Here is a 57,671-nt window from a genome sequence, read left to right on the forward strand (position 1 = left end):
ACCCGGGCGCTGCACCCGCACATGGCGTTTGATTGGCAGTTCCACGGTCACCGGCTCGTCCTCAGCAGAGGCCGCCAGCTTGAACCTGACCCACTCCTTGCCGTCGCGCTCAAAGGGCTTGAGGTCGTTTACGCTCAGCGATGAAGTTGCGGCACCGGTATCGATAAGGGACTTGAGGGTCAGGCCGCCGGGCTCCAGAGCCACTATTTCCACCTCACCCAACACCAGCTTGTCCTTGGCAACGGGCACTTCGACTACCTTTTCGTAGGTTCGTTCGATCACCCGCTCAACGACTTTCACCTCCGGCTCGGCGCACACCACCTGCTGGGGCTCGGGACACTGGGCCGGCGCGGGAACATCTTCCGGCAGCGGCTGCGAAACAGTAGTTCCGGGTTCGTCAGACCAGGGGCCGCGCAGAGTAAAGGACTCGCAGCCCGCCAGTAATTGTGAGGCCAGCAACAGACATAAAATGGGAAAAAACCGCATTTTTGCTTACTACCTTAGGGCCGTTCGGCCAACCTGTGCGACGTTCGCAATTTTCTATCCCTGTTTCTTATTCGGCCGGAGAATCCCTGCCCGGCTTGGTATAAACCGAACATACTACCGCATCCGGCCCCATGCTGAACAGTTGTCCACCGCTCTCCCCCTCCCGGCGCCCCTCATTCCGCGACGGCAGCCAGCCGGCGGTCGGGTAGCGCGATTACCCCTTCTGCAGCCGGGAATCGATGTCCCGCAACAGTGCAATCAGCTGGCGGCCGTCATCGCGCTCGCGGAAAAACTCTTCCGCAATCGGGGCAATCCCGCATTCGCGGGGCAGCGGGCCGCCCGCCTCCACCAGCTGGGCCATGCGCGGGATAAAGATGAACTGGAGCCACTGCGGCAGCGTCAGCGTGTCGACGCAAAACGGCTCGCGACTGGCAAGGGCTTCCGGCGCAGGGGATTCCGCCTGCCAGAGCGACATACGCCGCAATTCCGCCTCCAGCTGAAGGAGCTGCTCGGCGATTTCGATGTGGATTCTGCTCATAGGTGATCCGCTTACTTCAGTCTATGGGTCTGCGCGGCCGTTACCGCGCCTACTCGATGCGGCGCCGGAAGGGTGGCAGGGAGTCCAGCATGGCACGGCCGTAACGGCGCGTAACCACCCGCCGGTCCAGCAGGGTGACAGTACCCTCGTCGCGCTCGGTGCGCAGCAGGCGACCGCAAGCCTGCACCAGCCTGACTGCCGCATCCGGGACAGTGATCTGCATGAAAGGGTTCCCTCCGCGGGCCTCCACCCACTCGGCCAGGGCCGCCTCGATGGGATCGTCCGGGACGGCAAAAGGCAGCTTCGCGATTACCACATGGCGACAGTAGTCGCCCGGCAGGTCGAGCCCTTCGGCAAAGCTGGCGAGCCCGAACAGCACGCTGCTGCCACCGCCATCCACGGTCTCGCGGTGAATTTCCAGCAACTGCTGGCGCGAGCGCTGGCCCTGCATCACCACCCGGTTGCGCCAGGTGCCCGGCAGCGCCTCGTACACGGTCTCCATCTGCCGGCGCGACGAGAACAGCACCAGTGCCCCACCGGGGCCCTGTAGCAGCTCCGGCAGGCTGTCGATCACCGCATCCGTATGGCGATCCGCATCCCCTGCGTCGACAGCCGCGGCAGGTACCTGAAGGGTAGCCCGGGAGAAATCAAATGGGCTGGGCACCACTTCGTAGGCGGCCCGGTCCGGCGTGCCGGCGCGCATCTTGAAGCGGTCGAAGCGACCCAGCGCGGTCAGGGTGGCAGAGGTCAGCACCGCGCCGTAGCAGCGCCGCCAGAGACTGTACTCCAGCGTTTTGCCGGCGAGGATGGGTGAGCTGCACACCTCAAAATCGAATGACCCGCCCCAGTCCACCAGGGTGACCCAGCGCGCCTGGGGCAGTGCCCCTGCGGCGTCCGGGCGGGCATAGTTGGCCCACAGCTGCAGGTTGGCCTCCGCGCGGCTGTACCAGCTGCCGAGCACCGGGTACCACCGCTCCAGGTCCACTGCCGGCACCGGGCTGTGGGGATCCTCCAGCAGTTTCTGGGCTGCCTGGAGCATTTTGCCAAACAGGGTCTCCAGCTCGTCGAAATCGTCGCGCAGGGTCTCCGCCATGCGCATCAGGCCTTCGGGCACCACGCCCCCCTCGAAGCGGTGTTTCACCGTGTTGCCGCGCTCATCCTCGAACTCACAGGTCTCCTCGAGCATTGGCCACAGCTGCTCCAGGGACTGCTTTGCGGAAGCCAGCAGGGCCGGCAGTTCCTCGCCGCAGCGGTCGATCTGGGCACCATCGCCGATCTCGCCGAGCATCTGCCCCAGGTTCTTGTTGGCCTGGTCCAGCCAGCCAGTGGAAGCACCCACACGGCTGTGGTGGGAAAAGTGATTGAGCGCCTTGTCCGGCAGGTGATGCGCCTCATCCAGCACATAGATGGTCTCTTCCGGGGCCGGCAGGATGGCCCCCCCGCCCAGCGCCAGGTCGGCCAGCAACAGGTCGTGATTGGCCACTATCACGTCGGTCTTGCCCAGGCTTTCGCGCGCACGAAAGAAGCTGCAGTTGCCCACGTGGGGGCAGCGGCGCCCGCTGCACTGGCGGTGATCAGTGGTGACGCGGCTCCAGTCCGCCACCTCGATGGTGTCCGGCCAGTTGTCGCGATCGCCGTCCCAGCGGCCGCCGGCCAGGCTCTCGGCCATCTCCCGGTACAGCTTCACCCCCGTCTCCCCTACCTGGGGCAATTCGTCCTCATACAGCCCCATGCTGGTACCTGCACCACTGCTTCCCAGTTCGGCCAGCAGCTGGTCCAGCTTGCTCAGGCAGAGGTAACGGCCGCGCCCCTTGGCGAGACTGAAATCGAACTCCAGGCCGCTGTGGCGCGCCACTTCCGGCAAGTCCTTGTGGATGATCTGCTCCTGGAGGGCGACGGTAGCGGTGGAGATGACCAGTTTCTTGTCGTGGGACTTCGCCAGGGGGATGGCCGCCAGCAGGTAGGCCACGGTCTTGCCGGTGCCCGTACCCGCTTCCACCACGCAGATGTGCTCGCCGTCGGTCGCCGCGCTGTCCCGCTCGCCGTTGGCATCACGCTCGATGGCACCGAGCGTGCGGGCGATAGCCGCGACCATCAATTTCTGCCCGTAACGGGCTTTGAGTTCACGGCCGGCCAGGAACTCACTGTAGGCGGCCTGGATGGCCTGTTTGTCTTCTGTGCTTAACACGGTATCGGGCAGCCGGCAGGTGATGGATGGTCAGAGGGCGGCATTATCACCCATGCGACTGCCGCTCTCCACCATATAAGGAGCCGGTCACAGGTAGGCGAGCTTGGATATGACCGGATTGGCATAGGCGCGTATCGCCTTGTCGCGCCAGCGCTCGTCGATACGCTGCATGCGCTCTTCGAACTTGCGCCGGGTCTCCTCGTGCTCATCCGGATCCCAGCTTCGGGCCGGCCAGCACACGGGCAGGTCGGGCACCTCGCCGTAGATCATCTCGTAGGCGATCAGGTTGGTGGGGTGCAGGACGTAATTGTCGATGATCTGCCGGTCGATTTCCTCTGCCAGGGCGCTGACGTCATGGTAGTCGCCCACGATCGGGGTACCGAACGCCGCGTGCACATGGCCCTTCTTGCCCACCACGCCCTTGGCGATTGAATTCAGGTCCTCGTGCTTGCCCTTGCGATAGCCCTCGGGATGCTCGGCAAAGTAGAGCTCACGCGCTTTCTGGCGGTCGCACGGATCCCACTCATAAGAAATCGCCAGGGGGACAATGTGCAGCTTGCGCCAGAACTCGGCAAACGGAGTGTCCTTGTCCTTGGTCATGGCAAACATGGCGGCCAGTGCCGGGTTGGTCCGATCCAGGCCGTCCTTGGCACGGCCGGAGCGCTGGGCGATCCACACGTGCTCGTTCTCATTCACCACCGAGTGGTAGATGTAATTGGACAGCTTGGTGGCCGACTCGAGTTTTTCCCGGCGATTGCTCGACTTGCGCTTGACGGTGAAGCACTTGTTGAGCTTCATGATGTCGGTGGCGAACTGTTTGGTCAGCAGGTTGTCACCGATAGCGATACGGGCAGTCTCATGCCCCTCCTTGTACATGGCCAGGATGGCGAGCGCCGGATCCATGGCGATATCGCGGTGATTGCTGACGAACAGGCAGGCGCGGTCCTTGGGCAGTGTGTCGAGGCCGGAGATGGTGAGCCCGTCGCTGGTACGGTTAACCGCCATTTCGAGGTACTTGGCCACCACTTCCTGTACGCCGCGTACATCGCGGGCATTGCGGAACTCGAAGCGCAGGAACTGGCGCACCAGCCACGCGATGGGCCCCTCGAGCCTGGCCAGTTTCGGCACCAGGAAATGGGCTGCTGCGTGGGACATTTCCGGGTCGCTGATCAGGCGCTTGAGGGCTTCGCGCACCTCGTCGTCGCGATATGGACGAATATCCTCGAACTGCGAGGGATCCAACTCACTTGCTCTCATGGACTCACTACCTGCCACCTGGCGCCGCCCGAGCGGGAGCGCCGTATTATTCGGGCTCATTCTTATTTGGCGCCGGACCGTTTCAGGGGCCGGTCCGGGTACAGTATCTACTACGCCGGGAAACCCCGGCCGGCGGAGAACATACCGGAAGCGCCGCCGAACTGCCAGCGCCGCACGCGACCAGTCGGTGTGGACAGCAGCCACCCCACCCGTGAGAATAGGACGCCAGCGCCAGCGGCGCCCACACAATGATAACGAGAATGGCCCCACGTAAGGCCAGCGAAGCAGATTTAGGAGTCACCCCTTGACCGAGCCCAGAACCCCCCCGCCCGAGCAACAACCGAGCCTGCTGGACGCCCTCACGCCTCTGCTGATTCTGATCGCCCTGCTGTCGCTGTCGGTCTTCTTTTACGGCGCCGACTCGTCCTATGGCCCAAACCAGATTGCCCTGCTGCTGTGTGCCGGCGTGGCGGCGCTGATGGGAATGAAGAACGGCCACTCCTGGCACGACATGGAGGCCGGCATGCTACACGGCATTGGCCTGGTGTTCGGCGCCATCCTGATCCTGCTCGCGGTCGGCGCCCTGATCGGCAGCTGGATCCTCGCCGGCACTGTTCCTTCCATGATCTACTACGGGGTGCAGATCCTGTCCCCGCAGTGGTTCTATGCCGCCTCCTGTATCATCTGTGCGATAGTCGGCCTCAGCATCGGTTCCAGCTGGACCACCGCCGGCACCCTGGGTGTGGCCCTGATGGGCATCGCCGGCGCCCTCGGCCTGTCCCCGGCCATCACCGCCGGCGCGGTCATCTCGGGGGCCTACTTCGGCGACAAGATGTCGCCGCTCTCCGACACCACCAATGTCGCCGCGGCGGTGACCTCCAACGACCTGTTCCTGCATATCCGCAACATGCTCTGGACCACCATGCCGGCCTTCGCCATTGCGCTGGTGGCATTCGCGCTGTTCGGGCTGACCGCAGACACCGGCAACGCCACGCCGGCAGACATAGAGCAGCTCCTCGGCGCCCTGCAGCAGGAATTCAATATATCCATTGTCAGCATGCTGCCCCTGGCCCTGCTGCTGTTCATGGCCTGGCGCAAAGTGCCCGCCTACCCGACCCTGCTGATCGGAGCCCTGGTGGGCTGCGCCATCGGCCTGATTTTCGAGCCGGAGACGGCGCGGCGCCTGGGAGGAGAAGGCCCGCTGGCCGGTCTCAAGGGGGCCTGGTACAGCCTCTTTGATGGCTACAAGTCCAGCTCGAGCAATGAAGACGTGGCCGCCCTGCTCTCCAAGGGCGGCATGAGCAGCATGCTCAACACCATCTGGCTCATCATCTCTGCCATGGCTTTCGGCGGCGCCATGGAACGGGCCGGTTTCCTGGAGCGTATCGTCAACTGGACCCTGTCCAGGGTGAGGACCGTGGGCGGGCTGATCACCTCCACAGTGCTGACCTGCTTTGGCATGAATGCCGCAGCCGGCGACCAGTACATGGCAATCATCATTCCCGGCCGGATGTTCCGCGGCGCCTTCGCCGAGAAGGGCCTGCACGGGCTCAGCCTGTCCCGCACCCTGGAGGACTCCGGTACCATCACCTCCGTGCTGATCCCCTGGAACACCTGTGGTGCATATATGAGCGCCACCCTGGGCGTGGCCACCTTCACCTATGCGCCATTCGCCCTGTTCAATATCCTCTGCCCGTTGCTGGCCATCGCCTATGGCTGGATGCACTTCAAGCAGATGCCACTGGACGCGACCGCTAACGCCCAACCGGCAAGGTAAGAAGGACTGGTTAAAGCCCCATGACTGACAGCAGCACTCCCGGGACCCTCACCGGGCTGATTACCGAGGCCCGGTTCAAATCGCGCTGGTTCGATCTCGGCCGCCGTGTGCGGCCCGTTTCAGCCAGTGACGTAGAAGCATTCGAATCAGGTTCCGCCGCCTGGCCATATCCATACCTGCGGGAGGCATGGACCGGCCTGCTGCTGTGGCCTGAGGAAGGTGGCGAGCCGGCGGTCTGGTTCCTCCGCCAGCCCCTGGACGAGCAGGGCAAATTGCGCCTGGCAGCACGCGACCAGTTTCTCGCCCTGCTCAACCAGAAGCTCAGCGGGGGCGACGGCAGGGATGCGGGCGAGCAGCTAGGACGGGCACTCGAGGAGAGCGACCTGGTCTATTCGCCGGCCCCGGAGCGCCAGGCTACATTTCACGCCAAGGCTGCCCGATTGCTCCATCGTCCCGCCAGCAATCACCTGGCAGCGGTCCTCGAGTACTTTCGCGCTCCCCACTCCGCTTCCTGGCAGGAGCTTGGCCTTCAGGGTATTGCAGACCTGGCCGCTCGCTGGGAGGAGTACGACGCACTACTGCGCGGCGCCATCGACAAGCTCGCGACACCGGTGCTGGTCAGCCTGTGCCAGAGCCTGGAGAGTGAATCCATCGATCACCGGCTCGCGCAAGCAGTAATCCACCGGGCCGAGCGGGAGCTCGCCAACCCAGCCCCGGAAACCGCGATCATCGCCGCCGCGGTGCGGGCCATTTCCTTTTCACCGGCCAGGGGCATGCGACAGGATTTCCTGCAGCAGGTGCTGGGGAACGATCGCTCCTGCGCCGGGGAAGTGCTTGCCGCTATTGGCAGTCGCTGCCCCGAAGATCTCCAGGAGCATGGGCTCGCCGCGAACTGGCTTGCCCGGCTCGCCGCCTGTGGGCAACAGCAGACATTCAATTTATTGCTGGCGGACCTGATGTTCCTTCCCGATGTCCGTGCCGCACTGCTGGACGCCCTCCGCTCACCCGACCGCCCGGAGTCCCTGGCACAGGCGTTCGGCACCTTTTTACACGGACCCGGGCCGACCCACTGACAACCCGCGCCTTCCTCCAGCCTAATTTGCCGCGTCCGCTACCCTGACAATACCGGTGCGACATCGGAAAACCTCGCCAGCCGGCAGCGGCAAACATGAATTCTCCATCGGCCGTGCAGCAACGAGGGAGCGAGCCGGAATATTTTCCAGCTCGATAAAAAAATCTGTGCGCCCTGCAATGGGCCAGCACATCGAATGGCGGGAAACACTGTAAATATAGGTGTTTTCCCACGCCAAACTGGCGCGCGTTTTATCCTGAGTTCACCGCTGGCAGCTATTTTCTCCGCCTGCCTATTACACTCCAAAGGGCGGCTCTTTGTAGAACATCATTTTACAAAGCAGACCAAACAGGTGACGTTTTATTGGCTATGCTAATGGCTGACATCAACGGAAAGGAGTAAGGGGATGAATTTCACTCCAGCCAAGTACCTAATGGGAATTATCAGTGCTCTGGTTCTGGCGGGCTGCTGTGCGGCACCTGCGCCACCGGCTTCCTGCCCTCCAGGCTCTGAGCAGATCCCGCTCTCTATGGCGTGCCCGGCGGACGCCGATTGTTGGATGGCTTCCGACAATGTGCGGTGCATGAAAGTGGTCAAGTAAGACCCTTTCCGGCAAAACCAGCAATGCCGCTTTTCGGAGCGGCATTTGCTTTTCTGGCCCTCCTTCGCCTCCCCCGCCCCCTACTGCCAGCAGGACTGCCCCCTGCAGCACTGGCCGATCCTCCCGTTTAGCGCTAGCATTGTCGCGCAAAGTGTTGCCAGGGCGGCGACTCACCATATTCGCTGCTGTAACGGTTCCCGACTTTGCACCCAAGAAATACCGATAATCCTCCAGCCAATTTTCCCGGGAATAAGATGACAGCCGATACCATGCCGGCAAGCCATACTGCCGCTATCGCCCAGTTGCAGGCGCACCAGCGCGAGCAGAAATGGTCCCTGCGCGATTTATTTGAGACCTCCCCCGACCGAGCCGACCGCTTCTGCAGCAACGCCGCCGGCATCTACCTGGACTACAGCAAGAACCACCTTCGGGAGGACACCCTGTCACTCCTGCTTGACTACGCAGAGTCCTGCGGTTTGCAGCAACAAATCGAAGCGCTGCTCTCCGGTGCAAACGTCAACAACACAGAACACCGCCCCGCCCTGCACACCGCCCTCCGTTTCCAGGGCACCCCGTCCACCGAGCACGAGCGGGCGGTGGCCGAGTGCCGGGAACAGATGCGCCGCTTCACCCGCGAGGTCCATAGTGGCAACTGGCGCGGATACACCGGCGAGCCGATACACCATGTGGTCAATATCGGCATCGGCGGCTCTGACCTGGGTCCCCGCATGGTGGTCGAGGCACTGCGTCCCTGGCAGAAAGAAGGCATCACCGTACATTTTGTTGCCAATATCGACGGCGCTGACCTCAGTGACACCCTTGCCGGGCTGCCGCCACAGAACACGCTGTTTATCGTCGCCTCCAAGTCATTCTCGACCCTGGAGACCCGCGAGAACGCGATGTCGGCGCGACAGTGGATGCTGGATGCCGGCTGCGCGGAATCCCAGCTGGCACAGCACTTCGTGGCCGTGAGCAGCAATATCGTCGCAGCCGAGGATTTCGGTATCGCCGCGGAAAATATTTTTCCCATGTGGAGCTGGGTCGGCGGCCGCTACTCGCTCTGGTCGGCGATCGGCCTGCCCATCGCGCTGGCGTGCGGGTTTGAGGCTTACGAGCAGCTGCTGGCGGGGGGACACGCCATGGACCAGCATTTTGCCACCGCACCGATGGAGCAAAACCTGCCGGTGCTGATGGCCCTGATCCATTTCTGGTACCGCCAGTGCTGGGATACCACCAGCCAGGTGGTATTGCCCTACGCGCAGCGGCTGGCGAAGTTTCCGGCCTGGCTGCAGCAACTGGATATGGAGAGCCTGGGCAAGAGCGTCGACCGGGAGGGCCAGCCCCTGCACTACCCGAGCGGGAGCGTCATCTGGGGCACCGAGGGCAGCAACGGCCAGCACTCGTTTCACCAGCTGCTGCACCAGGGCACCGACATGATTCCCGCGGACTTTATCGCCATCCGGGAACCCACGTCCGAACTGGCCGGGCAGCACCGGTGGCTCCTGTCCTGCTGTATCAGCCAGAGCCAGGCCCTGCTGCGCGGCAAGAGCCTGCACGAGGCGCGCCGCGAGCTGGAGGAACAGGGCTACACCCACCGCGAGGCCCACGCCCTGGCGCCGCACAAGGCGGTTCCCGGCAATCGTCCCAGCAACACCCTGGTGGTAGAGCGCCTCGATCCCCGCCATCTCGGTGCACTGCTGGCGCTGTACGAACACAAGGTGTTTACAGGCGGTTGCCTGCTGGGTATCAACCCGTTCGACCAGTGGGGCGTGGAACTGGGCAAACTGCTGGGTGCCGAGGTACACGCTGCAATCGGCGGTAAAGCTCCCGGGGACTGGGACGGATCCAGCAAGAAGCTGCTGGAACTGCTTTTCTGATAACCGCCAGCCGGCTGGAGCCACCTATCCCGGTAGCTCCAGCCAGCGCTCTATTCCCTTCAGGATCATATCCACGGCGAATGACCCTGTGAACATTGCCGTGACCCGCCCCGCCACTTCTACGTAGCGACGGACGTACCGCTCCTGGCGGTTCTGCACCCAGTCGTAAACGACTTTAAGCAGGATCAGCGAGCCCAGTGCAGTCGCCATAGCCAGTATGATCGCCAGCGAACCATTTAACGTGCCGAGCCTGCTCCCGGCCACCACACTGGCGCTGATAGTGCCGGGCCCGATGATAAAGGGCATCGCAATGCTTCCGGCCGCCTCTTCCGGGTGCAAGTTCTTGCTTTCGATCGCGGAGCCCAGGTTCAGCGTGAGTCGTATGCCGATGATCAGGAAAGTGATCCCACCGAAGATCAGGAAGGCCAGGAAACGCACCTGCAGGACGTCGTCGAAAATCTGTTCCCCGAACCAGGCGAAGAGCAGGAACAGGCACAGGCTGATCATGTAGGCCCGAAAGAGGACCCCTGTGAGGGCCCGCAGCCCCAGCCCCCGAAACAGGTCCAGCACGTACACACTGAAAATGAAGGGATTCAGTAGCACCAGCAGCAACAGAAACGATTCCATGAACTGTGCGGTGGTCATTGCCTGCGCTGCTCCCGGTGAAGGTTGTCCGCCCTACGCCTTTTCGGCTTTTTCCCCTGGCATCTGGCTCAACATCGGTTTGATCAAGTCCAGCGGCAGCGGGAACACGATGGTGGAATTATGCTCCCCGGCGATGTCTATCAATGTCTGCATGTAGCGCAGGGTGATAGCGTTGGAGTTCTTTGACAGCTGGTCCGCCGCCTCGGTAAGTTTCAGCGCCGCCTGGGCCTCACCCTCGGCGTGAATGACCTTGGCCCGGCGGGAGCGCTCCGCCTCTGCCTGGCGGGCAATGGCGCGAATCATGCTCTCGTCAAGGTCGATATGCTTGATCTCCACGTTCGTGACCTTGACCCCCCATGCGTCCGTCTGCTCGTCGAGGATCTTCTGGATATCAACATTGAGCTTGTCCCGCTCGGAAAGCATTTCATCCAGCTCGTGCTTGCCCAGCACGGAACGCAACGTCGTCTGCGAGAGCTGGCTCACCGCCTCGTGGTAATTTTCAACGTTGATGATGGCAGACTGGGGGTCGATGACCCGGTAATAGACCACCGCGTTGACCTTCACCGACACGTTGTCGCGGCTGATGACATCCTGCGTGGGCACATCCATCACCACAACACGCAGGTCGACCCGCTCCATGGTCTGGATGACCGGGATAATGATGACCAGCCCGGGCCCCTTCACCGACTGGAACCGGCCGAGGAAGAACACCACGGCTCGCTCGTACTCGCGCAGGATGCGGATGGCGTACATCAGGATCAGCACCACCGCGGCGATCAACAACCCCATGAAATAACTGACCATGTCTGGACTCCTGTCTCTTAGTGGTTATCAGTTGGGTCTCTTATTTATTCGCCTGTTCACCACCCCCATTGGGGCAGCTCCTGGAGCATGGCCGGTTACTCGGGTCGCACCCGCAGCTTCAGCCGGTGCTGCTCGGTGATGATCACGCGCTGGCCAGGTTTCACCTGCTCATCTGCGTGGGCGGTCCAGATCTCGCCGCCGACCCGAACCAGCACCTCGTCCGCCGTCACCTCGGTAACGGTGGCCGGGCGTCCAACGAGCGCCTGGTCGGCGGCGACACGGGGTTTGCGCAGGCTACGCCCCACTGCCGTCAGCAGCCCGAGCAGCATCAGCCCGCTGACTCCGGCGATAGCGCCGATCAGCTTGCGCGAAACCTGCATCCCCGGCACATCACTGTCGATCAACATCACTGAGCCGATAACCAGCGCGATAACGCCGCCGATACCCAGGGCGCCGAAACTGGGCATGAATACTTCCGCCACGATCAGCAGTGCCCCCAGGATAATCAGTGCCAGGCCGGCGTAATTGATGGGCAGGACCTGGAGCGCGTAAAACGCCAGCAGCAGGCAGATGGCCCCGACGATGCCCGGCACCAGGGCGCCCGGGTTGTAGCCCTCGAAGATCAGCCCATAGATGCCTACCAGGAGCAGGATATAGGCCACCTGGGGATTGGTGATCAGGGCCAGCAATTCGTTGCGCCAGTCCGGCTCGTAAGCCTGCACGGGCATCTCTGCAATTTTCTCATCGATGGTGACCTCGCCCGTTTCCAGCTTCACCTTGCGGCCGCCCAGCTGCTGCAACAGGTCATCCTGGTCAGTTGCCACGATATCGATCACATTCTGCTCCAGGGCCTCGCCGGCGGTCAGGGTGGCGGCCTCACGCACGGCCTTTTCTGCCCAGTCCGCATTGCGCCCGTGCCGGTTCGCCAGGCCGCGGATATAGGCCACCGAATCATTGACCACCTTGCGCTCCATGGCGCTACCCGGTTGCGGCGCCCCATCCTGTTTTTCCGTGCCCTTTGAATCCTCTTCCCCGGAACCGGAGGAGTCGCCTTCACCCTTGTCCGGCTGCTGCCCGGGCTGCGGCTGGCCCGGCGCGCCGCCCACCTGCACGGGCGTGGCCGCCCCGAGAGTGGTGGCCGGGGTCATGGCGGCAATATGGCTGGCATAAAGGATATAGGTACCGGCGCTGGCAGCGCGTGAGCCGGACGGATGCACGTAGGTGACGACTGGAATCGGAGAGGCGAGGATATGCTTGATGATGTCCCGGGTGGCGGCGTCCAGCCCGCCCGGGGTGTCCATCCTGATCAGGAACAGCTGCGCGCCTTTTTCACCGGCCTCTTCCATGGCGCGGACCAGGTAATCCGTGGTCGCGGGACCGATGGCCCCCTCGATCGTAAACCGGGCCACATGGGGCCCCTCAACCACCACATCGCCGGCTTCTTCCGCCACATCCTGTCCGGTCGCAACAGAGGCACACAGTGAAAACAGGACCAGCAAAAGCCCCTGCAGGGGCGCACAGCCAAAACCTCCCGAAGACCTCTTCAGCATGGCATCAATCCCGGATGCGAGAGTTGGTTTACCTGCAGGTTAACAGAAATATCCCCGCTGCGTCGTCCCGGGCACCGGCCACCTGCCAGCCACGCCCCTGGCAGGGGCGGTAATCAAACTAGATCGGGGTGCGGCGACTGTGCCAGCGCACCGGTCTGGCGTATTTGTCCACATCCCCCTCGACACCGAGCAGCATGGCGAACAGGGCCATCCGCACCAGCAGGCCGTTATCGGTCTGGCGGAAAATTGCCAGGCTCGGGTGCTCGTTGAGGTCGGTGTCCAGTTCATTGGCCTCGGCGCGGGAATCCCGCGGCAGGGGGTGCATGATGACTGTGTTGGGCTCGCAGTGGCGGGTGAAGATCTCCCGGTTCAGGCGGAAGCGTCCGCGGTAGAGGTTGGCCTCCTCCTGGGAGGCGAAACGCTCCTCCTGGATGCGGGTGGAATAGACGATGTCCACATGGGCAATCGAGGCCTCCAGCTGGTCGGTGACGGTTACCTGGTGTCCGGCAGCGCGCAACTGCTCGACCACTGCGTCCGGCATGGCCAGCTCCGGCGGAGAGATAAATGTCAGCTGCACCTTCTCGAACAGGCACAACAGTTTGCACAGCGAATGCACCGTGCGGCCGTGCTTGAGGTCGCCGATCATGGCGATGCGGAAATCGTCCAGCGCGCGCCCCTTGCCCGCCAGCTCCTTGCGGATGGTGTAAAGGTCCAGCAGCGCCTGGGTCGGGTGCTCGTTGGCGCCGTCGCCGCCGTTGATCACCGGCACCCGGCTGGCGGCGGCGAACTCCGCGACCGACCCCGCCTGCGGATGGCGCATACAGATAATATCGCTGTAACCGGACAGCACCCGCGCGGTGTCGTAGAGGGACTCACCCTTGGCCATGGCACTGGCGGTAATGCCGACCGTTTCCCGCACCATGCCGCCCAGCAGGTTGAAGGCGGCACCGAAACTGAGGCGCGTGCGGGTACTGGGCTCGAGGAACATGTTGCCCAGGATGGCCCCTTCCAGTACGCGGGTGACCTTTTCCCTGCGCGCATAGGGACCCATGGTGTCCGCCACGCCGAAGACGCGGTCGATATCCGCGCGCTCGAACTGGCTGACGGAAAGGATATTGGCTCCGATAAAGTCCATCGTCTCTCCACTGTTTCACTGCTGGATAGCAGTGCCTTCGCCGGGCACGCTATCGTCACGCCACAGGCACCGTCCCCGGTCCGGGGGCTTGCCGGCGCCTGGATGCTCTCTTCGGCTTTTGGCCGGCGCGTATTCTACGCGCGCTGCAAGTTGCAGAATAGTCGCGCGTGACCTGCCGCTGCGGGTGCGGCCTACACCAGCAGGCTGTCTCCCCAGGCCTCGAGCTGGTCCAGCAGCGATGCCTTTTCGGGGTAGTGCTCCCGCAGGCCGGCAATCTCGCCGAAATAAGCCTCGAGGGTAATGCTCGCCCCGGCGGCGGGATCGGTCAGGCGACGGTAGCGCCACTCCTCCCAGCGCTGCTGCTCTTCTGCCGACAGCGTCTGCGGGAAGTTGCGTGCGCGGAGGCGAAACAGCAGCTCCGGCAGGCGGCGATCCGTAAACGGAACCTCCCCCGCCAGCGCCTCGGGTCCACGCTCGGCCAGAGCGCGGTGCAGCTCCCGGCACAGGTCGCGGTCGCCGTCGCCCAGGAAGCCGTCGTAGAGGCTGGCCTCGACATCGCGCTCGGGAAAGTCGCTGTCCAGGTACACGCGGTGGAGCTTGTCAGTGAGGTCCGCATCGCGCAGCCGGTGCCAGTGCGCCTCGCAGGCGGCCTTGTCCAGCCCCAGCTCAGCTGCGCGGCGGTCTTCGAGCATATTCGGGGGCGCCAGTACCGGGCAGCGGTTCAGGTGCACGAGCTTGAGCCCGGCGGGTAGTTCACCCTCCGCCAGGCTGTCGCGGCCGGTATAGAGGCGCTCGCGCAGGGCATCCGCATCCAGGTCCAGCAGAGGCTGCGGGTCCATGGCCAGGTTCGCCACGATTATGGCGTTGCGGTTGACCGGATGGCTCGCGAGCGGGAGGACATAGGTGATGTGACCCTGGCTGGCAGGCACCTTGCCCGACACGTGTAACAGCGGCTTGCGCTCGCGCAGGTCGATCAGCTTCGCCGCCTCCTGCTTGCGGCGCAGCCGGAAAACATAGTCGTACAGCCTCGGCTGCCGGTCCCGCACGAGGCGCGCCATATCGATGGTCGCGCGCACGTCCGCAAGGGCATCGTGGGCCCCTTCATGGGCGATGCCGTTGGCCGCGGTCAGCTCCTCCAGCCGGAATGATGGCGCACCGTCTTCGCGCCGGGGCCACTCGATACCATCCGGCCGCAAGGCGTAGGCCAGGCGCACCATGTCGATAATGTCCCAGCGGCTGTTGCCGCTGCGCCACTCACGCTCATAGGGATCCAGCAGGTTTCGGTACAGGGTGTGGCGGGTCACCTCATCGTCAAAGCGCAGGCTGTTATACCCAACCCCGCAGGTACCCGGCGCGCCCAGCTCACCGAGGATCCGGCGGATGAATTCGATCTCCGGCACCCCCTCTGCCAGCGCCTGCTGCGGACTGATGCCGGTCACAAGGCTTGCCATGGGCTGGGGCAGGCAGTCGCTCGCGGGGCGGCAGTAGAGCATCAGTGGCTCACCGATGATATTCAGCTCCTCATCGGTACGGATCCCGGCAAACTGGGATGGTTTGTCCGCCCCCGGGTCAGTGCCCCAAGTTTCGTAGTCGTGCCAATAGAGTGTGTTCTTGTTCACCAGTCGCTCCCCCCAAGTCTCGCCGCATCATAACATCGGCCGCCCCACGGCAAGGAATCGCTCCCCTGGCCTACCCTTAACGCACCTGAACGGGGCCGCGTCGGTTGCAAAGCCGGTCCCGCCCATTAAAATCGCGCGTTTCCACAATATACAGCAGCGGTCCTATCCCCTTATGAATATTCGCCAGCTTCTCTCCGACAAAGTCCAGGCCGCCATGCTGGCCGCCGGTATCCCCGCCGACTGCGGCCCGGTGGTGGCCCAGGCCAGGAAGGCCGGTTTTGGCGACTACCAGGCCAACGGCGCCATGGCGGCCGCCAAGCGTATGGGTACCAACCCGCGGGAGCTGGCCAGCCAGATAGTCGCGAAACTGGATGGCGGCGAGATGATCGAGAAGGCGGAGATCGCCGGGCCCGGGTTCATCAACATTCACCTGAGCGAGAAGTGGCTGGCGGACAATCTCGCCGAAGCCGGCAATGACCCGCGCCTGAATATCGCGCCGGTGGAATCCCCGCAGACGGTGGTGATCGACTACTCCGCCCCCAACCTGGCCAAGGAGATGCACGTGGGCCATCTGCGCTCCACCATTATCGGCGATGCCTTGGCGCGCCTGCTGGAGTTCCAGGGCCACAAGGTAATCCGCCAGAACCACATGGGCGACTGGGGCACCCAGTTCGGCATGCTGCTGGCGCACCTGTCCGACAAGCTGGAGAACAACGATGCCGAGGTGGCCCTGGCCGACCTCGAGACCTTTTACCGCGAGGCAAAGATCCGCTTCGACGAGGAGGAAGGCTTTGCCGACCGCGCGCGGGAGTATGTGGTCAAGCTGCAGGGCGGCGACCCGAAGTGCCTGGAACTGTGGCAGCAGTTCATCGATATCTCTATCAGCCACAGCGAGGAGATCTACGACAAGCTCAACGTCACCCTGACGCGCAGCGACGTCTACGGCGAGAGCCAGTACAACGACGACCTGCCGGTACTGGTACAGGAGCTGCTGGAGAAGGGTATTGCGGTGAAGAACCAGGGGGCCGTGGTGGTGTTCCTCGAGGAGATGGCAGACAAGGAAGGCAACCCCAGTCCGATGATCATTCAGAAGCGCGGCGGCGGCTACCTGTACGCCACCACCGACCTGGCCGCCATCCGCTACCGCGTTAACAAATTGCACGCCGACCGCATCTTGATTGTGGTGGATGCGCGCCAGTCCCTGCACCTGCAGCAGGCCTTCACTGCTGCGCGCAAAGCGGGCTTTGTGGACGATTCGGTTACCCTCGAGCACTGCGCCTTCGGTACCATGATGGGCGACGACGGCAAGCCCTTCAAAACCCGCACCGGCGGCACCGTTAAACTTGCCGCCCTGCTGGACGAGGCGATTGAGCGCGCGCAGAAACTGGTGGCCGACAAGAACCCGGAACTCGGCGAGGAGGAGTGCGCGGAAATCGGCCGTGCGGTGGGCATCGGTGCAGTGAAGTACGCAGACCTCAGCAAGACCCGCACCAATGACTACGTCTTCAACTGGGACGCCATGCTGAGCTTTGAGGGCAATACTGCCCCCTATCTCCAGTATGCCTACACCCGGGTACGCAGCATATTCCGCCGCGCCGGTACGAACCCCGGCGAGCTGTCCGGCGATATGATCCTGGAGACCCCGGAAGAGCGCGCCCTGGCCATCAAGCTGAGCCAGTTCGGCGAGGTCCTGGACCAGGTAGCCCGGGACACATACCCGCATGTGCTCTGCAGTTATCTCTACGACCTGGCCAGCGCCTATATGGCCTTTTACGAGGCCTGCCCGGTGCTGAAGGAAGGAGTACCCGAGGCGCAGCGGAACAGCCGCCTGCAACTGTGCAACCTGGTGGCACGCACTATTGCCTGCGGCCTGGACCTGCTCGGCATCGAGGTGCTGGAGAAGATGTAATACCGCGGGGGATGGTGCCGCACCCGCCCTCCGGCCCCCTCATCACCGATCTCTTTTCAGCGGGAAGCGGCCACATTCTTGCCTACCGGGCCTCCCGGCCCGACAAATCGCTCTCGAGGGGGCTCGCGGTCCGTTGAGGGATTAAGCTGTTGGCCCCGGCGCCGTATCAGGCCCTGGCGCCGGCCAGGGCTTCGAGGTCCGGCAGCACCTGGGGATTATACGGTGGCTCGCTGCGCTCACCCTCGAGCGCTCGCTGCAGCAACGCCTGGGCGTTGGCCAGCTGGCCGTCCCGCATGATCCAGAGTTCCGAGTACCAGGCGACCGGGGCGGACTCGTCCTGGGGTACGTCCACCGCCGCCTGCTGCGTGAGCGCACTGATGCCGGCTTTTTCCAGCAGGGTATAGAGGTGGCTAACCAGCAACTGGTCACTGGCAAAGTAGATCCTGCGCGCCATTGTCGATGTTCCGTATCCCTTCCCGGTATGCGACCGGGACACAATGTTTATGTTTCTGGGGTAGTCCTTTCCGGGGGAAAAAGTCTGCCAGCTACCATAAAACATAGACCAGGAGGCGGTATGGGGCGACGAGGATCAGTGGCAACTGGTGACAACTGGCATGAATGTGTACATTCGATGCCCCAGCGCTGACTGGCAGGTGTGCGATCGACGGGCGAGGAGCAGTATCAGTTTTTGTCGTTATTGCCCACTATCGCTATCGGTATTGCGTTTTTTCGCCTACCGGTCGACAGGTGTTCAATACATTCGAGCTGTTCCGAATACAGTTGGTAATTGTTTTTGCCGCGGTACTTGGCGTGATACATGGCCACATCCGCCCGCTGGAGGATGGTTTCCAGTGTATCGCCGTGGCGGGGAATCGCGACGATACCGATACTCAGGGTCACACGCAGCTCCTTGTCGCCGATCTTCACCGGCTGGGCCACTACCCCGAGCAACTTTTCGGCCAGCACCCTGCAGGCACCCTCGCCGTCCGCGCTGGGAACGAACACGCAGAACTCATCGCCCCCGAGGCGCGCAACAGTGTCCCCCCGCCTTACCACGCTCACCAGCCGGCGCGCGATCACCTGTAGCAGTTCATCGCCCCGCTGGTGGCCGAGGGAGTCGTTGACCCGCTTGAAATCATCCAGGTCGATAAAAAACACATAGCCGGTGTTTTTCAGGTGCTCTTCGCCGTGCAGGTACTGCTCGATGCGGTCCACCAGCGCATGGCGATTATCCAGGCCGGTCAGGGTATCGTGCAGGGCAATGTGCTCAAGCTCGGCAGTATTCTGCGCCACAATCTCCTTCATTACCTCGAGCTGGTCGCATACCGCCAGGCCCGTGTAGTCGAGCACATCAATTTCATCGAAATGGGAGCGGGGCTTGTTCACCGGATTGATCAACCGCCTGGCCTCATCAAAGTTCCCATCGCTAAGCAGTGGCAATGCCTCGGCGAGGCGCCGCAGGCGGAATATGGGCCGCCATAACAGGCCTATCAGGGCGACAATAAAGGTGACGGCACCGATCGCGGAGAACCAGAGCAATAACTTGATTGAATCCTCAATATGACGCACCTGCCCGGAGACATCGTCAATGATGACGAACTGGGCACCATCCGGGTCTTCCTCCACCAGCGGGATCGTCTTTACGTCAAAACTCCCGTAGCTGAAGTCGTAACTGCCGGAGAAACCCGCTCCGGGCATCCGCTGTCCCTGAGTGGCCACCTCCCGTAGCAGGGGCATCAGTCGTTCACGCGACGTCAGGGCCAGCACCGAGCGCCGCCATTGGGGCAGATGGGTGCCAGGTGCCGCCTGCTCTCGGTCGATCGGCGAGAGAATACCGATATCAGATCCGGTGATCTGGTGAAATGACAGTAACTCATCGGCGAGAGATCGATCCACCTGCAGCACATACCTCTCGGACAGGTCACCGGCAGTAATACCCATCACCAGGCTCTGGACACAGGTCTGTACACAGTAGAACCTCTCCCGCGTCTCTCCGCTTGCAATCAGCTCCCCCACCTGCTCCGGGGTCAGGTGCCGCGTCGGGGCGCCCCATTGACGCGGAGGCTGCTGCCCGGGGCTGTAGAGCTTCAGGGATTCCAGCCCCCAGCTGTCGCGCAGGTATTCCCACTGCTGGTCGAACAACTTGTGCAGGATATCGGAGTTTGGTGCCAGGCCGCCTCGCCAAAGCACGAAGAGATCAGTCAGCTGGTTGAGGTCCTCGCGCGACTGCGTGAGCAGGCCCGAGATCTGGTATTGGTAGGTGAGCAGGCGACTGTCACGGTTTTTTTCCAGCAGCAACTGCAGGCTGCGGTGATCGAGCAGGATAAAAAACACGCACATGGCAACCACCAGTGCCAGCGAGAACACACTGACTTTTACCCGCAGACTGTGCAATTGCATTTCCCTCGCAACTCCCTGCCCTGCCCGGCAAGTCCCCCACCGGTGCGTCTCGTTGTTTTTGTCTCTTGTTGTCGTCGGGCGCCCGGCTACCTTCCAGCCCCGCCTTCTTCGCCCGGCATTCCCCATGGGCCTACCACACAGTATGAGCAACGCCGCCTGCCCGTTCCGTGAGGACCACCCTCAATCTAGAGCAAAATAGCGCCAGAACCAATATTACTAGATAAAAATCACAAAATAATGCATGAAATAGCACGGATAGCGCCAATTTTTCGTCGATTGCCCGCCAGCCTTGCGATTGCTAAGATGCGCGCGGCTCGCGAGGCCGCGCCAGCGCCCGGAGCCGGGGCCACTCCCCGTGGCAGCTCGACGCCCACGCAGCGAACAGGCCTCCGGCCGATGCCGAACCTCCGGCGGCGGGGCCACCCTGCTATTTTTAACCGGTGCCATACCCCGCCGGCGGGCGCCTTTCCAGTGACCTTATCCCTGCGATTACAGGAAACGACGTTTATGACCCAGCCATCTCTGCTGAAGTTGGAACAACACGACGCATTCATCCACCGTCATATCGGGCCCGATGAGGCGCAGATAAAGGAGATGCTGGAGGCGCTCGGCGTGGCCAGCCTGGACGAGCTGATCGGTAAAACCGTGCCCTCCGCCATCCGCAAACAGGATGACCTGGAACTGGACGACGCTGTTAACGAGGAAGAGGCGCTCGCCGAACTGCGCAGCCTGGCCAAGCGCAACAAAATCTACCGTACTTTCATCGGCATGGGCTACCACGACACGATTACACCCAATGTCATCCTGCGTAACGTGCTGGAAAACCCGGGCTGGTACACGGCCTATACCCCGTACCAGCCGGAGATCGCCCAGGGGCGCCTCGAAGGCCTCCTCAACTTCCAGCAGATGATCATGGACCTCACGGGCATGGAGCTGGCCAATGCCTCCATGCTGGACGAGGGCACCGCGGCGGCCGAAGCCATGGCCATGTGCAAGCGCCAGGCCAAGCGCAACAAATCCAATGTGTTCTTCGTGGACGCCGACTGCCACCCCCAGACCATCGCCGTGGTGAAGACCCGTGCTGAGCACTTCGGCTTCGAGGTTGTCGTGGGTAACCCGGAGCAGGACCTGCCGGAGGAGCTTTTCGGGGCCCTGCTACAGTACCCGGGCTCTACCGGGGTGGTGCGCGACCTTACCGACATCATCAGCAAGGTGCATGACAGCAACGGCCTGGTTACCGTGGCTGCTGACCTGATGAGCCTGGTGGCACTGAAAGCACCGGGGGAAATGGGCGCGGACGTGGTGGTCGGTTGCAACCAGCGCTTCGGCATCCCCATGGGCTACGGGGGGCCGCACGCCGGCTTCTTCGCCTTCCGCGAAGCCTACAAGCGCTCCGCCCCGGGGCGAATCATCGGTGTCTCCGTCGACAGCAAGGGCAAGCGCGCCCTGCGCATGGCCATGCAGACCCGCGAGCAGCACATCCGCCGGGAGAAGGCCAATTCAAACATCTGCACCTCGCAGGTGCTGCTGGCGGTAATGAGCGCCTTCTATGCCATCTACCACGGCCCGGAGGGGCTCAAGACCATCGCCGCACGTATCCAGCGCCTGGCGGACATCCTGGCGTCCGCGCTCAGGAAGCAGGGCTTCGAGCTGACCCATGAAAGCTGGTTCGACACCCTGACCGTCATCGCCGGCGACCAGCGCGATACGATCTACCAGCGCGCCCTCGAGGCCGGGATCAACCTGCGCAAAGTGGACAGCGACGCGCTGGGCATCAGCCTTCACGAGACCGCCAGTCTCGACGACGTATCGGATATCCTCAGCGCCTTTACCGGCGGCGACCACGGGCTGGACCTGCGTGCCATGGACAGCGAGATTGCCGCCAAGGGATCGCTCGGCCTGCCCGCCTCCCTGGCGCGCGACACCGAGTTCCTGACGCACCCGGTCTTCAACAGCTACCACTCCGAGACCGAGATGCTGCGCTACCTGAAGACCCTGGAGTCGAAGGATATCGCCCTGAACCACTCCATGATCCCGCTGGGTTCCTGCACCATGAAGCTGAATGCCACCGCGGAGATGATCCCGGTGACATGGCCCGAGTTCGGCAAACTCCACCCCTTCGCACCGGTGGAACAGGCCGAGGGCTACGCCGAGATGTTCAGCCAGCTGCAGCAGATGCTGGCCGCCTGTACCGGCTACGACGCGGTCAGCCTGCAACCCAACGCCGGTTCACAGGGCGAATACGCCGGCCTGGTGGCGATCAAGAAGTATTTCGAGGCGAAAGGCGAGACCCAGCGCGATATCTGCCTGATTCCCGCGTCCGCCCACGGCACCAACCCGGCTTCCGCCATGATGGTGAGCATGAAAGTGGTGGTGGTGGCCTGCGACAGCAGGGGCAACGTGGACATGGATGACCTCAAGGCCAAGGTGGAAGAGCACGGCGACCGCATTGCCGCACTGATGGTCACCTACCCGTCCACGCACGGCGTGTTCGAGGAGGGCATCCGCGAGGTCTGCGAGCTGATCCACAACGCCGGTGGCCAGGTCTATATCGACGGTGCCAACATGAACGCCCTGATCGGTGTCGCCGCGCCGGGCAAGTTCGGCGGCGATGTCTCGCACCTGAACCTGCACAAGACCTTCTGTATCCCCCATGGCGGCGGCGGCCCGGGCATGGGCCCGATTGCCGTGGGTGAGCACCTGAAGCCCTACCTGGCGGGACACCCGGTTACCGGGGTGCCGGAAACCGACACGGCCAACGGGACCATTTCCGCGGCGCCCTGGGGCTCTGCCAGCATCCTGCCGATCAGCTGGATGTATATCCGCATGATGGGCAAGTCGGGAATGAAGCGCGCTACCGAGGTGGCCATCCTCAATGCCAATTACGTGGCCAAGCGTCTCAGCGAGCACTTTTCGCTGCTGTATACCGGTAGCAACGGATTTATCGCCCACGAGTGCCTGGTCGACCTGCGCCCCCTGAAGGAATCCGCGGGGATCACCGAGGAGGACATTGCGAAGCGCCTGATGGACTTCGGCTTCCACGCGCCCACCATGTCCTTCCCGGTAGCGGGCACCCTGATGATCGAGCCCACCGAGAGTGAGTCCAAGGAAGAGCTGGACCGCTTCATCACCGCCATGGCCACCATCCGCCGCGAGGTGGAGGATGTGGCCAATGGCAAGTTCAGTGCCGAGGACAACCCGCTGCACAACGCGCCGCACACCCTCGAGGACGTGATGGCCGACGAGTGGGTCCACAGCTACTCACGCGACGTGGCGGGACGGCCCGCGCCCTGGCTCAAGGAGCACAAGGTATGGCCCGCGTCCAACCGGATCGACAATGTCTATGGTGACCGCAACCTGATCTGCTCCTGCCCGCCGGTAGAGAGCTACATGGACTGATTCCCGCGGGGAAACAAAAATGGCGAGCCTGGGGCTCGCCATTTTTTTTACCTGCCGGGAACCGGCAAGCGCCACATTTCCGCTACCGCGAAAACCAACTTCAAGCATGGTGCAAGTGCGGAAGATCACATGCCATTACACCAGGCGAAGGCCCCGGGCGCCCGGGCCTACCACAGGTAATGCTCTACCTCGCGGGAGAGCATCCACAACTGGTCGAGCAGGGCACTCCCCGAGGGCGAGAGCAGCCAGCCCAGTGCGAGCAGGTTCGCGGCGACGGTCAGCCAGAAAATGACCCGGAAGGAAACCTTGGAAGTCTTGTGCCGGAAGAGCTGTCGGGCCACCAGCGCGCCGGTCCAGCCGCCGGCCAGGGAAAGGAGGTGCAGGGTATTCTCCGGTGTTCGCCATCGTGCACTGCGCGCGGCCGCCTTGTCCTTCGCGTAGAGGGCGAAGGTGACCAGGCCGAATAGTGCGTACCAGGCCGGGACCAGCAGCGGCAGCTCCCCCATCAGCACCAGGCTGCCAATCCCGGCATAAAAGCCAAGGCAGAGAGCGCCTGCCATGCGCACCTGCCGGCCCGCCCGGCTTGTGCGGCGGTATCCCTCCCGCGGCTGGACGCGGACCGCGCGCGGGCGGCCCCGGCTGTCGGCGGACAATTCGAATCGCACCGCCAGCCCTGCCCGCGGCCGCCGGTGGCGCCGGCTGAAGTCCCGGATATGCAGGAAAACCTTGCCTCCGCCTTCCGGCTCGATAAATCCATAGCCCCGGTCGTCGTTCCAGGTGGCGATTACACCCGCATGAATGGTCATTGCTATCAGCTCCGTCTGGTGACATCCCGGGTCCGGCTCGCCGGGCTACATCCGCTTCCTGGTCTTGCTGGTGGCCTGGGCCGTCCGCGGGTCATCCGGCCAGTAGTGTTTCTGGTAGCGGATCCGCAGCTCCTTTTTCACCTCTGCATAGGTATTGGCCCAGAAGCTGGCCAGGTCGCGGGTAACCTGCACCGGCCTGCGCGCCGGCGACAAGAGGTGCAGCATCAGTGGGTGCTGCCCCTTCAGGATCGCCGGGGTGCTACTGAGGCCAAACATCTCCTGTAAGCGCACAGCCAGCACCGGGACATCTTCGGAATAATCGATGGGGACACGGGAGCCGCTGGGCACGGTGATATGGGTGGGTGCCAGCTCTTCAATCCGCTGCAGTGTCGGCCATTCGAGCTGCCCCTGCAGGATGGCATACAGGTCCAACCGGCCCAGCTGGTCCAGACTGGCGCAGCCCTGCAGGTGCGGCAGCAACCACTCCGGCAGGGATTCGAGCAGCGAGGTATCACTCCAGTCTGGCAGCTGCAACTCCTGCAGCAGCGCCGGAAAATCGCCGGCGCGCTCACGCAGGAATTGCAGCCGCGCCCTGAGCCCCTGTGCCTCCCGCGTCCAGGGCAGGGCCGCCAGCCCCTTCTGGCGGACCGCATCCAGTAGCGCCAGGCTTAGGCTCTCCGGCGAAATATTTGTCGCGGGCCTCTCCTCCAGCACGATCGCGCCGAGGGTGGTCCGCAGGCTGGCCACCGCCCGTCCCGCTTGCCCGTCCCAGCGCACCTGTTGCTCTTGCCCGACCAGCTCTGGAAAGTACCCCTGCAACGCGTCACCGGGAATCCGTGCGGCCAGCAGGATGCGGGCGTCGCGGCCCTGCCCGTCCAGCTCTGCCACTACGAGGAAATCCGCTACGGCCAGTTCGTCATCGTGGGAGAAGTGGGCCCCGCGGCCGCTGGCCAGCAGGAAGCGCCGCTCGCGGTCATGGCGATTGCGGGCGATGCGGTCCGGATACGCGAGTGCCAGCAGCAGGCCGGTGCGATCTACCGGGTGGACCTGGACCTCTTCCGTACCGGCGCCCTCCCGCTCGCTGCCGGCGAGCTGGCCCTGCCAGGCCTTCGCCTGCTGGCGTATCCTCTGCAACGCACCATGATCCACACTGCCACCTGCCTTCTCCTCCCCCAGCAGCACCGCCATCCGCAGGTGCAGGTCCCGCTCCCGCCGGCGCTCACCGCGGAAAATATCCCGCTCCGACAACAGCGCCGCCAGCAGGCAGGCCTCGCGCTCCAGCCCCCAGATGCGGCTGTGCAGCATCATGTGGGCAAGGCGCGGGTGGGCGCCCAGCGCCAGCATCGCGGAACCGTGCGCGCTGATGCGACCGGCGGAGTCGAGGGCACCCAGCCTTTGCAGCAGGTCGCGAGCCTGGGCCAGCGGTCCGGGGGGAGGCAGGTCGAGCCACCGCAATTCGCCTACCTCGCGCACTCCCCATTGCGCCAGTTCCAGCACCAGTGGTGCCAGGTCGCTGTTGAGAATCTCGGGAGTATTCTTTGCCGGCAGCCCCTGCTGGCGCGACTCGGTCCACAGCCGCAGGCAGATGCCGGGGCCCAGCCGCCCGGCACGGCCGCTGCGCTGGGTGGCCGAGGCCCGGGAGATAAACGTCGTCACCAGGCGGTTCATGCCGGTATTGGGATCGAAGCGCGACTCGCGCATCAGGCCGGTATCCACCACCAGGGAAATACCCTCGATGGTCAGGCTCGTCTCCGCCACATTGGTGGCCAGCACCACCTTGCGCCTGTCGGCGCCGGCAGGCGCGATTGCGCGATCCTGCTGCTCGCGGCTGAGGTCGCCGTACAGGGGGGCGATCTCGATATCTTCAAAATCGGGAGACACCAGCCGTTCACGCAGCAGTTCCTCCACCCGGCGAATCTCTGCCACCCCGGGAAGGAATGCCAGCAGGCTGCCCGCTTCCGCCCGGAGCAGGTCAGCTATATTGCGAGCCACCAGGGCCGGCAGCTGGCGATGGTCATCAGAGGATTCCCGCGAGGACAGGTAGCGGATATCCACCGGGAAGCTGCGCCCCTCGCTCGTCACCACCGGCGCCTCGCCGAGGATCCCGGCCACCGACCGGGTATCGAGGGTGGCCGACATCACCAGCAGTTTCAGGTCCTCGCGCAGGACCTCCTGTGACTGCAGGCACAGCGCCAGCGACAGGTCAGCCTGCAGGCTGCGCTCATGAAATTCGTCAAAGATCACCAGCGCGGTCTGGGCCAGTTCCGGATCCCGCTGCAGCATGCGGGTAAGGATCCCCTCGGTGACGACAAGGATACGGGTGGAAGCTCCCGCCCGGCGCTCGCCGCGGACCTGGTAGCCCACGGTCTCCCCTACCGTCGCCCCGAGCATGCCGGCCATGCGCCGTGCCGCTGTGCGCGCAGCCAGCCGGCGCGGCTCCAGCATGATGATGTTGCGGCCTGCGAGCCATTCGCTGTCGAGAAGCGCCAGTGGCACGGCAGTGGTCTTGCCGGCGCCGGGCGGCGCCTGCAGCACAACATTGTTGTGGCCTGACAGGGCGGCCCTGATTTCCGGCAGGACGCCGGTGATGGGTAATTGCGACATGGCGCGATTATATCGGCTTTGCCGGGTGACGTCCGTCGGTCAGCCGCGGCCTGGCCCCTCTCCCAGGGCCAGGTTCAGTAGCTCCGGTACCAGCCGCCGTGCACCATAGGTGCTCAGGTGATCGTCGTCGCGGTAAAGCGGCACACCGTCTTCCTGCACCTTGCAATCCGGGTCGCAGAGTTCAGGAACCAGGCTGGCGTGACGGGCATCCAGCTCGGTGGCGACGGTCTCGATAATCAGGTCGGCGCGCCGATTCCGTTTTTCAACCTCCGTGCGCGTGGGCGCCGCTTCCAGCCGGGTCCCGACAAATTGGGCATTTACCACCGCCACCGGCACAGAGAAGCCGACCTCCGGCACTCCCTTGACGATCAGCACCTCGCGACCGGTGGCCCGCACTCGCGCCACAGTATCGGCCAGGGCCTGCTCCACCAGTTCCGCATTGCCATAGCCTGCCGGCAGCGGCCGGCTGCTCCCGGCAGGAACCAGGACCGCGTCCGCGCCGCCCTCGCCGGGAGCCGGGGTCCCCTCCACGGCCTGCGCCCAGCGGGCCACCAGGATGACAGTGCCCAGGTCCTGTCGCCTCTCCAGGAATTCCATTACCCGGCGGTTGAATTCATCGCAGCGGTGGGACTCGCCCTTGTCGGCCCGCACCACCCCCAGCAACGGCGGGCAGGCGGACTTTACTGCGGACAGCCCCGTCAACCCGCGGGCACTGGTCCAGAGCTCGAAGCCGGGCAGGAAGGCCCCCGCGTGGGAATCCCCCCAGATCAGGACATCGGCGGGGCCCGCCGCCGGGCCATCCCCAAAACGGCAAAGTCCCTGCTCCGGCAGGCGGCCCATGCATCGTTCCTGCACCGGTGTGCGCTCCACGGCCTCGGTGTAGACCTTCAACACATCCGCTGGCAGCCTCTCGGGAAAGCCCTTGCCCGCGTTGATGACCACCGCCACCACCACCAGCAGCAACGCGAAGGCGCTGCCGCCCCTGACGAGCGCCGTGCGTGAATCCCAGAACCCGCCCCTATGCCGGAAGGGCTGTTCCACCCAGCGCCAGCTGAACCACGCCAGCAGGAGTGCGATGCCGATGGCGGCCAGGGCGGGCACCAGCGCCAGTTCTGCGCTGCCTTGCAGCAGGCGCGTATATACCAGGACGGGCCAGTGCCACAGATAGAGGGAATAGGAAACCAGGCCGATGCCGACAAAAACCGGCGAGGACAACAGTCGCGTCGCCGCCGGGCGCCCCTGGGCACCGGCCCAGATCAGGGCCACTGCGCCACCGCAGGGCAGGAGGGCGGCCACGCCGGGGAAAGGCGTGGCCGCATCGTAGGCCACCACACTGTAAAGGATGGCGACCAGCCCGGCCGCCGCCACCAGCTCCACGAGAGCCCGCTGCCGGCTGCCCGGCAATGCACCGGCTGCCAGCAGGGCACCGAGACCGAGCTCCCAGATGCGCGTGAACGTTAGGAAATAGGCCGCCTGGGGCTGGGCACTGGTGAACCAGGCCGAGGCTGCCAGCGAGCAGAGTGACAATACCGCCACCGCCGCAATCACCGTGCCCATCCGCTTGCCCGCCAGCAGGCACAGTAACAGCGGGAAGAATACGTAGAACTGCTCCTCCACCGCCAGGGACCAGGTGTGCAATAACGGCTCCCACTCCGCTGCCTGGCCGAAGTAATCGCCACTGCTGCGCCAGAACCAGAAATTGGAAACAAACAGGACGGTGGCGAGCACGGATCTCGCGTACCCCTCGAGCAAATCCGGGGGCAGGATGAACCAGCTGAGCGCGGTGCAGGCCGCCAGCACGGCGAACAGGGCGGGCAGGATACGGCGTGCGCGCCGCTCGTAAAAATCTGCGAGGGAGAAACGACCCTGGCGGATTTCGCGCAGGAGGATGCCGGTTATCAGGTAACCTGAAATTATGAAGAATACGTCGACGCCGACATAGCCGCCGGAGAAGCCGGGCAGTCCGGCGTGGGCAAATACCACGGGAAGCACCGCCAGGGCACGCAGGCCATCGATATCGCGGCGGTAACCACTGTTCGCTGTCATCGCTAATCTACTGCTGAGTATCAGTTCTGGACCCACGTGTGGATCCCCGATGCAGTCCCTTGCGATAAGCGCGCCCTAGCGGCCGCTGCGTTTCCTTCCCCGTATTCGTTGCCACCAGGTATTCCTGGCCGGCGTAATTCCGGCAGTCTGGGCCAGGCACCGCTCGAGTGCGCGGAGCTCCCCCGCCAGGTCCTCCGCCGTGGTCGCCGCATCTGCCAGTGCCCGCGCCCGGTCCGCGAGAAGCGCGTCGCGCAAGCCCCCGGGATTTTGCAGGCCGGCGGCAAACAGGTCTGCGGACCACTGCGCAAGATCGCCAAAAGACAGGTGGTCGTTGCCCGCGACCGGATAAGCGGAAAAATCTTCGCTGAAAGCCAGTCCCGACTCATGGCGGAGGAATTCCTCGTTGAGCCGGCGATTGGAGTCTGCAAAGTGCCGGAAAAAAGCCTCGGCATCCTCCCGTGCGGGCTGCAACCGGGCCTCGTCGCGCTGCATCATGGGCTTGAGCCTGCGGATCTCCGCAGGCGCCAGGCGCAGCTGGATCAGTTTGTGGGTGAGCAGGAATTCCTTGCGACTCACGCCCTCGTTCACCCGGCACGGAGGAATACGGACGTCCCCTCCCAGGAGACCCGCGAAATCGGTGACGAGATCCCCACCGTTCAGTTGTGCGGGCTCGAACTCCCGTACCACCAGCGCATCCCGACCAAAGATCTCCCGCCACTGGTGCAGCTTGGCAGCATAATCGTAATAAGTATTCACTGGCGGCGTGAACTCTGGAAAGGCGCCATCGCCGTGGCCGAGCAGCTTACTCGACGAGCTGCGGCCGGCTTCGCAGCCGCGGGCGCCCTGCTGCTTGAAGGACCGGGCATGCAGGTCCTGGCGGCGCAGATAAGCGATCACCACAGTGCGCTCGAAGAATTCACCACAAACCCCGGCAACCTGGCGGATATCGGCGGCCTGGTGCAGGAAGGAGAAGTGCTCGGCCGAGACAATCACCCGCTCACCGGCGGTGGTGGAAAGCAACTGCCGGAAGCGGCCGTTGAGACGGAAGCTGAGGTCGGGCCCTTCCGCTTCTACCTCAATGGCGCCTGAGGAATTGCCCTTTTTCCCCAGCGAGACAAACTCAAAGCCCTGCTCCAGCAGGCGGGCGCCATTCTGCTTCAGGGCCAGCTGCAGGGAGCTGCTGCCGGTCTTGTGGAATCCGATGTGGAGGTAGAGGGTTCGCATCGTTTATTGTCGTTACAGGCAATCCGGGCGGGCCGGGGCCCACCCACGGTTCGTATTGGCGACTGAATTCCCTGTCGGCACCGCCCAATAAAAAAGGCCGGCGCAAACCGGCCTCTCTTCATGCGCTGACTGTCCCCGTCGCGGGGGAGGCTCAGCGGCGCGGCCGGCGATTCCCGCCGCGCCTGTCACCGCCACCACCACCGCGCCGGTCACCGCGGTTGTCACCGCCACCGGAGCGCTTGACCTTCACCTTGGGGGGTTCTTCCAGCAGCTCTTCCGGCGGCACTTCACAACTGAGCTTCTGGCCCAGCAGTTCCTCGATAGGTTCGAGGCGCATGGCGTCGTCTTCACAGGCAAAACTGATCGAGGTACCGGTCTTGCCGGCACGCCCGGTACGGCCGATGCGGTGCACGTAATCCTCCGGCTCTTCCGGCAGGGTGTAATTCACCACGTGGCTGATGCCATCGATGTGAATACCCCGGCCTGCCACATCGGTGGCCACCAGCACCTTGGTCTTGCCGCTCTTGAAGTCCTCGAGGGTGCGCACGCGCTTGTTCTGCGCCACCTCGCCAGACAGCAGGCCCGCCTTGATGCCGTGCGCCTCCAGGTTCTCGTGCAGGCGGCGGCACTGGTCGCGGCGGTTGGCGAATACGATCAGGCTCTCGACCTCCTCGCTTCGCACGACGTTGTAAAGCAACGCGTACTTCTCGTCACTCGGGACCAGGTAGATGTGCTGCTCCACCGTGTCGGTGGCCACGCGTTCCGGCTCGATCTCCACGATAACCGGGTCATCGGTCCACTGCTCCACCAGCGAGTCAACCTCGGGGGTAAAGGTGGCGGAGAAGAACATGGTCTGGCGATGGGTCTTGCGCGGCGTCTGGCGAACGATGCGGCGCACCTGGGGGATAAAGCCCATGTCCAGCATGCGGTCTGCCTCGTCGATCACCAGCACTTCCACCTGGTCGAGGTAGCAGTCGCGGTTACTGGCAAAGTCCAGCAGGCGACCGGGGGTCGCCACCAGGATATCCACCAGCCGCTCATTCAGGTTGCGCTGCTGCTTGGCGTAGTCCATCCCGCCCACCAGGGTATGGATCTCCAGGTCGGTGTATTTGCACAGGAGCTTGGCGTCGTCGGCGATCTGCATCACCAGTTCCCGAGTCGGGGCGATGATCAGCGCGCGGGCCTCACCCGCGTAGCGCTCGCCTTCGAACGGATTTTTCAGCAGGTCGTCGATGATGGTGACCAGGAAGGCCGCGGTCTTGCCGGTGCCCGTCTGGGCCTTGCCCACCAGGTCGTGGCCATTGAGGGTATGCGGCAGGGAGCGACCCTGGATCGGCGAGCAGTACAGGAAGCCCAGGTCGTGGATCGCGTGCATCAGCTCCAGCGGCAGGTCCAGGTCGTGGAAACGGACCTTGCCCTCCTCCTCCGGCACCTGGAACTGGTCCAGCGACCACTCGGTTTCCTGGCTGGCTCGCCCGCCCTTGCCACCCTGGCGGCCCTTGCCGGAGCCACTGGCCTTGTCCTTGCCGGCAGGCGCCTTGCTCTCCCGGGTCTCCCCGGCACTGGCCGGGCGGTTTGCCTTGCGGGGGCTGTTCTTACCGCCTGAACCGCCGCGCCGCCCGCGGGAGCGCTTGTCGGCCTCAGCGGGCTTCTGGCTCTCGACCTGGCTGCTGTTGGTGTCTTTATCGGCATCTGCGGAACTGGCAGATGAACGGCGAAACAACTTTCCTATCAAGTGAAATACTCGCTTCAGTGCTCAAATAATCGGCGAGTATATCATCTATATGCGCGCTCTACCCGCGACATCGCAATACGGGCTAGGCACGCCCCTCCCAACGACGGCACAGCCAGTAATCCAGGCTGGCGAAGCGTCCCCCGCCGGTACCCAGCAACGCCAGCAGCATGACAAAGTAAGTGGCTGCGAACTCGATGCCGTTTTTCAGCACGGTAAAGCTGCCGGCCTCCGTGAGCCAGTCGTAGTTTCCGTGTTCCTTCAGTAGCTCCACCGCCTTATCCTTGCGCTCGGCGGCCTGCTCGATGAGGTCCTCGCGCCACTCCCAGGGCATGGTCAGGGTCTGTTCCGGCAACGCGTGCCAGCCGTACTGCCAGTGCGCGGTGACCGCTGCCACGGCCATCACGAACATCAGCGGCAGGGCTACCAGCCGCACACCCAGGCCCAGCAGCAGGGCGATGCCCCCCAACAGCTCGGTCAGGGCGGCCAACCACGCCATCAGCAGCGGGGCGGGCAGCCCCAGCCCCCAGTCGGGGTTGCCGAACCAGGCGGCCACGTCGCCGATGTGACCCAGTTTGTTCATTCCCGCCAGGATAAAGATCGGCGCCAGGAACAGGCGCAGGGCCAGCGGTCCCAGCCAGTCGACGGCGTTGGCCATATGCAGGAACTTCCCATAGAGTCGATTGAACCGGCTTGTCGAGGCCTCCATAATCCCTCCCTCTTCTACGATTGTCTGTGTTTGGTCGGTATGCACCCCCACCTGTTACACACCGGAATAAGGTAGTCCACCGGCGCCTCCCCATGTTCAAGATCTACAAGCGGGCCACAGCCACCGAACTCTCCCGTATTACCACCCTCGGCGGTCCGCTGGTCATCAGCAACCTGGCGGTAATCAGCATGGGGGTTACCGACACCATCGTTGCCGGGCGCGCCGGGGAGGTGGACCTGGCCGGGCTGGCGCTGGGCTCCAGCATCTGGGCCGTCTGCGCAGTGACCCTGATGGGGTTGCTGGCCGCCGTATCCCCCCTGGTGGCCCACCTGCGCGGCGCGAGGAATGAGACGGGGGCGGCGCGGGAACTCCGACAGGCCTTCTGGATCGCACTCGCCGGCGGCCTAGTGGTCGTTGCCCTGCTGCTGGCAACACCGTGGTGGAGCCACTGGATCGATACCGAGGAGCCGGTGCGCCAGGTACTGCAGGACTACCTGCTGGCGATGGCCACCGCCACCCTGCCCTTCGCCCTCGGCACGGCCCTGCGCGGCTATTGTGAGGGCATGGCCCAGGTGCGGGCGGTAATGCGCATCTACCTGGCCGCGGCGGTGCTGAATATCCCGGTTGATATCGCGCTGGTATTCGGCATCGGCCCGTTTCCCGCGCTGGGTGGCGCCGGGTGCGGCTGGGCCACCAGCCTGGTGACCTGGTCGCTTACCGCGGCGCTGTTCTGGCATGCGAATACCGACCCCACTTACCGCGCCCTGCACCTGCGTTTCTCCCTGCCAAAGCCGCACTGGCCGACCCTGCGCCACCAGCTGGCTATCGGCCTGCCGGTCTGCATCGGGGCCGGCAGCGAGGTGACCTTCTTCGCCAGCCTTACGGTATTGCTGGCGCCCTATGGCGCCACCATCGTGGCAGCCCACCAGATCGCCATGAATATCGGCTCCATCTTCTACCTTGTAGCCCTGGCACTCGCCCAGGCACTCAGCATCCGCGTGGCCCACCTGCTGGGTCAGGGGCGGCCCAGGCGGGCCCGTTTTTCCAGCAAGGTGGGTGTGAGCAGCGGCATACTCTATGCCTTTGCAACGGGCATTGTGCTGATTGCGCTGCGCTATCCTTTCGTTGCGGTGTATACCGGCGAGGGTGACATTATCGCCGTGGCCACCAACCTCCTGTTGTTGTGCGCGGCCTTCCAGATGGTGGATGTGGCCCAGGCGATGGCCTGGGGCGCGTTGCGCGGCTACAAGGACACCCGGGTGCCGATGTATATGCAGATACTCTCCTACTGGCTTGTGGGCCTGACCAGCGCCTGGTGGCTGGGGGAGCGGTTCTGGGGGGTATACGGCTACTGGACGGGCATCTGCATCGGCCTTGGGGTCGCCTCTGTTCTACTGGGCTGGCGCCTCTGGCGCACGGCCGGCAGGGCGATCCGCGCAGGAACAGAATTGGGCGTTTCGCCAAGCGACGCGCAATCCTGAGGGAACCCTTTAGCTATACTCGCGCTCCTAGGTAGTACTGCTGCGGCCCCACAGGCGCCGCCCGACACCGACAACCACCGGAGTTCCTGCATGCCCCTGCGCCCGAGATTGCGCCATTCCGGCAACGCCCTGTTGCTGGCGATATCCCTGCTTTCGACAACCTCTTTCGCCCTGACCGAGGGCCCGGACGATCCCCAGGAACCGCCATTGCCACAGGCGGAGAACCTGAAACTGGACCAGCCCACCGCCGAAGAGCCGCAGGAGCCGGAGGCCGCCGGGCAACCGGCCGGGGAAACCGGGAGTGCGGACGATGCGCCCCCTGCAGAAGAGCCTGAAGCACAGGCGAGCGAAGCGTCCGGTAGCGCTACCGGCGAACCGGCCGAACAGGAGGAGGCCAAGCCCCTGCGCCTGCTGGGCGCGGAAGTGCCGCCGGCCACGGCGACCCGCCTGGCCTGGTCGCCCAGCCAGCATTTCGAGGGCGTCTACAGCAATACCGCCGTGCTGGTGGTCAACGGCGCACAACCGGGACCCACCCTGTGCCTGACCGCGGCCATCCACGGCGATGAACTGAATGGCATCGAGACCGTGCGCCGGGTGCTGTACAACCTGGAACCGGCCAGCCTCAGCGGTGCCGTGATCGGGGTGCCAATCGTCAACCTCCAGGGGTTCCATCGCGGCTCGCGCTACCTGACCGACCGGCGCGACCTCAATCGCCACTTCCCCGGCAATCCCCACGGCTCGTCTGCAGCGCGAATCGCGCATTCGTTTTTCAATGAGGTGGTCAAGCACTGTGACGCGATCGTCGACCTGCACACCGGCTCTTTCTACCGCACCAACCTGCCCCAGCTGCGCGGCGACCTGCGCAACCCGAAGGTGGTGAAAATGACCAAGGGCTTCGGCTCGACGGTGGTATTGCATAGCGATGGCGCCGAGGGGACCCTGCGCCGCGCGGCTGTGGAGGCCGGCATCCCCACCGTCACCCTGGAGGCCGGAGCGCCGATGGTGCTCGACGAGGTATCGGTGAGCCACAGCGTGAAGGGTATCCGCACGCTGCTGAACCAGCTTGGCATGGTGAGCAAATTCCGCCTCTGGGGGGATCCGGAGCCGGTCTACTACAACTCCACCTGGCAGCGCGCAACCACCGGCGGCATCATCTTCAGCGAAGTGGAGCTGGGGGAGTTTGTGCGCAAGGGGGACCTGCTGGGCACGGTTACCAACCCGATTACCAACGTCCGCAAGGAAATCCGCTCGCAGTACAACGGCCGCGTGCTGGGTATGGCGCTGAACCAGGTGGTGCAACCCGGTTTCGCCGCCTACCACATCGGCATCCAGGCACCCGAGGAACAGATCAGCCCGCCGGAGGATGTCACCGCAGAGGCGGCGGAAAAGACCGCGGAAGAAATCGAATCCGGGAGCAAGGACGCCGCCCCGCAGCCCGATGGCGCTGAGCCGGCAAATGAAGAACCAGTGGACCCGGGCCCCGCCAGTGACGAGGAGATGGCCAAGCCCCAGGCCGTAAGCCCCGAGGGCGAGGACGACTGAGATAACCTGGCCTGACCGTTATTAATCGCCGGCCCGACCGGACGCGGCCCGACCGGACGCGGCCCGACCGGAAACGCGGTCGACAATCTCGACATGCCGGTGGTCACCCAGCGGCTCGGGCTGCAGGGTGATATGGTCGATATCGAAGCGGCGGATCAGCGTCTGCCGCAGCCGCTCCAGCACGCCGGGCCAGGCCTGCAGGTCATCGACCACAATATGCGCCGAAAGGGAAACCGTGCGCGAGTCGAGCCGCCAGATATGCAGGTCATGCACCGAGCGCACCCCTTCGACCGCCAGCAGCGCTTTCCCCACCACCGGCAGGCTCAGCTCCCGCGGCACCCGCTCCATCAGCACATCAACCGAATCCCGCAGCAGGCGCACACTGGATACCAGGATCAGCACACAGATCAGCAGTGACAGCAGCGGGTCGATCGGGGTCCAGCCGGTGAAGTGGATCACGGCCCCGGCAACCAGGGCCGCCACCGAACCCAGCAGGTCACCCATCACATGCAGCAGCGCACCGCGGATATTCAGGGTCTGTTCGCCGCGGTGCAGTATCCAGGCCACCAGCACATTCACCAGCAGGCCGATGGCAGCGATCAGCATCACCATGTCCCCGCGTACCGGCTGGGGGGCCTGCAGCCGGTTGATGGCAGCAAAGCCGATGGCCACGATGATCGCCAGCATGAATATCGCATTGGCGACCGCTGCCAGTACCTCCGCACGGCCCCAGCCGTATGACAGCTGGCGGTCCGCAGGCTTCTGTGCCAGCAGCGCCGCCACCGCGCCCAGTGCCAGGGCCAGCGCATCGGTGGCCATGTGCCCGGCGTCACCCAGCAGTGCCAGGGAGCCCGACAGCCAGCCACCCACCGCCTCCACCAGGGCAAAGGCAAAGGTAACCACCAACCCCCACACCAGCGGTCGCAGGTGGCCGCTGCCGTTGCGATGATGAACGTGTTCGTGCATTGCCCCTCCTCCCTAAATCGGCGGTGCTGAAGACGCGGCCGGCGTCACCCCTGTTTGCGGCCGAGAGTTAATCGCTCGCGGCCACCGTGGTCGTCGCGACTGGAAACCTCTCGCAGCCCCGCCGCGGTGAATATTCTGCGCGCCTCGGCGGCCTGTTGCCAGCCGTGCTCGACAACCAGCCAGCCCCCCTCTTCCAGGTAGTCGCCGCAGCCGGCGGCAATGCGCTCTATATCCGCCAGTCCTTGCCGCTCCGCCACCAGTGCCGAGCGCGGCTCGAAGCGCACATCGCCCTGTTCCAGGTGCGGGTCAGCGGCATCGATGTAAGGCGGATTGCTCACGATCAGCCCGAACCGCTGCGGCGGAATGCCGGCAAACCAGTCGCTGCGGACAACCTCCACGTTGGCGAGGCCCAGGGCCCGGAGGTTCTCCTTCGCCAGTTCGAGCGCCCGGGGGGACTTCTCTGCTGCCAGCACGCGCCAGCCGGGCCGCTCACTGGCCAGTGCCAGCGCGACGGCGCCGGTTCCAGTACCCAGGTCGAGAGCGGACAGCTGTTGTTGCGGACACAGCTCCAGGGCGGTTTCTACCAGCAGCTCCGTCTCCGGGCGGGGTATCAGGGTGGAGGCGTCCACCTTCAGGTCCAGGGACCAGAATTCGCGCCGGCCGACGATATGCGCCACCGGCTCCCCGGCAGCGCGTCGCGCCAGCAGACGGTCAAACTGGTTCTGTTCATCCTCATCCAGCTCGTATTCGGGCCAGGTGTAGAGCCAGGTGCGCGACTTCCGCAGCACGTGCGCCAGCAGCACCTCGGTATCCAGGCGCGCGCTGTCGCTATTTGCCAGCTCCGCACTACGGGTGAGGTTTTCCTTGATTGTGGCCATGGAATGGATAAGCCAGTTGTGTGAATCGTCCGCTGCCCCCGCCCTGCCCGGGCGGGGGATGGCACTGGCTTACTGCGCCAGTGCCGCCAGCTGGTCCGCCTGGTGTTCGGTGCGCAGGGGCTCGATCACCTCTTCCAGGGCGCCCTGCATGATCTCGTCGAGCTTGTACAGGGTGAGGCCGATACGGTGGTCGGTGACCCGGCCCTGGGGAAAGTTGTAGGTACGGATACGCTCGGAGCGATCGCCGCTGCCCACCAGGTTGCGCCTCGCATCGGAAATTTCCCGGGCGGCGGCGGCCTCCTGCTCACTGCTCAGGCGCGCCTGCAGCAGCGCCATGGCCTTGGCTCGGTTCTTGTGCTGCGAGCGTTCGTCCTGGCACTCGACCACAATGCCGGTTGGCATGTGGGTCAGGCGGACCGCGGAATCGGTCTTGTTTACGTGCTGGCCACCGGCGCCCGAGGCGCGGTAGGTGTCCACGCGCAGGTCGGCCTTGTTGATCTCGATGGCGTCGCGCTCATCCGGCTCCGGCATCACCGCCACGGTGCACGCGGAAGTGTGGATACGCCCCTGGGATTCGGTCTCGGGCACGCGCTGTACCCGGTGGGCACCGGACTCGAACTTGAGCCGGGCATAGACGTCCTCGCCGCTGACACGGGTAATAATTTCCTTGTAGCCGCCGTGTTCCCCCGGGTTTTCGCTGATGATCTCCATGCGCCAGCCCTGCTTCTCCGCATAGCGGGAGTACATGCGGAACAGGTCGCCGGAAAAAATTGCCGCCTCGTCACCACCGGTGCCGGCGCGGATCTCCAGGAACACGTTCTTGCGATCATTGGGGTCGCGCGGCAATAGCAGTGCCTGCAGCTCCCGTTCGAGCGGCCCCAGTTGGGCCTCCGCCTCGTGCAGCTCTTCCTGCGCCATCTCGCGCATCTCGGCGTCGCTCTCTTCGAGCATCTCGCGAGCCGCTTCCATATCCTCCCGCAGCTGCCGGTAGCGGCCATAGCACTTGACCACTTCCTCCAGCTCGGAGAACTCCCGCGACAGATCGCGGAACTGGTTCTGGTCGCTGATGACTTCTGCGTCCCCCAGCAACGCGGACACCTCCTCGTGGCGTTCCACCAGGTTGTCCAGCTTGTTCAGTAGCGAGTCTTTCATCCGTTTTTCTTACTGCTCTCGAGTTCCGCCTGCGCTTCCAGGCCAATAATTTCCCGTGCGATGCGGAGCCGGTGCATGTCGCCCTCAGCGGTGGCACGCCTGAGGCTGACCGTGGGGGCGTGGATCAGTTTGTTGGTCAACGAGCGCGCCAGCTGTTGCATCAGGCGACGCGGGTCACCGCCCTTTTCCAGTTGTTGCAAAGCCTTCTCCAGTTCCGCATCACCGATCTCCTGGGCCTGCTGGCGGTAACTGCGGATGGTATCCACCGCCTCCAGGGAGCGGTGTTGCCGCATGAACTCCGCCGCTGCCCGCTCGACGATTTCGTGCGCCGCCCTGGCGGCCTGCTCGCGCGAGCGGCGGCCCTCATCGATCACCCCACGCAGGTCATCGACAGTGTACAGGTAGATGTCATCGAGCTGTTCGACCTGCGGCTCGATATCCCTTGGTACGGCGATATCCACCATGAACACAGGCCGGTGGCGCCGCTTCTTCAGTGCGGACTCCACCGCCCCCTTGCCGAGTATGGGCAGCTGGCTGGCGGTGGAGCTGATGACGATATCCGCCCGCGGCAGGTGCTCCGGGATATCCGCCAGCAGGATTGCCTCCGCCCCGAGGTTCTCCGCCAGTTCCCGGGCCCGGTTCAGGGTGCGGTTGGCCACGACCAGCCGCTTGATGCCCTGCTCCTTCAGGTGGCGTGCCACCAGCTCGATTGTCTCGCCGGCACCAATCAGCAGTGCGGTCTGCCGGGTGAGGTCGGTAAAGATACGCGACGCCAGTGCCACTGCTGCATAGGCGACCGACACCGGGTTCTCGCCGATGGCGGTTTCGGTGCGGACTTTCTTGGCCACCGCGAATACCTGCTGGAACACACCGTGCAGCAGGCTGCCGATGCTGCCCGCTTCGCTCGCCACCGCATAGGCCGACTTGATCTGGCCCAGGATCTGGGGCTCACCCAGCACCAGCGAGTCGAGCCCGCAGGCCACGCGCATCATGTGGCGCACAGCCTCCTCGCCCGTGTAGCGATAACTGCAGCCCTGGAGCTGCTCCAGGGGCACCTGGTGGTATTCCGCCATCCACTCCAGCAACCGGTCGGGATCGGTTTCCCCGTAGATCTCGGTGCGGTTGCAGGTGGAGAGAATTGCGAGCTCCCCACAGCCGAGCGCCCCGCGTGCCTCCCCGAGGGCCGCGGGCATCACTTCCGGGGCGAACGCCACCCGCTCGCGCACCTCGATTGGCGCGCTGTCGTGATTGATACCCAGGGCAAGGATCGGCATAGGTTCTCGCTGGCGTTGAACAACTGGGACCGGCAGGCTGTCTTACTCGACAGAGGTTCGGAACCCCCAAAGGGCCTGTCCGGGTGGCGCATTTTCAGCTCCCGCCGGCCGGCTTGCAAGCGCCGCAGGCGCCCGTAGGCCTTCCGCATGGCGGCTGAAGCAAAACGCGACGGGCGATTCGCGACTAGAATTATACGGCTACAGACACCCGGATAACGCGCCCCGCACAGGCTGCGCCCGGACACAACGTATGGATACGCCCTATGCCCGCTTCACGGCTCTCACCAGTATCAAGTCCCCGCAAACTCAAGTGGCTGGCTGCCGGATCGCTTGCCGGCCTGCTGGCGGCCTGTGCGCCGGTAAAACAGGCAGGGCAGGAAGCCGCCCCTGGTGGCGATGCGGGGCAGCCGAGCGCTACCACAGCCGAATCGGCCGAGGCCCGCCCCTTCCCCATCGAGACCTTCTACACCATCCTGGTCGCCGAGGTGGCCGGCAACCGCGAACATTACGATGTGGCGCTGGCCAACTATTATCACCAGGCTGCCAGCACGCGCGACGCCGGCATCGCCGCCCGCGCCACCCGCATTGCGCGGTTTCTCAACGCCCGCCGCGCGGCGCTGGATTCGGCCTTGCTGTGGGTGGAACTGGAGCCCAGCAACCCCGAGGCCCAGCTGGCGGTCACCGCTGAGCTGACACTCGCCGGCGAACTGGAAAAGGCGCTTGAACACGCCGGAATCGCCATGGCGCTCGGGGGTGACGCGCCCCTGCAGTCCCTCGCTGCCACCGCCGTATCCAACCGTGAGCTCACCGAGCGGGTAATGCCGACATTCTGCGCCCTGGCCGACAAATACCCCGAAAACCCCGAAGCCGCCCTTGCCCTCGCGATGACACTTCGCGCCACGGAGCAATATGACGCAGCGCTCACCATCGTGCGGCGCGTCCAGGAGCGCCAGCCGGACCTCCTCGACGCCCCGCTGCTGGAATCACACCTGCTGGTGGACCAGGGCAAGAAGGCGGAAGCCCTGGCCATGCTGGAAAAACTGGTCAGTATCTACCCCCAGGAGAGCCGCCTGCGCCTGCAGTACGCGCGACTGCTGGTCAGCGAGGACCTGCAGAAGGCACAGACCCAGTTCACCGAGCTGGTGCGCCAACGGCCCCGGGACGGAAACCTGATCCTCTCACTGGCACTGATCCGCTTCGAGACCGATAACCTCGACGAAGCGAGGCCCCTCTTCGAGCGACTGCTGGAATTGGAGCAGCACGAATCTGCGGCCCACTTCTACCTGGGCGGCATCGCCGAGGAAGAGCAGCGCCTTGAACAGGCGGTGGCCCATTACCGCCAGGTGGGCCCGGGCAACGACTACCTGTCCGCCATCAAGCGCGGCACCGAATTGCTGGCCAGCAGCGGCCTGTCCGCAGATAATCGCGACTGGTTCTCCGAGTTGCGCCAGCGCCACCCGGACCAGGCGGAACACTTTTACCTGGTGGAAGTGGACCTCCTGCGCCGCCACCAGCGCGAGGAGGAAGCGCTGCAGCTCCTCAACCAGGCTCTCCGTGAGAAGGCCGACAGCGGGCGGCTGCTCTATGCGCAGGCCCTGGTGAACGAGGCGCTGGGCAATGCCGAGGCGTTTGAACAGGGGATGCGCAAGCTCATCGCCCGCGATCCGGATAACGCCACCCTGCTGAATGCACTGGGCTACAAGCTCACCGACTTTGACGACCGGCTCGACGAGGCCCGCGCATTAATTGTGAGGGCACTGGAACTGCGCCCCGACGACCCCGCAATCATCGACAGCATGGGCTGGGTAGAGTACCGTCAGGGAAATCACGCCGAGGCCGTAAAGCACCTGGAAAACGCCCTGGAAAAACTGCCCGACCACGAGATCGCCGCCCACCTGGGCGAGGTACTGTGGATGCAGGGCAACCGCGAACAGGCGGTGAAAGTCTGGGAGCGCGGTCTCGAGATCAACCCAGAAAGCAAGATTATCCCGGCCGCAATGGAGCGGTTGCGGATCAGAGAAGCCATGGAGCAGCATGTTTCCGATAGCTGACAGGCAAAATTCGCCTTTTTCCCACCTCGCCATCCTCCTGTTGGCGCTGGTACTGACTGCCTGCGCGGGACAACAGCCCCGACTGCCTGGCACCACCGGTCAGCCGGCAGAGCAACTGCAACGTTTCACCATCGCCGGCAAGCTGGGCGTGCGCTCCCCTACCGACAATGGCAGCGCCAATCTGAACTGGGAACAGCAGTCCGCCTCCAATTACCGTATTCACCTGAGCGGGCCGCTGGGCGCCGGCGCTACGGTGATCAGCGGCAATTCCGGCGGGGTCAGCCTGAAGCGCGGCAGCGAAGCACCTATCCGCGCTAGCAACCCGGCACATCTGACGCAGCAGATGCTGGGCTGGCCGCTGCCGGTGCGGGAGATGTTCTACTGGGTGCGCGGCCTGCCGGCCCCCGGAGGCTCAGCCGGTGAGCGGCGGGATGCCGCGGGCCAGCTGCAAAGCCTGAGCCAGGCGGGCTGGCAACTGGAATTCAGCGGCTACCAACCGGTGGGCGCCTATACCCTGCCTACCCGCATCAAGGCCCAAACCAACCAGGGGGCCGGCCCGGTCAAGGTGACGCTGGTGATCAAGGAGTGGGAGCCCCAGAGCTGACCCGGGCACATGCGCCGCTTTGCACAAGGCGCTATGATTGCGCCTTTTGCAACGCACCTGGACCATGCCCCTGGACCCGAGAACACACCCCGGCAGCCTGACGCTGCCCGCCCCCGCCAAGCTCAACCTGCTGCTGCGCATCCTCGGCCGCCGCCCCGACGGCTATCACGAGCTGCAGACCCTGTTCCAGTTGCTTGATTTCGGCGACGAACTCCGCTTTGCGCCCAGGGACGACAGCATGATTGCCGTGGAAGTGGACGGAGCACCCGGCCACGACCAGATCCCCCTCCAGGACAACCTGGTCTACCGGGCGGCCATGATCCTCAGGAACGAATGCGGGTGTAGCCGGGGGGCTAACATCCACCTGCGCAAACGCCTCCCCATGGGCGGCGGCATCGGTGGCGGCAGCAGCGATGCCGCAACCACGCTGCTGGGACTCAACCGGCTCTGGCGATGCAACCTCTCCATTGACAGGCTGGCGGAGCTCGGCCGCAAGCTCGGTGCCGATGTGCCGGTCTTCGTCCGCGGCCACACGGCCTGGGCCGAGGGCATTGGCGAGGCACTGGTGCCGGTCGATACCGAGAAACGCCATTACCTGGTGGTCGTACCCGGCTGCTCCGTGAGCACGGCGGCGGTATTTCAGCACCCACGTTTGACAAGAGATTCCGGCGCAATTACATTACCGCACCTTCGCGACGGGCGGCTGGATCCCCGCTGGCTGGAAGAGTATTCCACCAACGATTGCCAGGCGCTGGTCGAGGACCTTTACCCCCAGGTGCGCGCGGCCAGAGAGTGGCTGCAGCAGTTTGCCCAGGCACAACTGACCGGCACCGGGGCCTGTGTGTTCGCAGCATTCGACAGTAGCCAGGAGGCTCAACAGGTACTGCGCCAATTGCCCACCGGGTGGAAAGGTTTTGTCGCTGCGGGAGTGAATACTTCCCCAACCCATGAGCGACTCGCGAACGCGGCTCCCTGAGAGCTCGCAAGCCCACTGGGGCGTAGCCAAGCGGTAAGGCAGCGGGTTTTGATCCCGTCATGCGTAGGTTCGAATCCTACCGCCCCAGCCATATTTCCCGGTTCGCATATAGCGGATCGAAGCCCCGGCACTCGACAGGTTCGAACCGAGGCGGCGCCCCTGGCGCCAAGCTGACAGAGATCGAGACTCCCCCGCGGCCGCCTGCGCCGCCACGGCAGAAGGTGACGCTACTGCGCACTACAAGCTTTCACAATCGTGGGCATCTAAACTTCAACCCCTGAAACCACACAACAGATCAAAAGGTACACGCAGTGGCTGACTTAATGGTCTTTACCGGCAATGCCAACCCGGAGCTGGCACAGAAAATTGTCGACCAAATGGCAATTCCCCTGGGCGAAGCGGTGGTGAAGCGCTTTTCAGACGGCGAAATTGCCGTGGAAATTACCGATAACGTACGCGGCCGCGACGTTTTCGTGGTCCAGTCCACCTGCCAGCCGACCAACCGCAACCTGATGGAACTGATCCTGCTCGTGGACGCACTCCGCCGCGCCTCTGCGGGACGCATCACCGCTGTTGTGCCCTATTTCGGCTATGCCCGGCAGGACCGTCGTGTGCGCTCCCAGCGCGTGCCCATTTCCGCCAAAGTGGTCGCGGACATGATGGTCAGCGTGGGCATCGACCGGGTCCTGACCGTGGACCTGCACGCGGAGCAGATCCAGGGCTTCTTCGATGTTCCGGTGGATAATGTCTACGGCTCCTCCGTCCTGCTCGACGATATCGAGCGCCAGAACTACGAGGACCTGGTAGTCGTCTCCCCTGATATCGGCGGCGTGGTACGCGCCCGCGCGGTAGCCAAGAGCCTGGACTGCGACCTGGCAATCATCGACAAGCGTCGCCCGGCCGCCAATGTCGCCGAGGTGATGAACATCATCGGCGAAGTCAGTGACCGCACCTGCCTGCTGGTAGACGACATGGTCGATACCGCCGGCACCCTGTGTAACGCAGCCAATGCCCTCAAGGAGCACGGCGCCAAGAAAGTGGTGGCCTACTGTACCCACCCGGTACTGTCCGGCGCAGCCATCGAGAACCTGAACAACTCGGTGCTGGATGAGCTGGTGGTGACCGACTCCATCCCGCTGGGCGACAAGATGCAGCAGGCGCCCAAGATCCGCCAGCTCACCCTGTCCGCGATGCTGGCGGAATCCGTACGCCGGATCAGCAACGAGGAATCCCTGTCGGCCATGTTCCGCTCCTGATCCCCACCCGGACCACAGCCCCGCCAAAAGCCTTCGCCGCACTGGCACTGCCGCGGCGATTGCCTTAGAATACGCGCCCGCCCGGCTACGCCCGGGCGTTTACTATTGGCTCCACCATCAGGTAGGGGCCTTTTTACAGCAATGCCAGGGCGGTCCGGTCGCAGGTCGTCCTGGGCAGACAACCTGAGGTTTAACCCATGTCTGATTTCACCCTGAATGCAACCGTCCGCAGCGACGAGGGGAAAGGTGCGAGCCGCCGCCTGCGTCGCGAGGAAGGCCGTGTACCCGCCATCGTTTACGGCGGCAAGGCCAAGCCGACCTCCATCTCCCTGCTGGCCAAGGAGATGTGGAAGGCGCTGGAGGACGAATCCTTCTTCTCCTCCGTGCTGACCCTGGAAATTGACGGCAAGAAAGAGAGCGTGATCCTGCGCGACCTGCAGCGCCACCCGGCCCAGCAGATCCTGCTGCACGCTGACTTCCAGCGCGTATCCGCCAATACCAAGGTCCACCTGAAAGTGCCGCTGCACTTCCTCAACGAAGACAGCTGCAAGGGCGTCAAGGCAGGCGGTATCGTCTCCCACACCCTGAACGAGCTGGAAATCAGCGCCCCGGCCTCCAAGCTGCCGGAGTTCATCGAAGTGGACCTGGCCAACCTGGAAATGGACGGCACCATCCACATCTCCGACATCAAGCTGCCGGCAGGCGTTGAGTCCGTGGACCTGGCCCACGGTGAAGACCACGACCTGGTTGTCGCTTCCGTTCACAAGCCGCGCGGCGCGATTGAAGCCGAAGGCGAAGAAGGTGAAGGCGAAGCCGAAGGCGAGAGCGGCGAAGAGTAAGCGCTTTGTCCAAGGCACCGGATACGCCCATCCAGTTGATCGTAGGGCTCGGCAACCCGGGCCCGGAATACGACCGGACGCGCCACAACGCCGGTGCCGACTTTGTCACCGAGCTGGCCCGCCGCCACGGCGCCCAGCTCGCGTCCGACAGCAAGTATCACGGCCTCTCCGGCCGGGTGCATATCGGCGGGCGGGACATCCGCCTGCTGATCCCCACTACCTATATGAATCGCAGCGGGCAGTCTGTCGGCCCACTGGCGAATTTTTTCAAGATCCCCCCCCAGGCCATTCTGGTTGCTCACGATGAGCTGGACCTGCCCCCGGGCACCGCACGCCTTAAATTCGGCGGTGGCCACGGTGGCCACAACGGCCTGCGGGATATCATTGCGGCCCTGGGCAACAGCCGCGACTTTATGCGCCTGCGCCTGGGTATCGGCCATCCCGGCAGTTCCCGGGAAGTGGTCAGGTTTGTGCTGCAGCGCGCCCCCCGTGCCGAGCAGGAACAACTGGCCGAGGCCATCGAGCGCTCACTGGACGTGATGCCCACCGCCGCTACTGGCGACTGGGGCGCCGCCATGACAGAGCTGCACTCAGCCAAGACGACGGCAAAGTAAACTGCCGATCCAATTTTCCGGACACCAATACACTCGATGGGCGCCAAGGCGGTCCATCGCTGAATGAGCAAACAGGAACCAGACCATGGGCTTTACTTGCGGTATCGTCGGCCTGCCAAACGTGGGCAAATCCACCCTGTTCAACGCACTGACCAAGGCGGGGATCGACGCTGAGAACTTCCCTTTCTGCACCATCGAGCCGAACGCCGGCGTGGTTCCGGTACCCGACCCGCGCCTCGACAAGCTGGCGGAGATCGTCCAGCCGCAGAAAGTGATCCCCACCACCATGGAGTTCACCGACATCGCCGGCCTGGTGGCGGGCGCGTCCAAGGGTGAGGGCCTGGGCAACAAGTTCCTGGCCAATATCCGCGAAACCGACGCCATTGCCCACGTGGTCCGCTGCTTCGAGGATGACAATGTCATCCACGTTGCCAACCAGGTGCATCCGGTGTCGGACATCGAGGTAATCAATACCGAGCTGGCCCTGGCAGACCTGGACACCGTCGAGAAGGCTCTGCAGCGCTATACCCGCGCGGCCAAGGGCCAGGACAAGCACGCCATCAAGATGAAGGCGCTGCTGGAAAAGATCCAACCGCACCTGGACGAAGCCAGGCCGCTGCGCTCCTTCGGGCTGAATGAGGACGAGCTGGCCAGCCTGCGCGAACTCAGCCTGCTGACCATCAAGCCGACCATGTACATCGCCAATGTCGACGAGGACGGTTTCGAGAACAACCCGCACCTTGATGCCGTGGCCGCGATCGCGGCAGAGGAAAACGCTGTCCTGGTACCCATCTGCAACAAGCTCGAGGCCGAGATTGCGGAGCTGGACGACGATGAAAAGCAGGAGTTCCTCGAGGAACTGGGCATGGAGGAGCCGGGCCTGAACCGCGTGATCCGGGCCGGCTACGACCTGCTGGGCCTGCATACCTATTTCACCGCCGGCGTAAAGGAAGTCCGCGCCTGGACCATTCCGCTGGGCGCCACCGCGCCCCAGGCAGCTGGCAAGATCCATACCGATTTCGAGAAGGGCTTTATTCGCGCCGAAGTGGTGAGCTACGACGATTTCGTGGCCCACAACGGCGAGGCGGGCGCCAAGGAAGCGGGCAAGTGGCGGCTGGAAGGCAAGGACTATGTGGTCGCGGATGGCGACGTAATTCACTTCCGCTTCAACGTCTGATCCGATTTCCGGCGGCCCGCACAACGGGCCGCCGCATGCTGCGGATCCTCCGCAGAGCCCGCTATCGGCCTCAAGAGCGCCCCCGATCCGGTCACGCCCGGATACAACAGGTTCGGTAACAGTCCATGATGGAATCCAACTGGCGTGTCGGCCTACCCCTCGCCCTGGTAACCGCATTCATGTGGGCCCTGCTGCCCATCGCCCTGAAGGGGCTACTGGAAGAGATCACAGCCACCACCGCCACCTGGTACCGTTTCGCCGGCGCAGCCCTGCTCGCCGGCGGGTACTACCGGTGGAGACGCCACCTGAGTCTCCGCCAGCTGTTCCAGCGCTCCCTGCTGCCCCTCACGCTGCTGGCGGTGGCGGGCCTGCTGACCAATTACCTGTCTTATGCCACGGGCCTCAGGTACATCACCCCGGGGGCCGCCCAGATCGTAATCCAGTTGGCGCCGCTGCTGTTACTGGTGTCCAGTGTCATCTGGCTTGGCGAGAGCTTCTCACCCCGCCAGTGGCTGGGCGTGGGCATGGTTCTCACGGGACTGCCCCTGTTTTTCAACCAGCGCCTGCCGGAACTGATAAGCGGCAGCAATACCGAATACCTGGTGGGCCTGGCGTTCTTTGTGCTGGCCGCCGTGGGTTGGGCGGTGTACGGATTCTTCCAGAAGAAAATCCTCTCCCACGCCCGTGCCCAGGACCTGCTGGTACTGATCTATATTGCGGGGACCGTCTGCTTCCTGCCCGGAGCGGCGCCGCTCAGCGTAACCGGGCTGAGCTGGGTCCAATGGGGCCTGTTGCTGTTCCTGACCGTCAACACCCTGGTGGCCTATGGCGCATTCACCAAGGCCCTGGCCTGCTGGGAGGCATCCCGGGTCAGCGCCACCCTGGCACTGGTGCCCCTGATGACCCTGCTGATCGGCACTGTCATCGGCGCCATCTGGCCGGGCTATATTGAAGTGGAGCCCCTGAACTGGGTGAGCTGGCTGGGCGCCGCGATCGTGGTATGCGGCTCGCTCTTCGCAGCCATCGGGCGCGGGCGCTAGGAGCCCCACAGGGCGCCCAGAGGACGAAACAAGGCGCCCGGGCGAAAACTCGCTCGATTCGCTAACTTACTGAAAAGAAACGAAAATTGGGGGTTGACAGCCCTCCTCAGGCGCCCGATAATGCGCGCCCTCGGTTAGCCGAGACTTGTTTGAAAAGACAGTGGCAAGGTAGCTCAGCCGGTTAGAGCGCAGCACTCATAATGCTGAGGTCGGGAGTTCAAGTCTCCCCCTTGCTACCATTTTCTAACTGCAGGAACCTCTTCTGCAGCCCAGAAACTGGGGCGTAGCCAAGCGGTAAGGCAGCGGGTTTTGATCCCGTCATGCGTAGGTTCGAATCCTACCGCCCCAGCCATTTTCCCGACTCGCACCTATCAGGTCGAAGCTCCCACACTCGGCAGGTTCGAGCCGCAGGCGGCAAAGCCGCCGAAGACCAGCGAGCCGACAGGCGAAGCTCATCCTACCGCCCCGGCCATTTTCCCGACTCGCACCTATCAGGTCGAAGCTCCCACGCTCGGCAGGTTCGAGCCGCAGGCGGCAAAGCCGCCGGAGACCAGCGAGCCGACAGGCAAAGCTCATCCTACCGGCCCTGCCATTTTCCCTCGCGCACCTAAGTCAGAGCGAAGCTCCCGGGGACGCCCCGGTAATCATCTGCTCTTGGCTCTCACCTCCAAATTCGGGCATTCAAAGACTTAGCTTGCCAAGCCCTGACTAACCGGCTCCCGGCAGGCCAGCGGCATGAGCGTCCCTGATAACCCAACAGTACGAGGAAGACGAAAGTTCGACCTGGATGGCGTCCATATCGCCCGGGCGAGAGACACTCAGCGTGTGAGCAGGCCCATTGCAGACGACATGTCCGTGGAGGCGGAACCCTCTCCGGCTCGTGTGAGACGGCGCGCTTCCCTTCGCAGGCCAAGCACGCGGAGCAGCTCAAAACCACCTAGGCAGGCGAGTACCGCCAGCAGGGAAGCCAGGATACCGGCCGTCCCCAGGGTCGCCCTCTCCGAGATACAGGTCCAGGCGAACTGGCCCACGCACAGCAGCGCGACCACCAGCAGGGTCGGTTTGCGGCCGATGCGGCTGACCACAAAAACCCCGAGGGGCGCTCCTACCGCCACCACCGGGGCAGCTGCAAGCCAGTTGCCAAAAACCTCCGGCTGCCAGTCCCCGGCCAGGGTTTTCACGATGACACCGATTACGGAGGCGAACGCCATTACGATGACCGAGGTGGGAATCGCAACCTTCAGGTCCACACGACTCAGCAGCACCAGCGCTGCATAAATCACCATATCGATCCCCACCCCGGTTACCGAAACCGCGCTGAAGCCAGCCAGGGCACCCAGGCCCAGGCCGATGCGGAAGTCCTGGGGACAGGCAGGGTCCCCGGCGTGGTCATGGGCCGTAATCTCCCGCAGGCGATACAGGTGCAGAAGCCCGAAACTGCCCCACAGCACGGCGAACACCAGCTTGACCCAGAGTTCAGGTACCAGTGGGGCAAAAAACAGGATACCCGGCGGGACAGCCAGGATTGCGCCAAGCAGCCCTCCCCTCAGCATGGAGGAGGCGAGCTGCTGCCGGCGACAGAGGATAAAAATGCTCGCACTGACCATGCCCACCGACTGCACGGCAAAGCTGAAGTCCCGGCCGAGGCTCGCCGGCATATCAAAAACCAGCACCAGCACCGGAAAGCCAACGGTGCCGCCCCCCATCGGGGTGGATCCGGCCGCATAGCTTCCCAGCGCCATGGCCACGGCCATCGGCCAGTGCTGCCCGGCATGCTCCCACAGCTGGAAGCCGGCAAGCAGTAACAGCCAGGCACCGTAAAAAGCGGCAAGAAACAGGAACCAGGGCAGGTAACGCATAGAGGGAAAGGTCAAGAGTTTACCTCGGCACCGGGCGGTAGCTGGCTACCGCCGGTGTGGGGATGGGGTCCGGCCTCGCCGGTCCCCGATCCTCAGGCTTCAGCCTGCAGCCTCGCCAGCCTTGTCAGCTGGTGCAGGGATCCCAGATGCGCGTACAGCGCGGGCAGGAAGCCACGCTTGCGGAAACTGGCAAAGTCCTCATCACTGAGCTCATTCAGCTTCTTCTCATCGATGATATACATGCCGTTCAGGTGGATCTTCTCTTCGCCGGCGTTGACAGTGACGGTCTGGGAAACCAGCAGGTCCTTACCGTCCAGCTCACTGGCAAATGCCTGGGTAAGACGGTCGCTCTCAAGGAAACTGGCCAGGGATTCCTTCTTGGCCTTCAGGTAATCACTCTCCTCACCGGCTTCGGTGAACAGGTTGATACCCTCTTCTTCACTGACCAGCGGGCTGTTCTCGATCAGGCCCACCATCAGCTGTTCGTCGTTGTTGGGGGACGGGGCGAGCACGAAGGGGTGGTTACGGATACTCCCGGGGACGAACACACCCTGCCACCGCTCACCGTCGAGGAACAGGTTCTCACCAGTCTTGAGGCCAAGCAGGGCCACAGCCTGGAACTTGTCAGTCTCGGAGTTCTTGACGAAGACAATCGGGTATTCCGCTCCCAGGCGAGCAAATTCATGCGCGGTAACCGGGACCATATGTGCGCTCTTGACGTGCTCGAAGCCGCCCAATTCACGGATCTTCAGCGACTTGTGGGTCTCGCTGCTGAGCGGGACAATCTTGGGAGGATTCTTCTCGGACATACTACACCATTCATTTAGCTTGGTTATTCTGTAATTCGCCCAGCTAGTATATTTTTCAAACGCAAAAAGGGAAGCAGTATCTGAGACTTTTCAGCCGGTTATGTCGCTTTCCGGCCCGGTGAGCCACGCCACCTGGGATACCGCTCATCATCGCGAGGGAAGCCGGGTATTGGTGAGGGACAGCCGGGCGCCACTATTAGCTGTGAACCCGGCTGTAAACCACTTACTCGATTTCCTTGATCCGCATCGAGCTGGTATGACCGTTCACGTTCAGGCGCTCGCCCTGGGTGATCAGGATTCGCTGGCCCCGCTGCAGGTCGATGCGCGAATTCAGGACCTCGATAATGGATTCAGTCAGGTGGCCGAGGGGAACCGAGGCCGGGTCAAACTCTCCCGGCTCCACGCCCCGCAAAAGCACCAGTTGGCGCGCCACCCGCGGATGCCTGGTCAGGGCATAAATCGGCAGCCGGGTGGTGGCCCGGGACATGATCCGCGGAGTACGTCCGGATTCGGTCAGCGCCACAATCGCACACAGGTTCTCGACCCGGGCGGCCGCATCGATGGCGGCCTGGGCAATCACGGTATCGATCCGCTCGGAGGCGCCGCGCTGCCCAAGCGGGCGCGGAACGCTGCCGAGGTATTGCTCCGCCCCAACGATCACATCTGCCATCGACTCGACGGCAGCCACCGGGTAATCGCCGGCGGCAGTCTCCGCAGACAACATTACCGCGTCGGTGCCGTCCAGCACCGCATTGGCCACATCCATCACCTCCGCCCGCGTCGGCGTGGGGCTGGTAATCATCGACTCCATCATCTGGGTGGCGGTAATCACTCCACGGTTGAGGGCATTCGCCCGGTTGATCAGCTTCTTCTGCACGCCGATCAATGCCGGATCACCGATCTCCACCCCCAGGTCACCCCGCGCAACCATGATTGCGTCGGCAGCGAGGATCAGCTTGTCCATGACCTCGTCGTCCGCCACCGCCTCGGCCCGCTCAACCTTGGCGACGATCGCCGCCTGGCTGCCCGCTTCCTGCATGGCGCGACGAGCGGTTTCCAGGTCTTCGGCACATCGCGGAAAACTGACCGCGAGGAAATCCACATCGAGTTCCGCTGCCAGTTTGATATCCCGGTAATCCTTCTCTGTCAGTGCCGGCGCAGACAGGCCACCGCCAAGCAGGTTGATGCCCTTGTTGTTGGACAGCTTGCCGCCCTGCAGGACCCGGCAGAAGAGCTTGGTGGGAGTAGTGCCGGTGACTTCGAGACGGATCTTGCCGTCATCCAGCAACAGGATATTGCCGGTCTGGCAATCCTCGATCAGTGAGGGGAAGTCGACGCCCACACGGTGCGCATCACCACCCTCGGTCGGGCAGTCTGCATCCAGGGTAAATTCAGCGTCGTTTTCCAGACAGACACTGCCCTCCGCAAAGCGCGCGATGCGGATCTTCGGTCCCTGCAGGTCGCCCAGCACCGCCACCAACCGGTTTTGTGCCGCTGCAGCACTGCGAACTTCCTCGACCCGGCGACGATGGTCATCGGCACTGCCGTGAGAGAAGTTCAGGCGGACAACGTTCACGCCGGCCCGGATCATCTCCTCGATTACGTGCGGCTTGTCGGTACCCGGCCCGAGGGTGGCAACGATTTTAGTGTGTCGAATCATATAAAAATGTCGTTTATTGAATACTGATTTCCCGCGATGCGGACCCTTGGCTTGCCCGGCGACGGATCAGGCGGTCTCTGCGGCAGCCTTGTTCACTTCCAGGGCTTCCGCCATGGCAATAGTGGTATCCAGCATCCGGTGCGAAAAACCCCATTCATTGTCGTACCAGGCCATGACCTTAACCAGGTTGCCATTGACACGGGTGTGATTGGCATCGAAATGGCTGGACGCGGTAGTGTGATTGAAATCGACGGAGACCAGGGGCTGGTCACAATAGGTCAGCACCCCGCCACTGGCTTCGGCAGCGCGCTCCATAATCTGGTTGACCTCTTCCACGGTAGTATCGCGGTCCGCGATAAACTGGCAATCCACCAGTGAGACGTTGCTCACCGGCACGCGTACCGCCATGCCGTCCAGGCGCCCCTTGAGTTCGGGCAGCACCAGGCCAACCGCCGCCGCGGCACCGGTCTTGGTAGGAATCATGTTGTCGGCGGCCGCACGGGCCCGGTAGATATCGGCGTGCACCGCGTCCTGGGTATTCTGGTCGTTGGTATAGGCATGCACGGTGGTCATGAAACCGCGCTCGATTCCGAGTTCGCGGTGCAGGGCCTGCGCCACCGGTGCCAGGCAGTTGGTCGTACAAGAGGCATTGGAGACCACTTTGTGCTCGGCGGTGAGCCTGTCGTCGTTCACGCCGTAGACCACCGTCAGGTCCGCATCCTTGGACGGCGCCGAAATCAGCACAGCCCTGGCGCCTGCGGTGATATGCGCCGAGGCGGCCTCTTTGCCGGTGAAGCGGCCGGTACACTCGAGCACCAGGTCGACACCGAGCTCTTTCCACGGCAGCTGGGCCGGGTCCCTCTCCTGGCATACGCGGATGCGATCGCTACCGATCAGCAGCGTGTCACCGTCCACACTGACCGGAGTATTGAACCGGCCGTGAATGGTATCGAAGCGTGTCAGGTGCGCATTGGATTCCACCGGAGCCAGGTCGTTGATGGCGACCAGCTGCACCCGGTCGCTGTAACCGGATTCATAAATTGCGCGGGTAACATTGCGCCCGATACGGCCGTAGCCATTGATCGCGATTTTGATTTTCATATCCCAAGCCTCAATTATTGAATTTGTTACTAAAGTATTTTCCAGCGGACGGCGCACGCGCCCCGCCCTGTCCTAGGGCAGCGCCAGTGCCTTCGCCTCGCGGGCGAGACGCGTAATCTCGTCCCAGCTCTTTTCTTTGAGGAGTGCTGCCGAGGCCATCCAGGAGCCCCCGACACAGATCACGTTCGGAAGGGCCAGGAAATCTCTCGCATTGGCGGGAGTGATTCCTCCGGTGGGACAGAACTTCACCTGGGGCACCGGGCCACCAATGGATTTCAGCATCGGCACACCGCCAGCCGCCTGTGCGGGAAAGAATTTCTGGTACTCGTAGCCCCGCTCATAGAGACGCATCACCTCTGACGGAGTGGCTGCTCCCGGCAGGAGGGGCACCGGGCAGTCCTCGGCGGCGTCAAGCAGCTTTTCGGTGGTACCCGGGCTCACCATGAATGTGGCCCCGGCGTCTACTGAGCGACGCAGGTCGCCGGGGTTCATGACGGTACCGGTACCTACGTGAGCATCGGGAAGGTGCCTGGCGATTTCTTCCACGGCCGCCAGTGCGGCTTCTGTGCGCAGGGTGACCTCGAGCACGTTCAGCCCGCCCTCTACCAGGGCCTGCGCCAGCGGCAAGGCTTCTTTGGCACTGTCAATTACCAGCACCGGCACGACACCCGCCTGCGCCAGCACCTCTCCTAACTTATTCTGCATGTGTCAATTCCAGTTCGATTTCAATTCAGGGGGCGAGGTATGCTCGCCGGTCACGGCGCCCAGTACACAGTCACCGGCTTCAGTCCCTGACGCAGCACACTGCGTATGGGCATTTCCAGCTCGTCGCTACCGAGTAGCGCTTCGCGGTAAACCTTGAGCTTTTCTTCACCGGTAATCAGCAGCTTGATGTCCTGTGCTTGCAGGATCGCAGCCAGGCTGAGGGTCATCCGTTCCGTGTGACTGCCGGTAACCTCACTCTGCTTGGCGGTTATTGCTCGGCAGAGCTGGCCGGACTCCGGTTGTAGCGCCTCCTCGAGGCCATCGGCATGGGGGAACAGCGAGGCAGTGTGACCATCGCTGCCCATTCCCAGCAGGCACACATCGAACGGCCGCGGCAATTCAGCATAGGCACGCTCGCAGTCTGCCTGCCCTTCCACCGCTGTCCGGTGCGGGGTTTTCATACCCAGGAAGGGCGCCTCGGCGGCATAGTTCTGCAAGAGGGTGTTTTCGATAAAGCTGTGGTTACTGCCGCTTTCACCGCGATCGACCCAGCGCTCGTCCACCAAGGCAACATTGATCTTCTTCCACGGCAGCGGTCGCTTGGAGAGCGCCTCATAGACAGGCTTCGGCGAACTGCCGCCCGAGACCAGGAAGGCTGCCTGCTCGCGCTCCCTGATCCCGCGCTGAAGGGCACTGGCGCAGTCATTCGCCAGTGCCATCACCAGGCGTTCACGATCAGGATAAAATTTTTCTTCTACCATCATGACTTCAGGTCCGATTGGTGGTGAATTGCTTCTTCAATATCGTTCTTTGGCACGACAGGTTACTGTGCGTTGAACCAGTGGCGGCCGTCCTCTTCCAGCAGTTCATCTGCCGCTTCAGGCCCCCAGCTGCCGGCGCGATAAAGATGGGGCTGGCTACCGGTTTCCCGCCAGTGGTCAATGATCGGGTCTACCCAGGCCCAGGCCGTGGCAACCTCCTCACGATGAATAAACAGGGCGGAGTTATTCGCGGCGGCATCGAGCATCAGGCGCTTGTATGCATCGCTCTTGAAGCTGTCGTAGGTCTCCGACAGCGACAGGTTGAGTTCCACCGGCTGCAGTTCCATTTCCAGGCTGTCCATCTTCTTCGCCATCAGCACCAGCTTGATGCTCTCTTCCGGCTGCAGGCGGATCACCAGGCGATTGGGAACCACCTTGCCGGCACCCTCGCCGTAAACACGGTGAGAAACATTCTTGTACTGGATTACGATTTCCGCGCAGCGTTTCTCCATGCGCTTGCCGGTACGCAGATAGAAAGGCACACCCGCCCAGCGCCAGTTGTCGATATGCGCCCGGATGGCAACAAAGGTTTCGGTGCTGCTGGACGCGGCATCCAGTTCTTCCAGGTAGCCCGGAACCAGTTGTGAGCCCAGGCCGCCAGCGACGTACTGGCCGCGCACGATGTTCTCGTCAACGCCATCCCCCACCAGCGGGCGGAGCGCCTCCAGCACCTTGATCTTCTCTGCGCGGATATTCCTTGCGGACATGCTGTTGGGCGATTCCATGGCGATCAGGCACAAAAGCTGTAGCAGGTGGTTCTGCACCATGTCCCGCAGAGCCCCGGTTTCATCGTAGAAGCCGGCGCGGCCCTCGAGACCAACGGTCTCAGAGATACTGATCTGGATGTGGTCGATGACGCTCGCGTCCCACAGGTGTTCAAACAGCACATTGCTGAAGCGCAGTGCAAGCAGGTTCTGTACGGTTTCCTTGCCCAGGTAGTGGTCGATGCGGAAAATCTGGTTCTCGGGGAAAAACTCGCCGATCTTGTCGTTGATCTCGGCGGAAGTCTGGGCGTTATAGCCCAGGGGTTTTTCCACCACTACCCGCGACTGCGAGTGGATCAGCCCTTTCAGTGAAAGGTTCTCACAACAGGGGCCGAATACTGCGGGCGGAATAGCCAGGTAGAAGAGGCGTACACGCTGCTCGTCAGCGCCGAGGATGTCACCGAGCTGGTCCCATTTCTCGTCGGGCTTGGAAATATCCAGGGAAACGGCCCGGAGGAGCTTGCTGAACGACTCCCACACGGACTCGCTGTACTCGCCGTCACGGAGGTGTGTTTTCAGTGCCTCACGGGCGCGATCCAGGTAATTTTCGACGTCCTCCTCCCGGCGGCATACCGGCAAAATCCGGCTGTCTCCTGCGAGGCCGCCCTCCAGGTAGGCGCGATATAAAGCAGGAATAAGCTTGCGCAATGCAAGGTCACCCACTCCGCCAAACAAGACCATATCGAAAGGATTATTCATAGTTTTTGCTCTGTCATCCTGAAAGGGCTCAGGCTCCCGCGGGAGCCCTACCTGGTTAATAGAGAATGCTTGCGCCGCTCTCGGCTCCACTGGCAAGTGCGCGCATATTGGTAAACAGTTCGCGGCCCATGCCCCGTGCATTGCCGCGAAGATCGGCTTCGGCAGGCTCCCGCGCGGCCAGTTCGGCCTCGTCCACGTGCACCTTGAGGATGCCAGCCTCGGAATCAAGCTCGATCACGTCGCCATCGCGAACCTTGCCGATATTGCCGCCGTCGGCAGCTTCCGGTGAGACGTGGATAGCGGCTGGAACATTGCCCGACGCACCTGACATCCGCCCATCTGTCACCAGGGCCACCTTGAATCCACGGTCCTGCAGTACCGCCAGTGTCGGTGTCAGCTTGTGCAGCTCCGGCATACCGTTAGCCTGCGGCCCCTGGAAGCGCACCACCGCGACAAAATCCCGCTCCAGCTCACCGGCCTTGAAGCGCTCGAGCAGCTCGTTCTGGTCGTTCAGGACAATGGCCGGAGCCTTGACCTTCAACTGGTCAGGCTTCAGCGCGGAAACCTTGATTACACTGCGCCCGATGTTCCCCTGTAGCAGCTGCAGCCCACCGTGATGGGAGAATGGGTCGCTGGCCGGCCGGATGATATCGGGGTCGCCGGACTCCTCCACCGTAGGCCGCCAGATCACGCCGCTCTTGTCATCGTTGAGGAAGGGATCGTGACAGTATGGCTTGAGGCCGGAGTTACCCAATACCGTGTGCACGTCATCGTGCAGCAGGCCGGCGCCGAGCAGCTCCCGGATCAGGAACTGCATGCCGCCCGCAGCGGCAAAGTGATTGATGTCGGCAATGCCATTCGGGTAAACGTGGCACATCAGTGGCACCACGTCGGAAAGGTCTGCCATATCCTGCCAGGTGATCTGGATACCGGCCGCACGCGCCATAGCCACCAGGTGGAGCGTATGGTTGGTAGAGCCACCGGTAGCCAGCAGGCCGACAATGCCGTTGACAAAGGCTTTTTCC

At 63.6% G+C, this 57,671-nt stretch carries 44 protein-coding genes and 3 tRNA genes (2 of these 47 cut by a window edge); 18 read left to right on the plus strand and 29 right to left on the minus strand.

Going from position 1 to position 57,671, the window contains the following annotated elements; all coding sequences use genetic code 11:
* The 4 genes from BLT26_RS04405 to BLT26_RS04420 form a co-directional block, all read right to left on the minus strand.
* Positions 1-486 carry the 5' portion of an ATP-dependent zinc protease family protein gene (locus BLT26_RS04405; RefSeq protein WP_091509176.1) on the minus strand. Its footprint begins 201 nt before the window's first position, so 486 of the gene's 687 nt are visible here — the first part of the coding sequence; the start codon lies at positions 484-486; the stop codon falls past the left edge of the window.
* Positions 487-700: 214 nt separating this feature from the next.
* The gene (locus tag BLT26_RS04410; protein ID WP_091509179.1) at positions 701-1,024 is read right to left on the minus strand and encodes a YqcC family protein; all 324 of its coding nucleotides are present in this window, start codon (positions 1,022-1,024) and stop codon (positions 701-703) included.
* Positions 1,025-1,073: 49 nt separating this feature from the next.
* On the minus strand, positions 1,074-3,212 hold the full coding sequence (gene dinG / locus BLT26_RS04415) for an ATP-dependent DNA helicase DinG (RefSeq protein ID WP_091509181.1): 2,139 nt from the start codon (positions 3,210-3,212) through the stop codon (positions 1,074-1,076).
* Positions 3,213-3,299: 87 nt separating this feature from the next.
* The gene (locus BLT26_RS04420; protein ID WP_091509185.1) at positions 3,300-4,469 is read right to left on the minus strand and encodes a 1-acyl-sn-glycerol-3-phosphate acyltransferase; all 1,170 of its coding nucleotides are present in this window, start codon (positions 4,467-4,469) and stop codon (positions 3,300-3,302) included.
* Between the two features lie 304 nt (positions 4,470-4,773).
* Here BLT26_RS04420 and nhaC point away from each other — a divergent pair, with 304 nt between their 5' ends.
* The 3 genes from nhaC (at position 4,774) to pgi (ending at position 9,796) form a co-directional block, all read left to right on the plus strand.
* Entirely contained in the window at positions 4,774-6,246 is a 1,473-nt protein-coding gene (gene nhaC / locus BLT26_RS04425; RefSeq protein WP_091509188.1) for a Na+/H+ antiporter NhaC, read from the plus strand.
* Between the two features lie 20 nt (positions 6,247-6,266).
* Entirely contained in the window at positions 6,267-7,319 is a 1,053-nt protein-coding gene (locus tag BLT26_RS04430; protein ID WP_091509194.1) for a DUF3549 family protein, read from the plus strand.
* An 854-nt stretch (positions 7,320-8,173) separates the two neighbouring features.
* Positions 8,174-9,796, plus strand: coding sequence for a glucose-6-phosphate isomerase (pgi, locus tag BLT26_RS04435; protein ID WP_091509200.1), 1,623 nt, complete (start codon positions 8,174-8,176; stop codon positions 9,794-9,796).
* Between the two features lie 24 nt (positions 9,797-9,820).
* Here the strand turns inward: pgi and BLT26_RS04440 are convergent, their stop codons facing one another.
* The 5 genes from BLT26_RS04440 to sbcB form a co-directional block, all read right to left on the minus strand.
* Positions 9,821-10,441, minus strand: a complete 621-nt coding sequence (locus BLT26_RS04440) for a MarC family protein (protein WP_091509204.1) — start codon at positions 10,439-10,441, stop codon at positions 9,821-9,823.
* A 33-nt stretch (positions 10,442-10,474) separates the two neighbouring features.
* Positions 10,475-11,245, minus strand: coding sequence for a slipin family protein (locus BLT26_RS04445; protein WP_091509207.1), 771 nt, complete (start codon positions 11,243-11,245; stop codon positions 10,475-10,477).
* 95 nt (positions 11,246-11,340) lie between these two features.
* Entirely contained in the window at positions 11,341-12,795 is a 1,455-nt protein-coding gene (locus tag BLT26_RS04450) for an NfeD family protein (protein WP_091509211.1), read from the minus strand.
* Between the two features lie 118 nt (positions 12,796-12,913).
* Positions 12,914-13,930 (minus strand): aspartate carbamoyltransferase, encoded by a 1,017-nt coding sequence (locus BLT26_RS04455; RefSeq protein ID WP_091509215.1) that lies wholly within the window; start codon positions 13,928-13,930, stop codon positions 12,914-12,916.
* Between the two features lie 191 nt (positions 13,931-14,121).
* Positions 14,122-15,549: an exodeoxyribonuclease I gene (gene sbcB / locus BLT26_RS04460; RefSeq protein WP_217631371.1), complete on the minus strand. Its 1,428-nt coding sequence runs from the start codon at positions 15,547-15,549 to the stop codon at positions 14,122-14,124.
* A 172-nt stretch (positions 15,550-15,721) separates the two neighbouring features.
* Here sbcB and argS point away from each other — a divergent pair, with 172 nt between their 5' ends.
* Positions 15,722-17,458 (plus strand): arginine--tRNA ligase, encoded by a 1,737-nt coding sequence (gene argS, locus BLT26_RS04465; protein WP_091509224.1) that lies wholly within the window; start codon positions 15,722-15,724, stop codon positions 17,456-17,458.
* A gap of 166 nt (positions 17,459-17,624) precedes the next feature.
* Here argS and BLT26_RS04470 read toward each other — a convergent pair whose 3' ends face one another.
* Positions 17,625-17,912 (minus strand): hypothetical protein, encoded by a 288-nt coding sequence (locus tag BLT26_RS04470; protein WP_091509227.1) that lies wholly within the window; start codon positions 17,910-17,912, stop codon positions 17,625-17,627.
* Positions 17,913-18,139: 227 nt separating this feature from the next.
* Positions 18,140-19,858 carry a GGDEF domain-containing protein gene (locus BLT26_RS04475; protein ID WP_175453020.1) on the minus strand — a complete coding sequence of 573 codons (1,719 nt, stop codon included), beginning with the start codon at positions 19,856-19,858 and terminating at the stop codon, positions 18,140-18,142.
* A 507-nt stretch (positions 19,859-20,365) separates the two neighbouring features.
* Between BLT26_RS04475 and gcvP the strand changes: the two genes are divergently transcribed.
* Positions 20,366-23,257: an aminomethyl-transferring glycine dehydrogenase gene (gene gcvP, locus BLT26_RS04480; protein WP_091509234.1), complete on the plus strand. Its 2,892-nt coding sequence runs from the start codon at positions 20,366-20,368 to the stop codon at positions 23,255-23,257.
* 167 nt (positions 23,258-23,424) lie between these two features.
* Here the strand turns inward: gcvP and BLT26_RS04485 are convergent, their stop codons facing one another.
* From BLT26_RS04485 to BLT26_RS04510, 6 genes are all read right to left on the minus strand, one after another.
* Complete coding sequence (locus BLT26_RS04485) at positions 23,425-24,063, minus strand: DUF1294 domain-containing protein (RefSeq protein WP_091509237.1); 639 nt, start codon at positions 24,061-24,063, stop codon at positions 23,425-23,427.
* A 45-nt stretch (positions 24,064-24,108) separates the two neighbouring features.
* Complete coding sequence (gene hrpB, locus BLT26_RS04490) at positions 24,109-26,667, minus strand: ATP-dependent helicase HrpB (RefSeq protein ID WP_091509240.1); 2,559 nt, start codon at positions 26,665-26,667, stop codon at positions 24,109-24,111.
* Positions 26,668-26,706: 39 nt separating this feature from the next.
* Complete coding sequence (locus BLT26_RS04495) at positions 26,707-28,713, minus strand: acyltransferase family protein (RefSeq protein WP_091509243.1); 2,007 nt, start codon at positions 28,711-28,713, stop codon at positions 26,707-26,709.
* Positions 28,714-28,788: 75 nt separating this feature from the next.
* A complete protein-coding gene (locus BLT26_RS04500) occupies positions 28,789-29,937 on the minus strand; it encodes a hypothetical protein (protein WP_091509246.1) in 1,149 nt (382 codons plus the stop codon).
* A 151-nt stretch (positions 29,938-30,088) separates the two neighbouring features.
* Positions 30,089-31,369, minus strand: coding sequence for an ATP-dependent RNA helicase RhlB (gene rhlB / locus BLT26_RS04505; RefSeq protein WP_425435276.1), 1,281 nt, complete (start codon positions 31,367-31,369; stop codon positions 30,089-30,091).
* A 385-nt stretch (positions 31,370-31,754) separates the two neighbouring features.
* Complete coding sequence (locus BLT26_RS04510; RefSeq protein WP_091509253.1) at positions 31,755-32,378, minus strand: HvfX family Cu-binding RiPP maturation protein; 624 nt, start codon at positions 32,376-32,378, stop codon at positions 31,755-31,757.
* A 92-nt stretch (positions 32,379-32,470) separates the two neighbouring features.
* On the opposite strand from BLT26_RS04510, the gene BLT26_RS04515 reads away from it, so the two are divergent.
* On the plus strand, positions 32,471-33,859 hold the full coding sequence (locus BLT26_RS04515; protein WP_091509256.1) for an MATE family efflux transporter: 1,389 nt from the start codon (positions 32,471-32,473) through the stop codon (positions 33,857-33,859).
* Between the two features lie 90 nt (positions 33,860-33,949).
* Positions 33,950-35,401, plus strand: coding sequence for a succinylglutamate desuccinylase/aspartoacylase family protein (locus BLT26_RS04520; protein ID WP_091509260.1), 1,452 nt, complete (start codon positions 33,950-33,952; stop codon positions 35,399-35,401).
* Between the two features lie 21 nt (positions 35,402-35,422).
* Here the strand turns inward: BLT26_RS04520 and BLT26_RS04525 are convergent, their stop codons facing one another.
* The 4 genes from BLT26_RS04525 to hemA form a co-directional block, all read right to left on the minus strand.
* Positions 35,423-36,367 (minus strand): cation diffusion facilitator family transporter, encoded by a 945-nt coding sequence (locus BLT26_RS04525; protein ID WP_091509263.1) that lies wholly within the window; start codon positions 36,365-36,367, stop codon positions 35,423-35,425.
* A 44-nt stretch (positions 36,368-36,411) separates the two neighbouring features.
* Positions 36,412-37,245, minus strand: coding sequence for a peptide chain release factor N(5)-glutamine methyltransferase (prmC, locus tag BLT26_RS04530; protein ID WP_091509267.1), 834 nt, complete (start codon positions 37,243-37,245; stop codon positions 36,412-36,414).
* A gap of 69 nt (positions 37,246-37,314) precedes the next feature.
* Positions 37,315-38,397 (minus strand): peptide chain release factor 1, encoded by a 1,083-nt coding sequence (gene prfA / locus BLT26_RS04535; RefSeq protein ID WP_091509271.1) that lies wholly within the window; start codon positions 38,395-38,397, stop codon positions 37,315-37,317.
* Complete coding sequence (gene hemA / locus BLT26_RS04540) at positions 38,394-39,671, minus strand: glutamyl-tRNA reductase (protein WP_091509274.1); 1,278 nt, start codon at positions 39,669-39,671, stop codon at positions 38,394-38,396. Before hemA ends, prfA begins: the two co-directional genes overlap by 4 nt.
* A gap of 263 nt (positions 39,672-39,934) precedes the next feature.
* Here hemA and BLT26_RS04545 point away from each other — a divergent pair, with 263 nt between their 5' ends.
* From BLT26_RS04545 to BLT26_RS04595, 11 genes are all read left to right on the plus strand, one after another.
* The gene (locus BLT26_RS04545) at positions 39,935-41,722 is read left to right on the plus strand and encodes a tetratricopeptide repeat protein (protein ID WP_091509278.1); all 1,788 of its coding nucleotides are present in this window, start codon (positions 39,935-39,937) and stop codon (positions 41,720-41,722) included.
* Positions 41,706-42,326, plus strand: coding sequence for a lipoprotein insertase outer membrane protein LolB (gene lolB / locus BLT26_RS04550; RefSeq protein ID WP_091510918.1), 621 nt, complete (start codon positions 41,706-41,708; stop codon positions 42,324-42,326). The genes BLT26_RS04545 and lolB overlap by 17 nt, the downstream gene beginning before the upstream one ends.
* A 37-nt stretch (positions 42,327-42,363) precedes the next feature.
* Positions 42,364-43,302 (plus strand): 4-(cytidine 5'-diphospho)-2-C-methyl-D-erythritol kinase, encoded by a 939-nt coding sequence (gene ispE, locus BLT26_RS04555; RefSeq protein WP_342706092.1) that lies wholly within the window; start codon positions 42,364-42,366, stop codon positions 43,300-43,302.
* Between the two features lie 16 nt (positions 43,303-43,318).
* Positions 43,319-43,393 (plus strand) — tRNA-Gln (locus BLT26_RS04560).
* Positions 43,394-43,625: 232 nt separating this feature from the next.
* On the plus strand, positions 43,626-44,558 hold the full coding sequence (locus tag BLT26_RS04565; protein WP_091509285.1) for a ribose-phosphate pyrophosphokinase: 933 nt from the start codon (positions 43,626-43,628) through the stop codon (positions 44,556-44,558).
* Between the two features lie 197 nt (positions 44,559-44,755).
* Complete coding sequence (locus tag BLT26_RS04570) at positions 44,756-45,397, plus strand: 50S ribosomal protein L25/general stress protein Ctc (RefSeq protein ID WP_091509287.1); 642 nt, start codon at positions 44,756-44,758, stop codon at positions 45,395-45,397.
* Between the two features lie 5 nt (positions 45,398-45,402).
* Positions 45,403-46,011, plus strand: a complete 609-nt coding sequence (pth, locus tag BLT26_RS04575) for an aminoacyl-tRNA hydrolase (protein WP_091509292.1) — start codon at positions 45,403-45,405, stop codon at positions 46,009-46,011.
* Between the two features lie 85 nt (positions 46,012-46,096).
* Positions 46,097-47,188, plus strand: a complete 1,092-nt coding sequence (ychF, locus tag BLT26_RS04580; protein WP_091509296.1) for a redox-regulated ATPase YchF — start codon at positions 46,097-46,099, stop codon at positions 47,186-47,188.
* Between the two features lie 125 nt (positions 47,189-47,313).
* Positions 47,314-48,228, plus strand: a complete 915-nt coding sequence (locus BLT26_RS04585) for a DMT family transporter (RefSeq protein ID WP_091509300.1) — start codon at positions 47,314-47,316, stop codon at positions 48,226-48,228.
* A 162-nt stretch (positions 48,229-48,390) separates the two neighbouring features.
* A tRNA-Met gene (locus tag BLT26_RS04590) sits at positions 48,391-48,467 on the plus strand.
* A gap of 38 nt (positions 48,468-48,505) precedes the next feature.
* Positions 48,506-48,580: transfer RNA gene (locus tag BLT26_RS04595), tRNA-Gln, on the plus strand.
* A 466-nt stretch (positions 48,581-49,046) separates the two neighbouring features.
* Here BLT26_RS04595 and BLT26_RS04600 read toward each other — a convergent pair.
* The 8 genes from BLT26_RS04600 to edd form a co-directional block, all read right to left on the minus strand.
* Complete coding sequence (locus BLT26_RS04600; protein ID WP_245720591.1) at positions 49,047-50,102, minus strand: sulfite exporter TauE/SafE family protein; 1,056 nt, start codon at positions 50,100-50,102, stop codon at positions 49,047-49,049.
* Positions 50,103-50,179: 77 nt separating this feature from the next.
* Entirely contained in the window at positions 50,180-50,896 is a 717-nt protein-coding gene (locus BLT26_RS04605) for a SapC family protein (protein WP_091509306.1), read from the minus strand.
* Between the two features lie 223 nt (positions 50,897-51,119).
* A complete protein-coding gene (gene pyk, locus BLT26_RS04610) occupies positions 51,120-52,556 on the minus strand; it encodes a pyruvate kinase (RefSeq protein WP_091509310.1) in 1,437 nt (478 codons plus the stop codon).
* 66 nt (positions 52,557-52,622) lie between these two features.
* The gene (gene gap / locus BLT26_RS04615) at positions 52,623-53,657 is read right to left on the minus strand and encodes a type I glyceraldehyde-3-phosphate dehydrogenase (RefSeq protein ID WP_091509313.1); all 1,035 of its coding nucleotides are present in this window, start codon (positions 53,655-53,657) and stop codon (positions 52,623-52,625) included.
* Between the two features lie 72 nt (positions 53,658-53,729).
* Positions 53,730-54,362: a bifunctional 4-hydroxy-2-oxoglutarate aldolase/2-dehydro-3-deoxy-phosphogluconate aldolase gene (locus BLT26_RS04620; protein WP_091509316.1), complete on the minus strand. Its 633-nt coding sequence runs from the start codon at positions 54,360-54,362 to the stop codon at positions 53,730-53,732.
* A gap of 50 nt (positions 54,363-54,412) precedes the next feature.
* Positions 54,413-55,126 (minus strand): 6-phosphogluconolactonase, encoded by a 714-nt coding sequence (gene pgl / locus BLT26_RS04625; RefSeq protein ID WP_342706097.1) that lies wholly within the window; start codon positions 55,124-55,126, stop codon positions 54,413-54,415.
* Positions 55,127-55,185: 59 nt separating this feature from the next.
* Positions 55,186-56,646, minus strand: coding sequence for a glucose-6-phosphate dehydrogenase (gene zwf / locus BLT26_RS04630; protein ID WP_091509320.1), 1,461 nt, complete (start codon positions 56,644-56,646; stop codon positions 55,186-55,188).
* A 55-nt stretch (positions 56,647-56,701) separates the two neighbouring features.
* Positions 56,702-57,671: the 3' portion of a phosphogluconate dehydratase gene (gene edd / locus BLT26_RS04635; protein WP_091509323.1), read on the minus strand. The gene runs 848 nt beyond the window's last position; 970 of the gene's 1,818 nt are visible here — the last part of the coding sequence; the start codon falls outside the window, past its right edge; it ends in the stop codon at positions 56,702-56,704.

Origin of the sequence: Microbulbifer yueqingensis (assembly GCF_900100355.1) — a bacterium.
GTDB lineage: Bacteria > Pseudomonadota > Gammaproteobacteria > Pseudomonadales > Cellvibrionaceae > Microbulbifer > Microbulbifer yueqingensis.

Coding starts and splice junctions, on each gene's coding strand:
- BLT26_RS04445 (WP_091509207.1), bottom strand. CDS start 11,245: ATGGTCAGTTATTTCATGGGGTTGTTGATCGCCGCGGTGGTGCTGATC.
- ychF (WP_091509296.1), top strand. CDS start 46,097: ATGGGCTTTACTTGCGGTATCGTCGGCCTGCCAAACGTGGGCAAATCC.
- pgi (WP_091509200.1), top strand. CDS start 8,174: ATGACAGCCGATACCATGCCGGCAAGCCATACTGCCGCTATCGCCCAG.
- prmC (WP_091509267.1), bottom strand. CDS start 37,245: ATGGCCACAATCAAGGAAAACCTCACCCGTAGTGCGGAGCTGGCAAAT.
- BLT26_RS04545 (WP_091509278.1), top strand. CDS start 39,935: ATGCCCGCTTCACGGCTCTCACCAGTATCAAGTCCCCGCAAACTCAAG.
- BLT26_RS04450 (WP_091509211.1), bottom strand. CDS start 12,795: ATGCTGAAGAGGTCTTCGGGAGGTTTTGGCTGTGCGCCCCTGCAGGGG.
- BLT26_RS04520 (WP_091509260.1), top strand. CDS start 33,950: ATGCCCCTGCGCCCGAGATTGCGCCATTCCGGCAACGCCCTGTTGCTG.
- BLT26_RS04495 (WP_091509243.1), bottom strand. CDS start 28,713: ATGACAGCGAACAGTGGTTACCGCCGCGATATCGATGGCCTGCGTGCC.
- BLT26_RS04430 (WP_091509194.1), top strand. CDS start 6,267: ATGACTGACAGCAGCACTCCCGGGACCCTCACCGGGCTGATTACCGAG.
- BLT26_RS04410 (WP_091509179.1), bottom strand. CDS start 1,024: ATGAGCAGAATCCACATCGAAATCGCCGAGCAGCTCCTTCAGCTGGAG.
- pgl (WP_342706097.1), bottom strand. CDS start 55,126: ATGATGGTAGAAGAAAAATTTTATCCTGATCGTGAACGCCTGGTGATG.
- BLT26_RS04500 (WP_091509246.1), bottom strand. CDS start 29,937: ATGCGAACCCTCTACCTCCACATCGGATTCCACAAGACCGGCAGCAGC.
- zwf (WP_091509320.1), bottom strand. CDS start 56,646: ATGAATAATCCTTTCGATATGGTCTTGTTTGGCGGAGTGGGTGACCTT.
- BLT26_RS04605 (WP_091509306.1), bottom strand. CDS start 50,896: ATGTCCGAGAAGAATCCTCCCAAGATTGTCCCGCTCAGCAGCGAGACC.
- hrpB (WP_091509240.1), bottom strand. CDS start 26,667: ATGTCGCAATTACCCATCACCGGCGTCCTGCCGGAAATCAGGGCCGCC.
- BLT26_RS04470 (WP_091509227.1), bottom strand. CDS start 17,912: ATGGCGCGCAGGATCTACTTTGCCAGTGACCAGTTGCTGGTTAGCCAC.
- BLT26_RS04620 (WP_091509316.1), bottom strand. CDS start 54,362: ATGCAGAATAAGTTAGGAGAGGTGCTGGCGCAGGCGGGTGTCGTGCCG.
- hemA (WP_091509274.1), bottom strand. CDS start 39,671: ATGCCGATCCTTGCCCTGGGTATCAATCACGACAGCGCGCCAATCGAG.
- BLT26_RS04485 (WP_091509237.1), bottom strand. CDS start 24,063: ATGACCATTCATGCGGGTGTAATCGCCACCTGGAACGACGACCGGGGC.
- pyk (WP_091509310.1), bottom strand. CDS start 52,556: ATGATTCGACACACTAAAATCGTTGCCACCCTCGGGCCGGGTACCGAC.
- lolB (WP_091510918.1), top strand. CDS start 41,706: ATGTTTCCGATAGCTGACAGGCAAAATTCGCCTTTTTCCCACCTCGCC.
- gcvP (WP_091509234.1), top strand. CDS start 20,366: ATGACCCAGCCATCTCTGCTGAAGTTGGAACAACACGACGCATTCATC.
- BLT26_RS04525 (WP_091509263.1), bottom strand. CDS start 36,367: ATGCACGAACACGTTCATCATCGCAACGGCAGCGGCCACCTGCGACCG.
- BLT26_RS04565 (WP_091509285.1), top strand. CDS start 43,626: ATGGTCTTTACCGGCAATGCCAACCCGGAGCTGGCACAGAAAATTGTC.
- BLT26_RS04475 (WP_175453020.1), bottom strand. CDS start 19,858: ATGCAATTGCACAGTCTGCGGGTAAAAGTCAGTGTGTTCTCGCTGGCA.
- prfA (WP_091509271.1), bottom strand. CDS start 38,397: ATGAAAGACTCGCTACTGAACAAGCTGGACAACCTGGTGGAACGCCAC.
- gap (WP_091509313.1), bottom strand. CDS start 53,657: ATGAAAATCAAAATCGCGATCAATGGCTACGGCCGTATCGGGCGCAAT.
- BLT26_RS04585 (WP_091509300.1), top strand. CDS start 47,314: ATGATGGAATCCAACTGGCGTGTCGGCCTACCCCTCGCCCTGGTAACC.
- argS (WP_091509224.1), top strand. CDS start 15,722: ATGAATATTCGCCAGCTTCTCTCCGACAAAGTCCAGGCCGCCATGCTG.
- BLT26_RS04420 (WP_091509185.1), bottom strand. CDS start 4,469: ATGAGAGCAAGTGAGTTGGATCCCTCGCAGTTCGAGGATATTCGTCCA.
- BLT26_RS04515 (WP_091509256.1), top strand. CDS start 32,471: ATGTTCAAGATCTACAAGCGGGCCACAGCCACCGAACTCTCCCGTATT.
- BLT26_RS04510 (WP_091509253.1), bottom strand. CDS start 32,378: ATGGAGGCCTCGACAAGCCGGTTCAATCGACTCTATGGGAAGTTCCTG.
- BLT26_RS04455 (WP_091509215.1), bottom strand. CDS start 13,930: ATGGACTTTATCGGAGCCAATATCCTTTCCGTCAGCCAGTTCGAGCGC.
- BLT26_RS04440 (WP_091509204.1), bottom strand. CDS start 10,441: ATGACCACCGCACAGTTCATGGAATCGTTTCTGTTGCTGCTGGTGCTA.
- BLT26_RS04570 (WP_091509287.1), top strand. CDS start 44,756: ATGTCTGATTTCACCCTGAATGCAACCGTCCGCAGCGACGAGGGGAAA.